Here is a 56,143-nt window from a genome sequence, read left to right as displayed (position 1 = left end):
ACATGTTCACTCGGCTGCTGATCGGGCTGGCCGCCACAGGTCTCGCGCCCGCCTCGTTCTATCGCGGCGGCCCCCGTGTCCGCGCCCACTACGACGGGTTACCCGCGGATTTCACCGCCGAGGCGATCACCGTGCTCGGCGCGGCCGTCGACACCGGCCATCACAGCTTCCACGTGGTCAACCCGCACGATGACGGGATCTCGCTGGATGTGGTGGTGGACTGGCTGATCGAGGCCGGTATCACCATCGAACGCATCGACGACTACACCGAATGGCTCACCCGTTTCGAGGCGGCGCTGCGCGCGCTGCCCGAGCCGCAGCGCAACGCCTCGGTGCTGCCGCTGTTGCACGCCTTCGCCCGGCCCGCGCCGGCGATCGCGGGTTCGGCCATCCCCGCCACCGAGTTCCGGGCCGCGGTGCGCGCCGCGGAACTCGGTCCCGATGCCGACATCCCGCACCTGAGTGCGGATCTGATCACCAAGTACGTGGGTGACCTTCGATTGCATGGGCTGATCCCCTGAGCAATCGGCGCGACCTAGGAGCCGTCCGGGGCGCGGTCGAATCGGTCGCCCGCATGCCCGGCACTGGTCCGTGCGGACGCTGTTGCCTCGTTGTCTCGCATGCTTTCCCGTGCGACGGTGGTCGACCGTGCGGTCGACCACCGAGGCGGACCGGGGTCGGTCAGGGCTGGAGCACGTAGCGTCCACTCATCCCGGCCTCGGCCGTGGCCCGGTGAGCATCGGCGGCCTGAGCCAACGGCAGGACCGCATGAACGCGGGCCGGCAGCCGCCCCGACTCTGCGAGGGTGAGCAGCTGCTCCAGTCGAGTGCGATCGGACTGAGTCAGCAGCACGTTCACCGTGATCCCGCGTTCGGGCGCAGGCGCGAGATTGGGCCGCACACCCACGAAGACACCGCCGTCGCGGACCGGGGTCAGGCCCCACACCTGCTGTGAGGTGGTGTCGACGACCGCGTCCCAGCCCGGTTCGGCCTCGGTGACGAAGTCGGCGCCGAGACCGCGCACGAACCGTTCGTCGGCGGCGCGGGCCAGACCGGTCACCGTCCAGCCGCGCTCGGGCGCGAGCGCGACCACCATGCCCAGTTCGTGGAAGAAGCCGCCGGCGACGCCGAGATCGGTGGGGTTGACGGGTGCGGCCGCGACAGCGACCTGAACCTCACCGGGGCCCGGCTCGATGACGGGAACATCGACGATCTCGATCGAGTCGGGCCCGCTCGGCGCGCGGACGACAGCTGCCCGGAATGTGTTGCTCATTTCTCGCTCCTCCATCAGTTCGGTGCTGATGGGCTCGAGACTGCTACCCGGGTTTTGGAAGGCGCTTGGAGCCGGCTTGGAGCGGCTGGTCTCCTCGAAAATCGCCGCGCTGGTGCAGCTGAGCCGCGGTCTCGTCGTGCCCGGAATTGACATTCGGGTCATTGGAGTTCCGGTAGTAATCGCACGGAAGACAACGAAGTTGCCTTGACCAGCAGCGATGTCGGGTTGCCCGGTGTCCTGTTTGCCGCCGGGTGGTGGCAGCAGGGTTGGTCGCAAGCCGGCGTCGGGTCCGGGCAGGCAGGATCCGACCCGGAACGGCTGACCGATGCCCGAAATTGTTCCGGATAGGGGGAGCGGGACGGTTCGCGGAACACCCGCGACCAGGGGCGGAGTGTTCTCGTCGTGGTGTTCCGGTGGTGGATCGACATACGGAACAGGAGGGTGGGGAGGTGCCGGCAGTCGGCTTTGACGCCTGAAGCTGCTCAGAACGGCCCTCTCACCTGGGCTAGCGCGTCTTATGCGGTGTTCTGCATGCTGCGGTCCTGATGGAGTGATTAGAATTCTGATTATGGAATCAGTCCGTGAGGGGCCGAGCTTCATCGAGTTGGCGCGGCGTCGGCAACTCGTGGATGCCGCGATCGAGACGATCGCGGAGGTGGGGCTGGCGAAGGCGTCGAACGCCGCGATAGCGGCTCGCGCGCACGTGAGCCCGGGACTGATCAACTACCACTTCGGTTCCCGGCAGGGCCTGATCGAGCAGATGCGCGCGACGATCCAGCAGCGAGTCGACGAAGCCATGGAGCCCATAGAGGCCGACGACAGCTATGTCTCGGCGCTGGAAGGAATGTTGCGGCGCTTCGCCACGTACTGCCTCGACAACCTACCGGCCATGCTCGTGTTGACGCAGTTCACACGCCACGACCAAGCAGGTGGGGCGACCGAGGACACCGAGCGGGTCAAGGGCTTGGAGGAATTGCGCTCGTTCATCACCGAAGGACAACGCTGCGGCCAATTCCGGCCAACAGACGCCCGGCTCGTCGCCTCGGTACTGATGAACGCGATGACGGATCTGCCACGGGAGATCCGCGATCGCGGCGACACCGACCGGGTGGTGTTCGAACGCGACTGGCCGTTGCTGTTCGTCAACAGCATCGCGGTGACAGAAGGGGCGAACCATCATGGTGACGGGTAGTGGCCGGTTCGGAGAGACGGCGTTGCCGGTCTCGGTGCTGTTCGTGCTGTCACCGCTGATCGGCGAAATCCTCGGGGCGGCATTTCGATTCAGCTATCTCGCCCAACCGCTGCGGGCCGCTGCGATCTTCTGCTTCTACGGCGCGGGTGTGCTGTTGGTCCGGGAAGTAGTCCAACGCCGGGGCCTCAACGGATGGGGGTTGTTGTTGCTCGCCCTCGCATTCGCCGTCCTCGAGGAAGGGCTCGGGCTACAGACGATCTTCAATCCGCAAGGCATGGACGGCGAAACCGTCTACGGGCGGGCATTCGAGGTGAACTGGCTGTGGGCGGTCGTGGTCGCCGGGTACCACGCGGTGTGGAGCATCGTCATTCCGATCGTGCTGACGCACCTGGTCTTTCCCGCCGAGCGGCACACCGCCTGGCTGTCGCGTTCGATGCTGAGCGTCTTCGCGGGTGTGTTCGCCGTCGGGTTCGCCTTGTTCGTGTTCATCTCGCTCGTTCGGTCCGACTTCCGCCTGTCCGCCGCGCAGACCATCGGCGGTGGCGCAGCGGTGATCATCCTGGTGTGGTCGGCCGGCAGGTGCCGGCGACCGTGGGCCACCACCTCGACGAAGCGGTGCCCCAAACCTGCGACCGTCGGCTGGGTCGGATTCGGTGCGGGACTGGCGTGGCTGATGCTGTATCTGGTCGCCTTCATCGGCAGCCCGGCACCGTTCGTGGTGTGGACGCTCGCCGCACTGGTATTCGCCGCCGCCCTCGCCGGGATCATGCGCCGATGGGTGGCGAGACCGGGCTGGAGTCGACGGCATCAACTGAACGGCTGTCTCGGCGCCGTGCTGGCGTTGTGGCTGTTCGGCCTCTTCCTCGTCGCCAACGGTGGAAGGACCGACGACATCGCGTTCCACTTCGTCGTTCTCGCCGCCGTGACCGTCGGCTACCTGTGGCTTCGCAGACGAACCCACCCTGCGGCAGTAGCTGATCCTCAGCCCAGCCACCTGGCCTGACCCATACCGCGAACAACATACAGGTGGCCCAACACCCTTCAGCGAGGTCAAGACAGGGTGTCGCGGACAGCGGCCGGTTAACTCTGGCGCCGCCGTACCGCCGGCGAACCGAACCGAGCGAACGCGGTCACCGCCACGATGGCGACGACGCCGACGACAACGATCAAGGTCGGTTCCATTCGTCCCGCCTACAGCGAGAACTGAAGTGGCCTGCCCCGACACGCCGTACCCGGTCGAATGCGAAAACCCCCGGCTCACCCTGCGAACAGGGCGAGCCGGGGACCACCCCTTCGATCAGACCTGCGCCAGAACCGCCTTACGCGGCTCGCCTTCGCCGGCCTCCGACTTCGGGATCATCGCGGTGGCGATCAGACCCAGCAGGACGAAACCTGCCGCGAGGTAGCCGCCCAGTTCGATGCCGTCGGTCATTGCGACCTGGCCGATCTCGGCGATCGGCTGGGTCTGCGGCTGCGCCGCATACCCTTCGATCGCCGCACCCGCGCTGTTGGTGATCGTATCGGCGTGTTCTTCGGCCTGGACCGAGGACATGCCATCCGCGGTCAGGTGTTCGGTGATCTGCGATCCCAGCGTGGTGAAGAACACCGTGGTCAGGACCGCGATCCCGAGGGCGGAACCGAGCTGACGGAACGCACTCTGGATGCCGGATGCCTGGCCGTTGTCGTTCTCGGGAACATCCGCGAGCACCACGTTGGTGACCTGAGCCGTCGCGAATCCGACACCGACGCCGTACAGCATCAGGACCAGGGCCGGCGCCCACCACGAGCTGTCCGGCGAGGCGATCAACGCGAGCAACCCGAGACCGACGACCTCGAAGGCCAAGCCGAGGCGAACCAGGTTCACCGGCGAGACGTTCTTGTCGGCCAGGCCGAAGCTGGCGCCACTGGCGATGAAGCTACCGATGGCGATCGGCACCAAGGCCAGGCCCGACTGCACCGCGCTGTAGCCGAGGGTGAACTGCAGCCACAGCGGCAGTACCGCGACGATGCCGAACTCGCCGAGTCCGATGATCAAGGTGGCGATGTTGCCGTTGCGGAACGACGCGAGCTTGAACAAGCCCAGGTCCATCAGCGCCTTGTCGGCGTCACCGGCACGACGCAGCAGCACCTGCCGCCCGACGAACGCCGCGAGCGCGACAACGCTCACCACGAGCGCGACCAGGACCGGCGACGGCCCGCTGTCCCAGCTGAAACCGCCGATTTCCAGCGGCTTCTTGGTCGTGATCCAGCCGTAGGTGCGGCCCTCGATCAGCCCGAAAGCGAGCAAGCCGAGGCCCAGGATCGACAGCGCCGAACCGATGACGTCCAGACGCCCCGGCACCTTCGGCGAACGCTCCATGCACAGCATCACACCGACGACGATCACCACCGCCAGCGGCACATTGATGCCGAACGCCCAACGCCACGACACGTGCTCGGCGAGCCAGCCACCCAGCAGCGGGCCCAGCGCGGCAGCCGCGCCGATCGTGGAACCCCAGACGGCGAACGCCTGACCGCGAGCCTTACCGGTGAACGTGGCGTTGAGCAGCGCCAGCGAGGTCGGCAGGATCATCGCCGCACCCGCACCCTGCAGGAACCGTGCTCGGCGACGCGCCCGACCACCAACAGCAGCGCCGCGAACACGATCGCGTAGGACTCCTGAATCCACTGCGCCTCAGTCGAACCCGTGTTCAGATCCTCGATGATCGACGGGATGATCACGTTCACGATCGTGGTGTCCACCACGATCAGTGCGACGCCGAGAGCGATTGCGAGCAAACCGAGCCATTGCAACAGAGAGGGCTTCGCCTCCGGCTGCGTCTGGTCCGTTGTCGTCTCGTTCACAGCAGCTCCTTCCATGGTGGAATAATTCCACGGCGAAAGTACGTGTGGGGGCCGTAAGTTGTCAAACGTTGGCGCCGGCACCACTCCGGCGGGCAGAAATGGGAGGTCCACGACGATGAACGGCTCAGCAGCTCGGCAACAGGACCAGGTGACCGAACGGCTGCGCGCCTACGGGGCGACGTATCGCGAGTTCAGCCGGCGATTCGCCGCGTTCCTGGGATTGCACTCCACCGACGCCGAAGCGCTGATCGAGATCCTGTCCGCCGAGGAGCACGGCGAGCTGCTGTCACCGGCGCGACTGAGTGAACGCATCGGGTTGTCCAACCCCGCCACCACCGCGCTGCTGAACCGCTTGGAGGTGGCCGGGCACGTCGTGCGCACCCGCGAAAACCGCGATCGGCGCATCGTCACCCTGCGCAGCAGCCCCGAAGTCCACACACTCGCCGATGACTTCTTCGGCCCCCTCGGCGAACAAGTCGGCGCCGTCATGGCCCGGTATTCGAGCGATCAACTCGAACAGTTCGACACCTTCCTCGCCGAACTCCTCACCGCGATGCACACCCAACTCGACCAGCCCACGCCACCTGGCACCGGGTCGTGACCACCCGACATCGCGATCCGACGCCCGCCATCACGGGAGTCGAGTTCATCGTGGACCCCAGATGCCGATCACTGATCCGCCGCACCTGCTCAGCCGATCGGTGACATCGACGCCGGGCCGCCCGCGAGTGCCTCGAGCCGCGGCTCTGGGCGCACCAACGGCCGCGCAGCCGCGAATCAGCGCCAGATAGCGGCGATTTCGGCCGCGCGGGCGAAGTGTGCGGCGGCTTCATCGGTGCGGCCGAGGAAGTGGGCGAGTTCGCCGAGAGTGTGGGCGACCGGGCGCACGGCCAGTGACAGGCTTTCGGCGCCGGCGGGGGGACCGTCCCGGTGGGGGAGCAGGTCGGTGTAGATCTGCTCGGCGGCGTCGCGGTCGCCGATAGCGACGGTTGCCATGGCGCGCAGGCTGGTCAGGAAGGTGAAGAAGAAGTCGGGCCGGATCGGGATGGGTGCGGTGCGGGTGCGGCGTGCCTCGTCGGTGTGGCCGGCGGCGTGCAGGGAGAGGGTGAGTAGGTCGGCGGCGATCGGGCCGAGCGCCTTGTGCAGATCACGGATGTCGTCGAGGTGGTCGCCGAGGGTGCCTGCGTTGAGCCAGGTCGCGGCGAGCGCGAGCCGCAAAAACCCTGTGGCGTGCACGGATCCGGCGCGTTCGAGGCGTTCGGTGGCTTCGAGGTAGAGGCGTTCGGCGTCGGCGAAGCGGCCTGCGATGAGCACCAGCGACGCCTGTGCGATCTCGCAGGCACCGATCGCCTCCGGCATCCGGTAGGCGCGGGCGAGGTCGAGCGCTTGGCTGATCAGCTCACGCATGGTTGCCGGGTCGTTGGCCGCCGCGGCATTGGCGGCGAGGTTGAGCAGACCGGTCACCCGGTAGACGGGCAGGTCGTGCTCGATGCCGATCTGCACCAGCTCACGGGAGTACTCCTGCCGTCCTGAGTCGCGGGCGAGGACCAGCAGCGCCCCGGCCCGCAGACGTGGTGAGGCGGCGAGGGCGAGCGCTTCCTGCCCGGCGGCCATGACCGTCGGGTCTGCCTCGCCGACCAGTTCGTGGGTGTAGGCGATGAGCAGATGGGCTCGCACCTCGGGGTCGAGGTCGGTGCGCTCGAGCAGACGGCCGAGGCGTTCGACGATGGGACGGTCGACCGTGCCGTAGGTGCGGGCCAGCCAGGGGGTGGGTTCGGTCCAGGCGGTGAACGCCGCGATCATCAGATCGTCTCGGCCCAGCGACTCGGCGTAGGTCACCGCGCGTTCGCGGGTCTGGCGGGCCGCGGCGACGTCACCGGCTCTGACCTGCGCGCGCAGCAGCCTGCCGAGCAGGTCGATGCGTTCGCCCGGGCCGACGGCGAGGGCGGCGGCGTCGGTGAGCAGTGTGGCCGCCACGTCATGGGCGTAGCGGGCCTCGGCCAGTTCGGCGGCGCGCACGCAATAGGCGACCGCCTCGGGTGCACCGGCGCGCGTGTAGTGGTGGGCGAGCGCGGCGACGTCACCGGTGCCTTCCAGGGCGGCGGCGATGCGGGCGTGCATCCTGGTGACCCGCACCCGGCTGACGTCGGTGATCAGGGTGTCTCTGACCAGTGCGTGCACGAACCGGACGCGGCCGGGGCCCGGTTCTTCGAGCAACCCGGCGATGACGCCGGCGTCGAGGGCGTCCAGGACGCCGTCCTCGTCGGTGTCGGCGGCCTTGACCAGCACGTCCACCGCGCATTCCCGACCGGCCACCGCGGCCAGCCGCAGCACGGACACGCCGCTTTCGGGTAGCCGTGCCAGCCTGCGCCGCAGGACATCCCGCACCCCTTCGGGGACCTCGGACAGTGCGATGAGGGCGCCCTCGCCGTTGAGCAGGCGCGCGCTTTCGCGCACATAGAACGGGTTGCCGCCGGTGCGTTCGGCGATCCCGGTGACGGTCGCCTCGTCGGCGGCGCATTCGGCGCGCACCAGTTCGGCGACGGCGGCGCGGTCGAGTCCGGGCAGCTCCAGCCGCAGTGGCGCGGCGCGGGCCAGGGCGGCCAGAGTTGCGGTGAGGCGTTGGTTTTCGTCGGCGCGGTAGGCGGCCACGACCAGGATCGGGGCCCGCACGTCGACGCAGCCGCCGAGTAGTTCCAGCGTGGCGGCGTCGGCCCAGTGCAGGTCGTCGACGATGACGGCGACCGGACGCTCGGCGGCGGCCGCGGCCAGCCACGCCCACACCGCCTGCCGCAGCCGGAACCGCCCGGCCGCCGCGTCACCGCTGACCGCAGCCGCGTCCGACAGCAGTGGCTCGAGATCATCGGCGAACTCGCCTGCGGGGATGCTCGCCGCCACGGTGCGCACGATCTCGACCCACGCCCATGCGGGCGGGGCGCTGTCGAGGTCGGGGCAGCGTCCGGCGGCCACGAGCCACCCGTCGTGTTCGAGCCGGGCGCCCACCTGGTCGAGCAGTGTCGATTTGCCGAGCCCTGCTTCGCCGGTGAGGAGTGCGACGTGCGCACCGGCGGCCTCGGCTTGTGCGGCGGCGGCCCGGAGCGCCGATAGTTCGGTGTCCCGGCCGACGAACGCCGGCGCGTCACGCTCATCGGCTACCGGTGGCAGTGCGGTCGGCGGGGACGCTTCGTCGCGGGACGAGGGCCCGGTTTCGCCCCGGGGCGGGCGTGTCTTTGCGGGGGACGGGTCTACGTCGGGATGGGACGGGCTCGTGTCTGCGGGGAGCGGGCCGGGTTCGGCGGGCAATGGGCTGGTGTCTGCCCGGGGCGCGGCGACGGCCGCACGCAGGACGTCGGTGCGCTGGGTGAGGATCGCTTCTTCCAGCGCCACCAGGTCGGGGCCGGGGTCGAGGCCGAGTTCGTCGGCGAAGATCGCGCGGGCGCGGCGCAGACCGGCCAGCGCCTCGGCCTGACGGCCGCTGCTCCACAGCGCGAGGGCGTACAGACGCCAGCCCTCTTCGCGCAACGGGTGTTCGCGGGTGAGGCTCTCCGCGTCCGGGGCGACCGCCGCGGGATCGCCGAGCCGCAGCCGGGCCGCGATTCGCAGTTCGCGGGCGACCAGGCGCAGCTCGTCGAGCCGGGCGATCTCGGTGACGGCCCACGGTTCGTCGGCGAACTCGGCGAACGCCGGGCCCTGCCACAACGCCAGCGCCTGGTCCAGGTCGGCTCGGACCGCGCGGGGATCGGTGAGTGTGCGGGCCCGGTCGAGTAGCTCCTCGAACCGCCAGGCGTCCACCGCTGTCTGCGGCAGTCGCAGCGCGTAGCCGGGGGCGGCGCTCACCAGCAGGCGGGCCGGAGTCCGTGGCGGGCGGCCGGGTTCGAGCAGGCGACGCAGGTTGGAGATGTAGGCCTGCAACGAGGCCAGCGCACGCGCGGGCGCTTCACCGCGCCACAGGTCCTCGACCAGTCGGTCCACCGGCACGACCTGCCCGCGCGCGGCCACCAGTAAGGCGAGCACGCCGCGCTGGCGCGGGCCGCCGAGGGGAATGGGTGCACCGTCGGCCTCGGCCGCGAACGAACCCAACACCCGGATGAAGACCATGACCCGCCACATCGTACGCAACGGTCGTGGCCGGCGTTCCAAGTCGGCTCCTGGTGGCTTCCAAACCCGCACAAGCAGTCTCGAACAGACCGATCAACCGGTCGCCACCCGGCGGAATCGTCCCGCCACCGCATCGAGGAGAACAATCATGACCAGGTATCGCCTGACCACCGTGCTTGCCGTGCTCTGCGCCGCCGCACCCCTGTACTTCGGGCTGAACTTCCTGTTCGCGCCCGGCATCGCCCCCACCGGCTTCGGCATCGAACCGTGGCCGACCGGCAACGCCGACGGCTACTTCATCGTCAAGGGTGTGCGCGACCTCGCCGTCGCCGCCGTCACCTTCCTGCTGCTCGGCCTGGGGCAGCGGCGGGTGCTGGGCTGGGCCGTGCTGATCAACGCCCTCATTCCGGCCGGCGACGCCCTGGCCGTCGTGACCCACGGCGGCAGTGTGGCAACGGCACTGATCGTGCATGTCTCCGCGATGACGATCGTGCTGCTCACGGCGGCACTGCTGTTGACCGAGCGCCCGCGGAGCACCGAACCCGTCTCCGCGAGCCTGCCTGCGCGCGGCCGCGCCACGCATGCCCTGGTCGGCTCCTGATTCCGTCCGACAACCACGCGCAACGATCGAACGGCAGGAACACATGAGCGTCGACACCCAGGACATGAAAATCGTGCACCGCGTCTTCCGGCGCGAGTCGCGGTTGCTGATGGAGCTCGTCGCGGCCGTCACCCCGGGCGACACCCGGCGCGCCGCGGTACTCGCCGGCCATTTCCGCGACTACCGGCTGGGACTGAAGAACCACCACGGAGGCGAGGACGAGCTGCTGTGGCCGCCGCTGCTGTCGCGAGTCGATCTTGGCACCGAGGTCATCCTGCGCATGCAGCGCCAGCACGAGCGCATCGAAGCCACCTTGGCGAGCTTGGATGCCGCGGTCCCGGCGTGGGAGGCAGGCGCCGGAGCCGATGAACGCGACACCGTGGTCGCGGTGCTCGCCGATCACCGGGCGGTGCTGCTCGAACACCTCGACGACGAAGAGAACACACTGCTGCCGCTCGCGGCCGACCACATCAGCGAAACCGAATGGGCTTCCCTCGGTGAGCATCTGGTGGCCAACACACCGAAACTCACCTTGCTGACGCTGTTCGGGCTCGTCCTCGAAGACGCCGACCCGGCCGAACGTGCCCTGCTGCTCGGGGTGCTGCCCGCACCGGTGCGCGTCCTCTGGCATGTGATCGGTCGTCCCCGCTACGTGCGCCATATCCGTCGCGTGCGTGCGGGCGCGCGGCCCGCGCAGCGATGACCTCGGCGGCCACCGGATGAGATGCGCCGCCGGTGGTCGCGCGGGAAAGACTGTCCGCCACGCGATTCCGAGTTCAGCGGTCGTCGCGACCCATCGCAGGGTTGCGGCGACCGCGCGCGGCGCGTCGGCCGAAGGGAGTGCTGGCGTCGAACTGGGTTGCGGGGCAGTGGGCTCGGGCGAGCACGCCAGTGCGGGTGCGTTTGCGGCGGGTACCTCCGCTACGAGGCCGGCGGCGTGGTGCTCGCCGTCCCGCTGTCAGCGGGAGCTACGGCAGCTCGCCGCAAACGTCCTCACCCGCGCGGCTCGACCAGGTCGATCACAGAACCTCCTCAGGTGTGGACGCGGCACCCTCGGCCTGGGCGCGCGAAAGCTGCACGGCCGCAACACACATCACCACCACCGACACCAGCACCACCACCAGCCCCGCCGTTCCCGTGTTCAGTTCCTCCTCGAGGACGGTCAGGCCGAGGAACATCGCCGCGAGCGGTTCGGCCACGGTGAACGCAGGCAGCGACGCCGACAGCGCACCGATCTGATACGCGCGCTGTTGCAGATACAACCCCAGCAGGCCGGACCCGACCATCGTGTAGGGCTCCCAGCTGGTCACCGCGGCCCCGATGCCGTCGCCGAACAGTTCGACCACATGCTGGGTCACCGCCGCCGACACACCGAACAACAGGCCCGCCGCCGCACCCAGCAGCATCGCCCGCACCCCGCGGCTGCCTACGACGACCGCGGCCCCCACCGCCGCGACGACCAGCCCGAGCACCAGTGTCAGCGGCCCGAGCCAGTGCGACCACGGCGCGTCCCGCACTCCTGGCTCCGGATCGCCCACCACCAGGAAACACGCCAGCGCCACGGACAAGGCGATGGCCTGCGCCCACGCCGCGCGGGTCACGGGGACGTGGTTGTAGCGGGCGGCCAGCGGCAACGCGAAGATCAACGACGTCACCAGGATGGGCTGCACGACCAGCACCGACCCCAAGGCCAGCGCCACGATCTGGAAGACGAACGCGCCGCCGTCCCCGACGATCCCCGCCCACCAGCGCGGACTGCGTGCCAACCCGGCCAGGAAAGCCTCGCCCTCCGGCACGTCGGCTGCCGCCCGCTGCTGCGCCACCGCCGCCACCGCGAACCCGAGCGCGGCAACGAACGCGCACACCACCGCGGCGACCGGGACATTGCTCACCCGCATCAGTGTGCCGCCTACGGCAGCAGGCGCGGTGGACCGACGCGATACCGTTGACGACACCGCCGGGTTGCCCGGGGCCGCCAACGTACGCGATCAGGGCAATCGCCCGCACCGGCTGTACCTGCCCTTCTTCGAGCCTCCGGCCGAGGTGATCGGCGTCGCCGGGGAGGTACCAGGTGCCCGGCCCCGACGTGCACGGCGCCGCGCCTGCGGCCGCGTTCGCGAAGCCCCAGGCTCGGTGACACCTACGCCTGTGGCGGCGGCTGAGCCCGGACGGGGTTACCCAGCCGGCCGATGACGACCGAGTGCGGATGAGGGTGCCTGAGCTGTCAGGTCCGCGGACGGCAGACATCGGGCGGCTAGCTTCGCCGCCGTGGCAGCTCAGGGCAATATCGCCGGGCGGACTCACCAACGCTGGGCTGCCATCGAATTCGGGCCCGTTCTGTGACGACGATCAGGAGTCACGCTCGATCACCGGCTGTCCGCCGGAAATCTCGACGATCGGCAAACGCAAGGCGGCAGGGGCGGTGGCGGGCACTACGGGCGCGGCAGGCGGGATCGGGGCCAGCCGCCGATACGGTGCGCCGAGTTCGGGCCGCGGATCCTGTTCACCTTTGTTGGGCCACAGCGCGATCGCGCGTTCGGCCTGGGCGGTGATGGTCAGCGACGGGTTGACCCCGAGGTTGGCCGAAATGGTGGAGCCGTCGATGACGTGCAGGCCCGGATGGCCGTAGAGGCGGTGATAGGCGTCGACGACACCGGTGGCGGGGGAGTCGCCGATGGCGCAGCCGCCGATGAAATGGCCGGTCGCCGGGATGTTGACGATGCTGCTGGTGGCGCCGGTGGGGAAGCCGTCGATCTTGCCGGCGACGCGTTCGGCGACCTCGTGGCCGATCGGGATCCAGGTCGGATTGGGTTGGCCCTCGCCCTGTTTGGTGGTCATCTTGCGGCCGAACACGCCGCGGGTGGTGTAGGTGGTGATGGAGTTGTCCACCGACTGCATCACCAGCAGCCCGATCATCTGCTCCGACCAGCGGTGCGGATTGTGCATGTGCAGCAGGTCGCGGCGGTCGCGGCGCAGTTGGCGCAGCCATTGCCGCCAGCGCGGGTTGACGCCGTCGTCGCCGACCATCGCGGTGGTGATCAAAGCCAGCGCGTTGCTGCCTTTGCCGTAGCGCACGGGTTCGATATGGGTGTGCTCGTCGGGGTGAATCGAGGAGGTGATGGCGACGCCCTTGGTGAAATCGGCGTCGCGGCGGCGGCTGCGCACCGACAGCAGTTCCTCGGAGTTCGTGCGCGACAGATAGCCCAGCCGCGGCGAGATGTTGGGCAGCGAGCCGCGATCACGCAGCCGGTGCAGCAGTTTCTGGGTGCCGAGCGCGGCCGCGGAGAACACCACCTGTTCGGCGGTGAAGACGCGCTCGTTCTTGCGGACCCAGCGGCCGGTGCGGTGGGTGCGCACCGTGTAGCCGCCGCCTGGTCGGGGCCGTACATCCACCACGGTGGTCAGCGGATGCACGCGCGCGCCCGCCCGCTCGGCCAGATACAGGTAGTTCTTGACGAGGGTGTTCTTGGCGTTGTGGCGGCAGCCGGTCATGCATTCGCCGCAGTGGGTGCAGGTGCGTCGCGTCGGGCCGACACCACCGAAGAACGGGTCGGGCACCTCCTGGCCCGGCCGTGCTCCCGCACCGCCGAACAGCACACCCACCGGGGTCTGGCGGTAGGTGTCGCCGACGCCGAGTTCGTCGGCGACCTCACGCAGGATCCGGTCGCTGGGGGTGGTGGCCGGGTTGGTGGTGACACCGAGCATGCGTTTGGCCTGGTCGTAATGCGGGGCCAGCTCGGCGCGCCAGTCGGTGATCGACGCCCACTGCTTGTCGGCATAGAACGCCGCCGGCGGTTCATAGAGGGTGTTGGCGTAGACCAGCGATCCGCCGCCCACACCCGCACCGCTCATGATGAAGGTGTTCTTCAGCAACGTCAGCCGCTGGATGCCGAAGCATCCCAGCCGCGGCGCCCACAGGAATTGCCGTGCCCGCCAGGATGTTTCGGCGAACTCGTCGTCGGCGAAGCGGCGCCCGGCTTCGAGCACCCCGACCCGGTAGCCCTTCTCGGTCAGCCGGAGCGCGGACACACTGCCGCCGAAGCCCGAACCGATCACCAGCACGTCGTAGTCGAACGCCATCTGCCTGTGTCCTCCATCACCGTTGACCTGTTGGTCGAGCGTAGAGCGGTGCGCGACGCTGACAGCAACGACTGGCGGCCACAAAATCGAGATATTCGGCCAGCAGGCGGATTACCGGGCCCGGGACAGCGCTTCGGTCAGTGCGACCGGGAGGACGTCGAGTGCGTCGAATCGCCAGCCTGCCGGGGTGCGGCGGGCCCGGTAGCGGTGGATGCCCGCGGCGACGGCTTCGGTGCTGTCGTCGATGACGAAGACCGCGAGGTCGTGGGCGCGCACGGTCGCGGTGTCACCGTCGATGTCGATGACGAGGTTGGACTTGTTGTGCAGGGTGCGGGCATAAGTGTCGTGGCCGCTGCGCACGAGGGCTTCGAGGGCGGCGATGCCGTGGGCTTGTCCGCGCGGGGAGTTCACCACGACATCGTCGGTGAAGAGGCGGTCGGTGTCGGTGGCGCCCTCGTCGACCCACAGGCTGTGGCGGGCAACGAGATCGGCCAGTTCCGCGCGGTCGGCGAGCTCGCGGATCAGGACATCGGTGGTGGTCATGGAGAACTCCTACAATCTGTTCGTGACACTAACGTTAGTGCCATAAACGAATGTAGATCGTTAGTGGCACTAACGCAAGCGGTAGGCTCTTCTCATGAACACCGATGAGGAGATGCGCTTCGACCACGGCGAAGCCACTCCGGCGCGGCTGAAGAAACAGCTCTCACGCCTGACCTCGATGACAGCGGCCCAGATGACGCGCCTGTCACGCGAGGCGTTGCGCGCCGCCGGAGCCCGCAAAGACCACTTCGTGGTCCTGGCCGCGCTCGCCGAATTCGGGCCGGCCAGCCAGGCGGCGCTGTCGCAGCGATCCAGCGTCTACAAAAGCGATCTCGTCGCGGTACTCAACGACCTCGAAGACGGCGGATGGTTGCGCCGCGCCCCCGACCCGGCCGACAAACGCCGCAATGTCATCACCATCACCGAACCCGGCCGCCGCCGCCTCGCCGAACTCGACCGCGTCCTCGACGAGGTCAACGAACACATCATGACCCCGCTCGACCGCGACGAACGCGCCCAGCTGTTCGCACTGCTCGGACGCATCAACGCCCACCTCGCCACCGCGGCCGGCGCCGCCGGTATAACGCCGGCAAGGTGAAGCGCATCCGCAACGACGGCCGGGTGATGCTCGCTTCCTGCGACTGGCGCGGCACACCGCTCGGCGCCTCGGTGCCCGGATTCGCCGAGGTGCTGGCGCCGCACGCCAGTGCGCACTTCATCGATTTGATGAAGCGCAAGTACGGTCTGGTCGCTCGGGCCGGGCTGCTGGGCAGCAGGCTGCGCGGGGGCACCGAACGCATGGCGGGCATTCGGATCCGGCTGGACGAGTGAGCGATCCGAGCTCGGCCTCGAACCAGCAGACCGGGACAGACCCGGCTACCGGAACGCAGATCACTCGCTCGGCGGCCCCTGCGGGCTCACCCGCGCGAGGTGGGCGCGGTAGTTCGGGCAGGTCGTGATGTCCTCGTGTGAGCAGTTCAGGCCGGCTTCGAGCAGATCCAGCGCCGCGCGCAGCGCCGCCATCCTGGCCTGCAGGGTGCGATGGTTGCGGTGCAGCACCTCCTTGCGGGCGGCCGGGTCGCCAGCGGCGAGAAACGTCCCGATGTCCTTCAGCGGCAGGCCCGCCTGCTTCGCGATCACGATCGACGCCACCCGGACGAGGTCGTCAGGGGTGTAGCGGCGGCGGTCGCCTGCGACGCGGGTGGGGTGCAGCAGGCCGACCGACTCCCAGTGCCGCAGGACGTGTGCCGGCAAGCCGAAGTGGTCGGCCACCTGGCCGATCGTCAGCGCACTTGACTTCATGTCGACATTAAGTCGAACGATGGCAGACATGTCCACTCTGCTTGCTGTCCTAGACGCCATCGACGCACAGCCGCTGTCCGTCGAGCTACGCACGCGTTCCTACGAGATGCTCGGCGACCTCACCGGCCGGACCGTGGTCGACGTCGGTTGCGGCGGCGGCCGCGCGGTCGCCGAACTGGCCGAGCGCGCAGCCCGCGCCGTCGGCGTCGACCACGACCCCGAGATGATCGCGGTGGCCCGGCAGCGCTGGCCCGCCGGTGAGTTCCACGTCGGCGATGCCTGCGAGCTGCCGTTGCAGACCGGGTCGGTGGCCGGCTACCGCGCGGACAAGGTGTTGCACACCCTCGCCGATCCGGTGCGAGCCGTGACCGAGGCCCGCCGGGTGCTCGCGCCGGGCGGCCGGGCCGTGCTGCTCGGCCAGGACTGGGACACCATCGTCATCGACTCCGACGATCCGGAGACCACCCGACGGCTGGTCCATGCCAAGGCGGACGCACTCCCGTCGCCGCGTATCGCCCGCCGTTACCGCAACCTGCTACTCGACGCCGGATTCAGCAACCCGGTCGTCGAAGTGCGTACCAGCGTGTTCACCGACGACACCGCGCTCGCCCTGCTGCGCCGCATCACCGACGAGCAGAGCTGGCTCGCAGAGCAAGCCCAGCGTGCCCGCACGAATCGGATCTTCGTCGCGGTGCCGATGTTCGTCGTCGCCGCGCGGCGATAGCCGACCACCGCCTGCGCCGGCCAGTGCGGCAGGATCGACTGCTGCACAGTCCATCTCGGGCGCCTGGACGGTGCTCCTCGACCGACCGGGGGTCGCGCGAACGTGGCTCCCGGTCAGCGGTGGTCGTCGACCGCCGACAGCAGGGCGTCGAGGTCGGCGGCCGGCATGCCGAATCCGGTGAGCCGATCCAGCGGAATGGAAGCCAGCATGCGCATCATGTCGACGCCGAGGGCTTGGCCGTCGCCGTCACTGCCGCCGGTCATCGTCGCGAACATCTGTGACAGCACGGCCGCCGCGGCCGGGTTCGCCAGTACCTCCCCGAGAGTGGACTGGCGGGTGATCGGCAGGCGCAGCTCGTCGCCTGCCACCTCGACGTCGACGGTGGCGCGGATGTCGCGGCTGGACGCGCCGGCCATCACCCGGTAGGTGCCGCCTTCGGCGACCCACGCTCCGGTGCGGGTCTCCCAGTAGGCCAGCGCCTCACGCTCGATCGGTATCGAAACCCTGTGGCTCGCACCGGGTTCCAGCTCATCGGTGACCGCATGCCCCTTCAGCTCGCGCGGTGGACGCGTGATCGCGGACTCGGGCAGCGCGGTGTAGATCTGCACGACCTCGCGGCCGCGGCGGTCACCGGTATTGGTGACGGTGACGCCCACGGTGAGCCCGTCCGCGTTCGCCGCCACCGACAGATCCGAGTAGCCGAAGCTGGTGTAGGACAGGCCGTGCCCGAACGGGAAACTCACCGCCATCTCGCGGGCGTCATACCAGCGGTAGCCGACGAAAATGCCTTCGCCGTAACGGATATGGGAGTTCTCGCCGGGGAAGTTGAGGTAGGCGGGCACGTCCTGAAGCCGCAGCGGCACCGTTTCGGTGAGCCGGCCCGAGGGATTGACCCGCCCGAACAGCACATCCGCCAGCGCGCCGCCACCGGCCTGACCGAGCAGGGCGCCGTCGACGATGGCCGGTGCGGGATCGACCACCGGCGCCAACCGCAGCACACCACCGTGGGAGAGCACCACCACTGTCTTCGGCTGTACGGCCACGATCTCGGCCAGCAGTGCGAGCTGGTCGGCGGGAATCTCGATATCGTCGCGGTCGAAACCCTCCGATTCCTGGCCCGCGCCCAGCCCGAGGAACACCACCGCCACCTCGGCCGCACGCGCCGCGGCGACCGCTTCCTCCACCAGCACCGGATCGGATGTCGTGGAGTCGGTGCGGAAACCGCGCGCATAGCGCACCTGCCCGGGTTCGGCCGCGGCCCGGATCTCCTCGACCGGCACATCCAGGCGGGTCGGATTCACATGCGAACTGCCGCCGCCCTGATAGCGCGGGGTCTGCGCGAACTCGCCGATCACCGCCAGCGACTGCCCGGCCCGCAACGGCAGCAGGTCGCCGTCATTGCGCAACAACACCACACAGCGCGCGGCGACCTCACGCGCCAGCCGATGATGGGCGTCCGGATCCGGTGCCTGCGGGGCAGCCGCCCGCCCGGTGACGACCTTCGCCGCCAGCTCGGCCATTTTCTGCGCGGCCCGGTCGACCGCCGCGGCGTCGAGCGCACCGGATTCGACCGCCGCCACGACCTGTGCGTCGGCGTCACCAGCACCGCCGGGCATCTGGAGATCCAGGCCGGCGGCGACCGAGGCGACCCGGTCCGATACCGCGCCCCAATCGCTGACCACCAGCCCGTCGAAACCCCATTCCCCGCGCAGCAGTTCGGTGAGCAGCCACCGGTTCTGCGCGGCGTAGACGCCGTTGATCCGGTTGTAGGAACACATCACCGTCCACGGCCGCGCGGTGCGCACGATATGGGCGAAGGCCCGCAGATAGATCTCCCGCAACGGCCGCGCATCCACATCCGAACTCGACCGCATCCGATCGTGTTCGGCATTGTTGACCGCGAAATGCTTGAGCGAGGCGCCCACGCCTTGGCTCTGCACGCCCTGCACCCATGCCGCACCCAGCACGCCGGTGAGCAGCGGATCCTCGGAGTAGTACTCGAACACGCGGCCGCAGCGCGGATCTCGTTTGATGTTGATGCCCGGGCCGAGCAGCACATCCACCCCTAGGGCGCGCGCCTCGCGGCCCAGCGCTTCGCCGACCCGGCGCACCAGATCCACATCCCAGCTCTGCCCGAGCCCGACTGCGGGCGGGAAGCAGGTCGCGGGCCTGCTGGCGGCCAGGCCCAGGTGGTCGGTCGCGCCGGTCTGCCTGCGCACCCCGTGCGGGCCGTCGGTCAGCAGGATCGACGGCACCGGACCGACCGCCTTGGTGGTCCAGAAATCCGCGCCGCTGCCGAGCGCGGCCTTCTCGGCCAGGGACAGGTCGCTGATACCGGTAGTTGCCGTCATCGTCAGCTCCGATCGGTCGCCGCGGGCAGGGAAACGCTGTACCGACATCGAATCACGGCCGCCGCCTCCGTCGTACGGTGCTACCGGGACACGCCGTCAGCGCTGAGGAGGGTTCGTGGAAATCACCCTGGTCGTGGTCGTCGGCATCATCGCCATCGTGGTGGTCGCGGCGTTCTCCGACACCCTCGGCGTGGCCGCTCCGCTGAGCCTGGCCGTGGTCGGCATCGCGCTCAGTTTCGTGCCGGGAATCCCGCATCCGCAGGTCGACCCCGAACTCATCCTCACCGTCGTACTGCCGCCGCTGCTGTATTCGGCGGCGGTGAACATGCCCGCGGTCGATTTCCGGCGCAACCTCAAACCGATCACCGGGCTCGCGGTACTGCTGGTTGTGGTCACCACCCTCGGCATGGGCTGGCTGTTTCATCAGCTGCTGCCCGAGATCGGCTGGCCCGCCGCCTTCGCCCTGGGCGCGGTGATCAGCCCGACCGACCCGATCGCGGCGACCGCGGTCGGTAAACGGCTCGGGCTGCCGTCGCGGTTGCTGACCATGCTGGAGGGGGAGGGGCTGGTCAACGACGCGACCGCGCTGGTGCTGCTGCGTTCGGCGGTGGCCGCGTTGGCGGCGACGGTGTCGCTGTGGCAGGTGCTCGGCGATTTCGCGGTGGCGGTCGTGGTCGCGGTGCTCGCCGGGCTGGTGGTCGGGTGGCTCGGGGTGCGGGCGCGGGCCATGCTCGACGACCCCGTCGCCACCACCGCGGTGTCGTTCGTGATCCCGTTCCTGGCCTACCTGCCCGCCGAGGAATTCCATGGTTCGGGTGTGCTGGCGGTCGTGGTCGCCGGTCTGGTGAGCGGGCATCTGAGCCCCCGCCATCTCGGCGCCCGGGACCGCCTGGTCGATGCCACCAACTGGCGCACCGTCGCCTTCCTGCTGGAAAGCGCGATCTTTCTGCTCATGGGCCTGAGCCTGTCCGGGTTGATCGACGATGTGCGCGGCGAAGAGCTCAGCGCCGCCCAAGCATTCGGCATCGGCCTGCTCGCCGCGCTGGTGGTGATGGTGATCCGCGCGGTGTTCATCGTCCCGCTGGTGGCGTTCCTGCGCCTGGACCAGCGCCGCGCCGCCGAAGCCAAACCCCGCCTCGAACAGATCAGCGCACGCATCGCCGACACCGACCTGCCGCCCGACAGCAAACGCCTCCGGTTGATGCTGCGCCGCCTCGGCAAGGTCTCGGCCACCGTCGAATTCCGGCTCACCGAAACCGTCGGCGCTCGCGGCGGCGTGGTCCTGGCCTGGTCCGGGATGCGTGGCGCGGTCACCGTCGCGGCCGCGCAAACCCTGCCCGCCGAGACACCGATGCGCTCGGAACTGGTCCTGATCGCCTTCGTCGTCGCGATCACCACACTGCTGGTGCAGGGACTGAGCCTGCCGACGGTGATCCGCGTCGTGCGGGTGCCCGGCGATGATCCCGTCCGGCTGCACGAGGACGTCGCCGAGCTGCGGACGCTACTGTCACAGGCCGCCGAAGGAGTTCTCGACACCCCCGGTCTGGCCGACGCCGACGGCAACCCGTTCCCACCGACCCTGGTCGGAATGGTCCGTGACGACACCGTCCGCAAGGGGTCGGCCGCGCAGCGGGATCTGCCGGCGGAGGGCCCCGACCCGCGCGAACAGTACCGGCAGCTGCGATTACAGGTCCTGGCCGCGCAGCGGGCGGCGCTGCTGCGCGCTCGCGACCGCGAACGCTTCGGCGCCAAGGCGCTGGCCCGCTGCCAGCACATGCTCGACCTCGACGAAGCCCGCCTCCAACAGCTCGGCCGCCCAGGGCTCTGAGGCCTCCGGCGCAGCTGGGATACCAAATAGTGCGGTGTGGGTGCGAGAATGCGGTGATGAGTGCGTCGCCTGGATTCGCCTCCGAATCCGAACGGGTCACCCGGATCCTGCGTGATGAGATCCTCGACGGCGTGCGCGCACCGGGATCCAAACTGGTCGAACGCGAGCTGGCCGCCGACCTCGGCGTCTCCCGGCTGCCCGTGCGGGAAGCATTGAAAATGCTGGTGGCGGAAGGTTTGGTGACCCCGCGCCCGCGCAGCTGGGCGGTGGTGCGCCAGTTCAGCGCCACCGATATCGCCGACCTGATCGAAGTGCGGTCGGCGTTCGAAGTGCTGGCCTTCCGCCTCGCCGCGCAACGCGCCACCCGCGCCGGACTCGACGAGCTGCGCCGCGACCTGGACGCCGAATGGGATGCCGCCCGCTCCGGTGATGCCGTCACCGCCCGCCGGGCGGCCGCCGACTTCCACGAAACCGTCATCCGGCTTACCGGCAACGAACTACTCGGCGAACTCCAGGCCACCCTGCGCAGCCGGCTGCGCTGGCTGCTGGGCCGCCACGACGACCTCATCACCGTGGCCCGCGAACACCAGCAGCTCTACGATGCCATCGCCAACCGCGACCTCACCCGCGCCGAAGCCCTGGCCGCCGCCCATATCCAAACCAGCCGCACCCTCGCCGACCAACGCGCCGCCACCGAAGCACACGCCGCGGACTGAGCACACCACGGATTTCAACCGGGCCGCGCCACCGCTGAAGGAAGCCTTCACCGCGGTGAGCGTGCGGATCGTCCACACGTCGGTCAGCAAGGCATTCCCGCAGGGTGGACTGCTACTCCGCGCCGCAGAACGGACCGACTCCGCCGACGACAGCGGGATACCGATGCCTGAGACGATGAGCTGATCAGTCGGCTCATACCGCGGGGGCGATACATGGGTGGAGGGCGCCGGTGCGCAGGTGGCCGACGCTACCCGCGCAGGACCGCGTTCACCCCAGCAGCCTCGCGGCCAGCTGCGCGTGCAACGCCTTGATGTCGGCTTCGAGGGCGGGCTCGGGTCCGGCCACCGGCACCGACGGCGCCACAGCGGTGATGGGCAGCGCGGCGACCGGACTCGGCGGCAGGCCCCATTCACGTTTCCATCGGTCGAGCTGCTCGGAGCCGACCGCATACACGATGCGGCCCAGGCCCGCCCAGGCGTGCGCGGCGCTGCACATCGGGCAGTGTTCGCCGGAGGTGTAGACCACGGCGGCCGCGCGCTGGCCGGGCGTCAGATGGGTCCCGGCCCAGCGGGCGATCTCGAACTCCGGATGCTGGGTCGGTTCACCGGTGACGATGCGGTTGCGGGCTTCGAACCGGATCGCGCCTTCGCCGTCGACCAGGATCGATCCGAACGGCTCGTCGCCGTCGTTCAGCGCGGCGCGGGCCAGGTCGACACATCGGCGCAGATAGTGCCGGTCCTGATCGGTGATGCGGTAGCCATCGCCTGATTCGCTCATGCCCTCACGGTACCAATGCTGGTATACCAACCGGTCCCATCTCGAGTGTCGGTAACCACAGTTGTGGTGCTGTGTTGGACAAATACCTTCTCACTCCCAAACCATGGTTGGTATACCAAAGTGTGGAGCTTTGACGATGTCGACCCGCAAGCATTCGAGCCGACGGCGCTCGCTGCTGATGAGCGCGACCGTCGCCGCGGCGTCGGCGGCGATGCTGACCGCTACCGTGGCGTGCACCGCCGACTCGGCGCCCCCGCAGGCCCCGGTCACGACTCCTGCCCCGGCACCCGCCGGCGCGCCGACATCGGCCGAGCCGAACCCGGCCGCCGCGCCGGCGACCCCACCGCACGACCCCGACCTCGACGACGACTTGTTCGCCGCGGCCGCAGCCGACGACGCGGCCCGGGTGCGCGATCTGCTCGCCCGCGGCGCCGATATCGAAGCCCGCGGACAGCACGGGCGCACCCCGCTGATCGAAGCCACCAAGAACCGCGCCACCGACGCCGCCCGCGCACTGATCGAGGCCGGGGCCGACGTCAACGCCAAGGACGCCCTGCAGGATTCGGCGTACCTGTATGCCGGTGCGGAAGGGCTCGACACCATCCTGGACCTCACCCTCACCCACGGCGCCGACCTGACCAGCGTCAACCGCTACGGCGGCACCGCGCTCATTCCCGCCGCCGAACACGGCTCGGTCACCACGGTGCGCCGGCTGATCGCCGCCGGTGTGGCGGTGAACCACGTCAACACCCCGGGCTGGACCGCGCTACAGGAAGCGGTGGTCTACGGCGACGGCAGCAGCCGCTATCAACAGGTCGTCACCGACCTGCTCGCCGCGGGCGCCGACCCGGGCGTCCGCGACAGCGACGGCAACACCGCCCTCGACAACGCCCTCGCGCGCGGACAATCCGAGATCGCGGCCATCCTGCGCGCCCACCGCTGACGGAGCTGGGCGGGCGAAACCTGCACTGCGCCTGTAGTTTCGGCGCCATGCATCCACTGCTCGCGCGACTGGACCGATGGCTGTCGACCCACCGCCCCGCCTACCATGCCGGCCTGCGGCCCGGCGCATCCGCGGACGCCATCGATGCCATCGCCGCCCGCGTCGAGGGCCGGTTCCCGCCGCTGCTGCGGGAGCTGCTCGGCTGGCGCGACGGTGAGAGCGGGGACCACTGGGGAGCCCTGGTCGGCGTGTGGTCGCTGATGTCCACCGACGATATCGAGGCCGCACTGTCCGATATGGACTGGCTGATCGACAACGACGACACGGGCGAGTGGTGGGGCCCGGACTGGATCCCGTTTCTGCAGAACGCGTTCGGCGATTACGTGTGCGTCGACTTGGCGGGCGGCTTCGACGGCGTCGCGGGCCAGATCATCGAGTTCAGCCACGACAGCGAATACCGCTACATCACCCATCCAGGGCTGCACGACTGGCTGCACACCGTCGTGCGGGGGTTCGAGGACTCGATGTTCGCACCCGACGCCGAGGTGGAATTCGACCGCTGGGACCCGGTGGACGACCAGGCGTATCAGGCGTTCATCGCCGAACACCATCCCGGCTATCCCGTCACCGTGCGAGTCGACGACCTCGAACCCGCCGAGGACTCCGGCCCGTTCCCGCACGGCCACCAGCCACACGCCGTCGACCTGGACCGGCTGCGCGGAAACCTGCGCGCGGCCGGACTCGGCGACATCGTGGTGGACACCGCATTCGATCGACTGCCACCCACCGACACCGGCGACACGCCCCAGCCGAGCTGAACACACACACGGACTCGCGTGCGGGGCGCCGTCACCGCGCCTTCCCCGCCCGTGCTGTTTGCCCCGCCCGTGCGCGGGCATCCGGCGAACATGGCTACTGACACCGGACCAGGCGACACGTTGGGCCCCACCGAAAGCCTCGACTCCGACGAGGTACGCAACGACGACGGCGACATCGTGGTCGACCCGCCCGAGGACTGGACCGGCGCCGACAAGTTCGGCATGACACCCGCCGAACAGCGCGCCGGCGAATCACTCGATCAGCGGCTGGCCGAAGAAGAACCCGACCTCGGCGCCACCGAGCCGGGCGACCCGGCCGCCGGACAACCCGGCGTCATCGACGAAGGCGACGACATCGACCAGCTACCCGCCGACGACACCGACGACACTTTCGGCGAACACCACGGCCACATCGACGGCGCCCCCGAGGACGGGGAATCGTTCTTCCCGATCGAAGACTGACGGTGGCATGCTCTTGACCCTGACACAGTGTCAGGCTGTCAACTGGGGGCCATCATGTTCACCATCGGAGACTTCGCTCGGCACGGCCGCGTGTCGGTCCGGATGCTGCGTCATTACGACGCCACCGGCCTACTGCGCCCGGCTCACGTCGACACGGCCACCGGTTACCGCTATTACGAGGCCGCGCAGCTTGCCCGGCTGAACCGGGTCATCGCGCTCAAAGACCTCGGTTTCACCCTCGGACAGGTCCAGGCGATCCTGGACGAGAAGGTGACCACCGAGCAGCTACGTGCGATGCTTCGGTTGCGGCGCGCGGACCTTGAGGCAGCGATGACGGCCGCGGCGGCCCGGTTGGCCCAGGTCGAGGCGAGGCTCCGTTCGATCGAGAGCGAGGGGCAGATGCCGAGCAACGATGTCGTAGTGAAGAGCCTGCCGAGCGTGCGGGTGGCGGAAATGACCGCAGTGGCACCCGACTTCGACACCATCGGCCCGGTGATCCAACCGCTCTACGACGGGCTGTTCCAACGTCTGGCGGCGGCGGGAATCGATCCCTCCGGGCCCGGTGTCGCCTATTACGAGGACGCGCCCGACGGTGGGATCCTCATCCACGCGGGTGTGGAGGTCAGCGCGCCCGTCGGCGTGCACGACGGGCTGCGGATCGTCGACCTGCCGCCCGTCGAACAGGCCGCGACCGTCGTGCACCGCGGCTCGATGGATACCGTCCTGCCCACCGTCCAGCTCCTCGGCCGCTGGATCGACGCCAACGGCTACCACTCGATCGGCTACCCCCGGGAAGTCAACCTGGAATGCCCCGCCGACCGTGACGAGTGGGTCACCGAACTCCAAGAACCGGTGACCAAGATCTGACAACCGGGCGACCCGGCAGTTGGCCTGCGGACCACGCAAGGCTGGGTATCGGGCCGAACCGCTACGGCCGCACCTGCGCCGGCCCTTCCGGCGAACCGCCGACGGCCGGCGCAGTCGAGGGGGCGATGTCCGGTGTGCGGGTGACCTCCGCGCCCAGCGCCGCCGCCGCACGCGCGAAAACGGCCGCGTCGTAGATCGCCGCACCGCCCGGGTCGTTGTTGAAATACACCTCCACCTCACACGATGGCGGCCAGGCGGTGGTGAGGCGGCGCGCCCACTCGGTCAATGTCTCGGGGTGGTACCGCGGCCACGGGTCGGCGGTCCCGTGGTGCAGGCGCAGGTAGCCCCAGTCGGTGGTGCGCCACAACGGTGTCACCGGCTGCTCGCCCGCATCGGCCCAGCACAGCGCCGCGCCATGACGTTCGAGGACCTGCCTGGTGTCCTCGGTCCACCAGGAGTCGTGGCGCGGTTCGACCGCCACCCGCGTGCCGGGCGGAAAACAGCGCAGGCACTGCTCGAGCAGTGCGGGATCGGCACGCAGGGTCGGCGGCAGTTGCAGCAGGATCGGCCCGAGGCGCTCACCCAGGCTTGCGGCCCGGCCCATCAGCCGGGCCACCGGTTCCTCGGGATCACGCAGCCGTTTGATGTGGGTGAGGAACCGGCTGGCCTTGACCGCCATCCGGAACCCCGCCGGCGTGCGGGCGCGCCAGGAGGCGAAGGTCTCGGCGCTGGGCAGCCGGTAGAAGGCATTGTTGAGCTCGACCGTGGCGAAAACCTGTGCGTACTGTTCGAGCCACAGCCGCTGCGGCACACCCTGCGGATACAGCACCCCGCGCCAATCGCGGTACTGCCAGCCGGAGGTACCCACCAACACCGTCATACCGGAGACGTACCCGCCCACGGGCCGGTGACGCAGCCGCTCAGGACACCGCGACCCGAGCCGCGAGCTGGTCGGCGAGCGCGCTCAGCGTCGGCGAACATCCGGCGTCGACGGTGCAGGTGGCCAGCTCGTCGCCGCGGGTGCGGCCACGGTTGACGATGATCACCGGCTTGCCCGACTTGGCGGCGTGACGCAAGAACCGCAGACCCGACATCACCGTCAGCGACGAACCGGCCACCAGCAGCGCCTCGGCGTCATCGACGACGTCGAAGGCCGCGCGCACCCGCTGCTTCGGCACGTTCTCCCCGAAATAGACGATGTCGGGTTTGAGGATGCCGCCGCACCGCACACACCCCACCATGCGGAACGCGGCAGTATCGGCGATCACCGCGTCGGCGTCGGGCGCGACCTCCACACCGGTGACCTCGACGGCGTCGGCGAATCCCGGATTGGCGGCCTCGAGCCGTTCGGCCAGCGACATCCGCGACACCAGATGATCGCAGCTCAGGCAGCGCACCCGCGCATAGGTGCCGTGCAGGTCGATCACCCGGCGATGACCGGCCTTGGTGTGCAGCAGATCGACGTTCTGGGTGATCAGCCCGCTCACCACGCCGAGGCGTTCGAGCCGGGCCAGCGCGCGGTGACCGGCGTTGGGGCGCGCGGCGTCCATGCGCCGCCAGCCCACATGGTTGCGCGCCCAATACCGTTGCCGGAACGCGGCGTCACCGATGAACTGCTGGAACGTCATCGGGGTGCGGGGCGGGGAGCCGGGGCCGCGGTAGTCCGGGATGCCGCTGTCGGTGGACATCCCGGCCCCGGTCAGCACCGCGACCCGGCGCCCGGCGAGTACCTGCGCGAGCCGCTCGATCTCGGCGCGGGCGGTGTGATCGGGCATGCACCCAGGGTACGGACGAGTCCGACCGCCCTGCCGCGGATGTGGCGCTCAGATGACGCCGAGAGCCAGCATCGCGTCGGCGACCTGGATGAAGCCGCCGATGTTGGCGCCGGCGACATAGTTGCCCGGCATCCCGTATTCGTCGGCGGTCGCCAGGCAGCGGTCGTGGATGCCGCGCATGATCTCGGCCAGCCGCTGCTCGGTGTGCTCGAAGCTCCAGGAATCGCGGGAGGCGTTCTGCTGCATCTCCAGCGCACTGGTGGCCACGCCACCGGCATTGGCGGCCTTACCGGGCGCGAAGGTCACCCCGGCCGCGCCGAACAGTTTCACCGCCTCCGGTGTGCACGGCATATTGGCGCCCTCGGCCACGATGTGGCAGCCATTGGCGATGAGCTTGCCCGCGGCCACGCCGTCGAGTTCGTTCTGCGTGGCGCACGGCAGCGCGATATCGCAGGGCACCTCCCACAGCGACCCCGCGGCCACGAACCGCGCCGAACCCGCCCGGCCCTCGGCGTAATCGGCGATCCTGGCCCGGCGCACCTCTTTGATCTCCTTGAGCAACTCCACGTCGATGCCCTGCTCGTCGACGACATACCCACTCGAATCCGAGCACGCCACCACGATGCCGCCCAGTTCGTGGATCTTCTCGATGGCATAGATCGCGACATTGCCCGACCCCGACACCACCACCCGCTGCCCCTCCAGGGAACGGCCCGCCGCGGCGAGGATTTCGTTGACGAAATACACCGCGCCGTATCCGGTGGCTTCCCGGCGGACCTGGGATCCACCCCAGGTCAAGCCTTTTCCGGTGAGCACACCGGACTCGTAGCGGTTGGTGATGCGCTTGTATTGGCCGAACAGGTAACCGATTTCGCGTCCACCCACACCGGTGTCGCCCGCGGGGACGTCGGTGTGCTCACCGAGATGGCGGTACAGCTCGGTCATGAACGCCTGACAGAACCGCATCACCTCACCCTCGGAGCGGCCCTTCGGGTCGAAATCCGAACCGCCCTTACCGCCGCCGATGGGCAGCCCGGTCAGCGAGTTCTTGAAGATCTGCTCGAAGCCGAGGAACTTCACGATCCCCAGATACACCGACGGATGAAACCGCAACCCGCCCTTGTAGGGGCCGAGGGCGGAGTTGAACTCGACCCGGAACCCGCGGTTGATCTGCACCGCGCCGGAGTCGTCGACCCACGGCACCCGGAAGATGATCCGGCGTTCGGGCTCACACAACCGGCGGATCACCGCGGCGTCGGCGTAGTGCGGATGCTTGGCGACCACGGGGCCGAGGCTGTCGAGCACCTCGTGCACGGCCTGGTGGAACTCGGTTTCGCCGGGGTTGCGGCGCAACACCTCGTCGTAGATGTCGCTCAGCTTCGCGTCCAGGACAGCCACCCGCGGACTCCTTGTCGTCGTCGTTGCCTGCGCGGCCGGACCGCACCGGTCACTGCCGCACATGCCCCGGCCGCACCTCACACGCTAACCGCAGCCGTTGTGAGGCCCGGACCACACATCCCGCTCAGCCGCCGCCAGACCGTGCATCCGGCCGGTTCAGACGATTTCTTCGACAGTGCGCTCGAAGGCCAGCGCGCCGTTGCCTCCGGCGATCTGACGGTCGATCAGGTGCTGCATCGGCGCCAGGAAATCCGGGGCCGCGCCGGTGTCGCGGGTGGCGCGCACGATGGCGTCGACGGCGGGCTTGTGGAAGGCGATGTCCTGGACGCCATTGCGGTAATCGCCGGCGTCGATGAGTTTTCCGTAGTCGGGCAGCAGCTGCGCCATCGCCGACACCCATGCGGCGGCGCGTTCGGCATAGGCCTGCGCGGACACACCCACCGAGCGGGTCATCGCGACACCGTTGAAGAAGCCGCCGAACATGCCGTACATCGCCGACAGCAGCGAGAAGTCCAGCGTTGACGCCATACCGGCGTCGGCACCGAAGAATTCGGCCGAGGCCAGCAGTTCCAACGTGGTGCGGTGCTCGTCGAAGACCGCCTGTGCGCCGCTGTAGAGGATCGACGCACCGGGCTGCCCGATCATCGGCGGGACCGCCATGATGCCGCCGTCGAGATAGTCGATGCCGTATCCGGCGGCCCAGGACGCCAGCTCCCGCGACTCTTCGGGCGTGGTGCTGGTCAGGTTGATCACCGCACGTCCCGCCAGCTGATCGGCCACCGGATCGAGGGTGGCGTGCACGGAGGCGTGGTCGAGCAGCAGCACGATGATCACCGGGCTCGCGGCGACGGCGTCGGTGAGCGCGGCGGAGCCGGTGGCGCCCGCGGCGACGAGGTCGGCGTCCTTGCCGGGCGTGCGGTTCCAGACCGTCACGGATCGGCCGCCCTTCAACAGCGTGGCGGCGAAGGCCTGGCCCATGGCGCCGAGGCCGAGGACGGTGACCGGTGCGGGGGTGGTGTCGGGCATGGAAGACATCTCCTGTGTTCGGCAGCGCGCTCGTTCGCGCCGCATGCCCAACCCTGCGGTGTACCGGAAACCCCGACAAGTACCTACTATTTTGTCGGGTACTTACCGAACTGTGTGTGAACAGGTAGCGAGGTCGGCCGATGGGCACGAAGAGATCCGGACCATACTTCTGCGGCATCGACGCGGCCATGGACGTCGTCGGCGGGAAATGGAAAGCGCTGATCCTGTGGGAGCTGCACAACCACGGCATGCGCCGCTTCGGTGAACTGCGCCGCGGACTGCCCGGCGTCTCGGAGAAGATGCTCATCCAGCAGCTACGCGAACTCGAAGAAGACGAGATCATCGAGCGCACCGTCTACGCCGAGGTGCCGCCGCGCGTGGAATACCGGCTCACCGACCTCGGCACCGCACTCAACGCCGCGCTCGAACCGCTGGGGGAGTGGGGACGCGAGCGGATCGCCCGGATCGGCGCGGACAGGATTCATCTCGCCTCCTAGCCCGGCAACACGGCGGGGAGCAAGGGAATAATGCCGAGCGGTCCATCACGGCGGTGGGTAGCATCGCCTCTCGTGGAGTGATGACACCGCGGCACCGCACGATCGCCTCCGGCGACCCCGGAGCGACGGATGGTGCTGTCCGCAGGTTCCTTTCATCACTTCTCACCCGAGGGCAGCCATGACCGATGAGCAGTTTCTCGCCCACCTCACCGACCGCCTGGCCGCGCTACCCGGCGTCGAAGCCGTCACCCTCGGCGGTTCCCGCGCCGAAGGCACCCACACCCCCGGCAGCGACTGGGATCTCGCCGTCTACTACCGCGACGGCTTCGACCCTGCCGACTTGCGCGCCATCGGCTGGCCCGGCGAAGTGTTCGACCTCGGCGCCTGGGGTGGCGGGGTGTTCAACGGCGGCGCCTGGCTCACCATCGACGGCCGCCGCGTCGACATCCACTACCGCGACCTCACCGCCGTCGACCACGAACTCGCCGAGGCACGCGCGGGCCGATTCCATTGGGAACCCTTGATGTTCCACCTGGCCGGCATCCCCAGCTACCTGTTGCTCGCCGAACTGGCCATCAACACCGTCCTGCACGGAGAACTGCCGCGCCCGGACTACCCGCAGGCCCTGCGCGAGGCCGCGCCGCCGGTATGGCGGGAACGCGCGGCACTCACCCTCACCTACGCCGAGAACGCCTATGCCGCACGCGGACACGTCACCGAAGTCGCCGGTGCGCTGGCCACGGCCGCAGTGCAGACCGCGCACGCGGTGCTCGCCGCCCGCGGCACCTGGGTGGTCAACGAGAAGCGGATGCTGAACCGGGCGGGGCTGCGAGGTGTCGACGACATCGTCGCGGACTTGGCTCCCGACCCGCAGCGCTTGCGCGAGGCCGTCGTGCGGGCGCGCGAGCTGTTCGACGGGGCCGAATAGCCAAGGGGTGACCGCCACCCGCGCGCGGCAAGCTTCGCGCCGTCCCGCGTCGGCGGGGCGGCGCGAAAGAGCCCCGGCAGCTGCGGGTTTGCCGCTGGCGTGGCCGCGTGGGCGTTAGGTCGTGTGGCTGCATCGGGCGTCAGGTCGTCTGGTCGGATGGGCGTCAGGTCTTGGAATGGTTGGCGTTGAAGCGTGCCTTCTTCTCACGATTGCCGCACGTGTTCATCTCGCACCACCGGCGGGTGCGGCTTCGGCTGGTGTCGAAGAAGGCGGCCCGGCAGGTCGGCGACGCGCACAACGCCAGCCGTCCGTCGCGTTCACCCGCGATGATGGCGATCGCGTCGGCGGCGATGACACCGAGGGCGTCCTCGACACCGGACGCCGAGCCCAGCAGCCATCGGCGTGTGCCCTCGGGTGTCAGGACGGCCGCGGCCCGGCCCTGCCTGCTGCATTCGTTGATCTCGTCGACGGCAGCGGCGGGCAGCGCCTCACCGGTCGCGGCTGCCGTTGCGGCGGCGTGAATCGCTTCCCGCAACTGCCGAGCGCGTGCGAACTGAGCGGCGGTGCACGACTCCACGGCCAACCCGCTGACGGTCAGCCAGTCGACGAGTCGCTGCGGGGTGGGAATGCGCTCGACCGGATCGCCGCAACGCTCGGTCAGCGTCGCGGTGAAGCTGGTCGCGAGCACGCTACCGAGGCGGAATTCAGGGAACCGATCGGGCATGGAACCACCATAGCCGGTTGCGCATGGTCCGAACCGCATGTTAGAACCAGCTATGCCGGTTCACGGACGGTGATGGCCGGTTCCCCGATGGCCAGGAGGTCTCATGCCCGGTCCCGCCAGCGACATCCACCCCTTCGACGCCCACACCCCTGACGTCGAACTCGACGAGCTGCGCGCCCGCCTGACCGCGGCGCGGCTACCGGAGCCCGAGACGATCCCCGGCACCGCGCTCGGTCGGCGCCGGTGGGACCAGGGTGTCCCGCTCGCCGACCTCGTGGAGGTGGTGAACTACTGGCGCACCGACTACAACTGGCGCGCCTTCGAAGAGCGTCTCGGCCGAATCGGCCAGTTCCGCACCACGATCGACGGGCTGGGAATCCACTTCCTGCATCATCGGTCCGCGCGTGCGGACGCGGTTCCGCTGCTCATGACGCACGGCTGGCCGGGCAGCATCGCCGAGTTCACCGATGTCATCGAGGATCTCGCGGATCCGAACGACCCGGACGCGCCGGCCTTCCACGTGGTGGCGCCGTCGCTTCCCGGCTTCGGCTACAGCGACAAGCCGGCCACCACCGGGTGGGGCACCGAAAAGATCGCGGCCGCATGGGTGCAATTGATGGGAAGGCTGGGCTACCGCAAGTTCCTGGCCCACGGCGGCGACTGGGGCGGCAACATCACCACCGTCCTCGCCGGCCGGTTCCCCGAGCACGTCCTCGGGGTTCACACCTTGTTCGCCGAAGCCCCGCCCGGACTGTCGACGGACGGGCTGACGCCGCTGGAACGCGCGTGGACCGAGGAAACCCGCGATTTCTGGACCCGCCGCGCGGCCTACGCCAAACAGCAGGCCACCCGGCCGCAGACCATCGGCTACTCGCTCGTCGACTCACCGGTCGGGCTGCTGGCCTGGATCCTCGACAAGTTCGCCGAATGGTCCGACACCGACGACAGCCCGTTCGAGACGATATCGAGAGACCGCATCCTCGACGACGTCACCCTGTATTGGCTGACCCGCACCGGAGCCTCCGCGGCCCGCATCTACTACGAAAGCCACAACTCCCTCGACCCCGAACTCCGAGTCGACGTCCCGGCGGCCATCACCATGTATCCCCGCGACATCGAGAAGACTCCGCGCCCGTGGGCGCAACAGCGCTACCGCAACATCGTTCGATGGCGTACGCCCGAGAAGGGCGGGCATTTCCCGTCACTGGAGGTTCCCGAGTTCTTCGTCGCCGACCTGCGCGAAGGCCTCGCCGCGGTACTCGCCGCTGCTCGGTGAATCGTGGTGTGCCTGCGGCGGATCAAGCCATCAACGCTCGATCGATGCGGCGGCTCATCGGTATGCGGGCGTTCACCCGACGCGGACCAAGGCGGTGGCGCCGAGTTCGGAGCGGGCCGCGGCCACCAGGTCGACCTCGATGGCCGCGATCGCGCGGTAGCTGGCGATGTAATGCTCGATCAGCTTCTTGTGTTCATCGAAGCCGATCGGTTCGCGGGCCACGGTCGCGGCGGCGGCCTTGGTCACCGAGTGCAGGGCCTGGCCGAGCCGGTCGCATTCCTCGAGCAGCGCGTCGTCGGCGAGCAGGCGAATCACATTGAACAGCAGCGGAAGCCGGTCCAAGGTCTGCAAGATCTGGGCCTCGGCGTCGTCGACGGTGTCGGCGCTCCATTCCGCGCGCCGATCGAGCGCATCGGTGACCTCCTCGGAGAGGGCGAGGATGTCGGAGACCGCGTCGAGCACCTTCTCCCGCCGCCACCGGTCGTGATCGCGGCTCGCCGCGGCGCCGTGGGTGGCTTCGGTGGTGCGTTGCGCCGCTTCCACGGCCGCGGCCGCGCGCTCGTCGGCGGCGGCGATCGCGCGGCGATGGGAGCGGTTCGTCGCGACGATCGTCAACGACAGCGCAACGACGACAACAACCGAACTGATGAGGGGCAGCCACGCAGTCACGCCGCCATCATCGCACCACCGCCCGCGACGGCGTCCCGCGCATCGGTGATGCTCCCACTGGATGAGACGAGCGCGGCCTACACACCGAACGCGGCGTCGAGCAGCTCATCGATCGCCGCACACTGGTGCGGGGAGGGGACCGCGCCGGCGGCGAGGACGTCGGCGACCAGGCCGGCGATCTCACGGGCCGGACCGCACTCGGGGGCAGGCAGCGGCAATTGGGCCACGTACTGCGTCATCCAGCGGCGGCGCCCGGAGTAGAGCCGGTTACCGCACACTTCGTCGTAGAAGCGCAGGCCCAGCCGCGAATTGGCGACGGCCAGCATCAGATACGCCAGCTCGTCGCACCCGATATCGGGCAGCGACATCCAATAGCAGTTGCCGTTGACGATCGCCCCGGACCGATCCAGCGCGAAGCGCGCGGTGGCACTGATATCGGGGAACACGATCTTGGGTGCCGCCCACCGCGCGGGCTGCTGCGGCACCCAGATCTCGTACCATTCGCGCCCGCCCTCGGCGACGTAGCGGCGGCCGCGCAACCGGTCGGCGTGCGCTTCCAGGTAGGCGCGGGTATCCGGATAGTCGGCCAGGTCCACCACGGTTCGTCTGGCGTGGTCGAGCAGATACGGATACAGCACCCGGCTCGCCGGTGCCGGCGACACCTGCCACGCCAGCACGTCGTGCTGGGTGAGCAGCGGACGCAGCAGCGCCTGCTCCGGGCGCGGACTGCGTTCGTGCCAGCGGTCGGAGATGAACACCGGGTCCGCGGTGGTCTTGATGCCCACCCGGATGCGCGCCACCTCACCGAAACGGCGCCAGGTGCCGTCCTGCACCCGCTGCAACCACGCATCGCCCGCGGCATGCGACCGTCGCCACGGGCTGCGCGCGTCCGCGGCCGGCGCGAGATGCCCGGACCGGATGGCGATGGTGCGCCCGTCGTGGGCGATGACGGTGTCGGCGCCGGTGGTCAGCGCCTCGTACAGCCCGATCGCACTGCTCGGCGCCGCGTGCGTGTCCTGGTAGGCGGAGGCGTACACGCATGTCGACGCCGGATCGGGCGCCCGGTTGCGGGCGATGACGATGGCGGGCAGCACCGCGGCGGTGAACAGTTTGGTGTCACCGAGGTCGTAGAGCTCGAGCGGTTGCAACGACTGCTGCAACACCGCCCGCACATTGGCGCCCGCGCGGGTGGTGAGGAACCGGTTCGAGCACAGCAGCCCGGCCACTCCGTCGGGGCGCAGCAGCGCGGGCAGCAGCGCTACGAACGGATGGGTGAGATCGATGCGTCCACGCAACTCGAACCGGGTGGCCAGCAGTTGCGCGGTCACCTGCCCGAGCTGCTGGACCCGCACATACGGTGGATTGGTGATCACGGCGTCGAAGGAGCCGGTGTCGAGTTCGGTTCGCGCGTCGAGGAAATCGCCTGCGTGCAGGTCGACCGTGATACCCAGGCGTGCGGCCCGCACCCGCGCCGCCTCCAGCGCATCCTGGTCCAGGTCGTAGCCGGTGAGCCTGACCGCGACGCCGGGCCGATGTTCGGTCACCGCACGGTAGGCCGCGAACAGCAACTCCCCGTCACCACAGGCGGGGTCCAGGATCCGCAGCTCGCCGCGTTCGCTGTCGAGATGTTCGACGACCCGCTCGGCCAGGAACCGCGCGAGATCGGTGGGCGTGTAGTGCTTGCCGTGCCGTTTGATCTCGGCCGGACTCTCGCTCACCCGCTCTCCGCTCCGTCGGTGCCGGCTGTCGTGTGGACAGCGTACGAGGCGAGCGAGCTGCGGCTACCGGAATCGGCTCAGGTGTCGTGCGCCGTCTCCGACAGCGGCGCCGACCACACCGGACGGGTCCACCGATACCGGCCTCGCGCGCTCGGTCCCACAGCGGCGAAGGCAGGCCGGATTCGGCTCACCGCGACTCGAATCCGCCGGGCCGTGCCGACGGCCCCGACCAGCGGATCGGCGGCTGTCCGCACGCCGCGCGAGCGACCGAACCGCTGGCAACCACGGCCGCGGATGGTAGGAAAGGGTACGTGTCGGCAACAGGCGGAGTACCGGGTTCACAGCAACGTTCGCGCGCGGTGTCGGAGGTGGTGGAGCTGGTCAGTGCGCTGATCCGGTTCGACACCTCCAATACCGGCGAGCTCGCCACCACCAAGGGCGAACAGGAATGTGCCGAATGGGTGGCCGAGAAGCTGCGCGAGGTCGGCTACACCACCGAATACGTCGAATCCGGTGCACCCGGTCGCGGCAACGTCTTCGCCCGCCTGCCCGGTGCCGACTCCTCCCGGGGCGCGCTGCTCATGCACGGCCACCTGGATGTGGTGCCCGCTCGCGCCGAGGACTGGAGCGTGCACCCGTTCTCCGGGGCGGTCCGCGACGGGTATGTGTGGGGTCGCGGCGCGGTGGATATGAAGGACATGGTCGGGATGATGCTGGCGGTGGCCCGCCAGTTCAAGATCGAGGGCACCGTGCCGCCGCGCGATCTGGTGTTCGCCTTCCTCGCCGATGAGGAAAACGGCGGCAAATGGGGTTCGCACTGGCTGGTCGACAACCGGCCCGACCTGTTCGACGGCATTTCCGAAGCGGTGGGGGAGGTGGGCGGTTTCTCGCTGACGGTGCCGCGCCCCGACGGCGGGGAGCGGCGGCTGTATCTGGTGGAGACCGCCGAGAAGGGCCTGGGGTGGATGCGGTTGCGGGCCAAGGCCCGCGCCGGGCACGGCTCGTTCCTGCACGAGGACAACGCCGTCACCATCCTCGCCGGCGCCGTCGCCCGCCTGGGCACCCACACCTTCCCGCTGGTGGTCTCCGATTCCGTGGCGGAGTTCCTGGCCGCCGTCTCGCAGGAATCGGGTCTCGAGTTCGACCCGCACGGCCCCGACATCGAGGGCACCCTCGCCAAGCTGGGGTCGATCGCGCGGATCATCGGCGCCACCCTGCGCGATACCGCCAATCCGACGATGCTCGAAGCCGGCTACAAGGCCAACGTCATCCCGCAGACCGCCGAAGCGGTGGTCGACTGCCGGGTGGTGCCCGGGCGGCAGGCCGCCTTCGAACGCGAGGTCGACGAACTCATTGGCCCGGATGTGGAGCGGGAGTGGATCACCAAACTCGACTCCTACGAAACCACCTTCGACGGCCACCTCGTCGACGCCATGAACGCCGCGATCCTCGCCCACGACCCGCACGGCCGCACCGTGCCCTACATGCTGTCCGGCGGCACCGACGCGAAAGCGTTCGCCCGCTTGGGAATCCGCTGCTTCGGCTTCGCCCCGCTGCGGCTGCCGCCCGAACTGGACTTCGCGGCCCTGTTCCACGGCGTCGACGAACGCGTCCCGGTCGACGCCCTCGAATTCGGCACCCAGGTGCTGGAACACTTCCTGCTGCACAGCTGAACCGATCCGAGATGAGGAGCCAATGAGCTACAACCCCTATGACGCTCTCCCGCAGGTCCCGTCCTTCACCGTGACCTCCGACGATGTGGCCGACGGCCAGAGGTTCGGCAACGACCAGGTCAGCGGCGTGTTCGGCGCCGGAGGCAAGGATGTGTCGCCGCAGCTGTCGTGGTCGGGATTCCCCGCCGCGACCAAGAGTTTCGCGGTCACGATCTTCGACCCCGACGCACCGACGGCCTCCGGTTTCTGGCATTGGGCCGTGGCGAATATTCCGGCGTCGGTGACCTCGCTGCCCGCCGGTGCCGGCAGCCAGGGCGGTGAACTGCCCGACGGGGCGGTGCAATTGCGCAACGACGGCGGGTTCGCCGGCTACGTCGGCGCCGCCCCGCCGCCGGGACACGGCCCGCACCGCTACTTCATCGTCGTGCACGCCGTCGACGTCGACTCCCTCGACATCCCCGCCGACGCCACCCCGGCCTTCCTCGGATTCAACCTGTTCTCCCACACCCTCGCCCGCGCCACCCTGGTCGCCACCTACGAACAGAACTGACCCGGACACGGCCGTGGCCCTGAGCGTGCTCGCTCAGGGCCACAGCGCCTTCGGCAGGTCTGGAACTACTTGACGTTGATGGGGGTCGCCGTAGTATCGGCCGAATTTCGGGCGGATATGGCGTAGCTGCTGGTCAGTGGGTGCGGGAAGTGCCGGGGCCGATGAGGCTGGTCAGTTCGCGCATCGCCTGCGGGGATGGTTTGAAGTAGCGGCGTAGGTTCTCGGCCTTGCGGTGCCGCGACTTGGCCATCAGTTCCAGCAGGCTCGCGCCGGATTCGCCGAGGTGTGTCAGGCCGGAGTGCCGCAGTTCGTGCAGGTCCCATCCGGTTCCGGGCCCATCGACGGCGGTGGCGGCGTCGAGCAGGTCGCGGGCCTGGTCGTAGGACAGCCGCGCGAGTCCGGTGTCGGGGCACAGGTCGCGGTCGGCGAGGTATTTTCCGGGCCCGGGGCGGCGGTGGGTGACGAACACCGGTCCGTGGGTGCGGCCGCGGATCAGCCGGGGCAGGAGCCGGGCGGTGCCGGCGTCCCAGTACACGGATTCGAGGACGTGTTCGTGGTGGGTGGCGCCGCGTCGGCGGGTGCGGGGTTTGGCGCCTTTGGTCTTCACGCGGGCGCATCGGCCGGCCAAGTCGAGGTCTTCGATGTTGAGCTGGAGCAGTTCCTCTGTGCGAGCGCAGGTTTCATACAGCATCCGCCACAGTGTCTTCTCCCGCAGGTGGACCTCGCGGCGGGAGATGAGCCGGTCGATCGCGGTCCGCGAGCGCACCGGTGTCTCGGAGTCCGGCGGGGTGGACCGCGCGGCCGACGTCGGGACTGCGGGGGCGTTCCAGCCTTGCTCGCGGCACCAGGACAGCCATTTCGCGACCGCGGCGCGGCGCGCGTTCCAGGTGTTGACTGCCGCTTGGCCCCAGAGAGTTTCGAGGGCTGCGCCGATCTCGTCGTCGGAGACCGAGTCCAGGGCCCGGCTGTGGCCGGGCACTGCGTCGGGGTCGCGGCCGTCGAGCTGGTCGACGGTCTTGACGATCGCGATGCCGTAGGCGCGGCGGGTGTTGGCCGGGCCGATGGTGTCCAGGAACGCCTCGGCCGCCGAGCGCAGGGTGCACGTTGGTGGGATACGCAGTCGGGTCACCTTCGCGGCCATCAGCATCCTTTCCGGCTTGCCCCGGATAATGGGGCCGCTTCGTGTACGCGCGACGGCACCGCCGCTGCAGGTCGAGTCTCACGCTACCCCGGATAACGGGCTGTTATCCGGGGCTCGGGGAGGTCGGTCCGGCGCTGGTGTCGAAGAGCCGGTCGAGGTGGTCGGTCAGCACCGCCAGGGCTGTGGCGGGGTCGTGCTGGCCGATCAGCACGCTGGTGCCCAGGCCGTGGGTGAGCATGACCAGCCGGATCGCCTCGGCGGTGACGTCGAGGTCGCCGGGGATCTCACCGCGGGTCTGCGCGCGTGAGAGGGCTTGGGCGAGTTGGTGTTCGAGTCGGTCGATGCCAGCGACGAAGGGGTGCTGGGCCAGGTCGGGATCGGTCATGGCCAGCACGGCGTAGGAGGTGCCGACGAGGTGGAAGGCGCGGCTGGCGTCATCGGTGGGCAGTGCTTCGGCGCAGAAGGCCTCGATCAGCGCGCGGGCCGGTGGCGGATCGGGCAGACCGGCCAGGCGGTGGTTCCAGCGGCGGTGGCTGAGGGTTTCCAGATGGTTCAGGGTGCCGACGAGCAGTTCGGTCTTGGTCGGGAAGTAGTACTGCACGAACCGCAGCGAAACCCCGGCCTCGGCGGCGACGGCGCGGATGGTGACCGCGTGCAGGCCCTCGCGGGCGGCGACGGCCACCACGGCGTCGGCGAGCTGGGCGCGTCGTTGGGCGTGGTCCACGGTCCGGGGCACGGTCACCTCTCTCGACATCACCGGCAAGTCGGTGATACAGATGTATCGGATACAACTGTATCAATCTGGAGGTGGGGTGTGCGGCGACCCGGTACGGACGAGAAGACGGCGGTAGCCCCGGCGCGCGCGGGCGTGCTGTTGACGGTGGTGTGCGCGGCGCAGTTCATGGTGGTGCTCGACATCTCGGTGGTGAACGTGGCGTTGCCGTCGATGCGATCCTCGTTGGGGTTCACCGACGCCGGGCTGGCGTGGGTGGTCAACGCCTATGCGCTGGTGTTCGCGGGCCTGCTGCTGGTCGGTGGCCGCCTGGCCGATGTGTTCGGCCGCAAGCGGGTTTTCCTCGCCGGGCTGCTGGTGTTCACCGTGGCGAGCCTGGTCGGCGGGCTGGCTTCCTCGCCGGGGTGGTTGATCGGGGCCCGTGCCGTCCAGGGGGTGGGTGCGGCGGTGCTGGCGCCGGCGACGTTGACGATCCTGACCACGAGCTTCGCGGAGGGGCCGCGGCGGACCAAGGCGCTGGCGGTCTGGACCGCACTGGGCTTGGCCGGTGGGACGGCGGGCAATCTGCTGGGCGGTGTCCTCACCGAATTCGCGTCGTGGCGGGCCACGCTGCTGATCAACCTGCCCATCGGCGTGCTCGTGCTGGTAGCCGCGATCGGTGTCATCGCCCCGGACTCGGCGCCGCGGGCCCGGGTCCGGCTCGATGTGGCGGGGGCGGTGCTGGTGACGTGCGGGCTCGCCGCGATCGCCTATGGGTTCGGCCAGGCCGCGGCGCGGGGGTGGTCGGCACCGGTGACGGTGTCGGCGCTGGCGGCCGGCGTGGGGTTGGTGGCGGTGTTCGTGTTCGTGGAGACGCGGTGGGTGCGGATGCCGTTGCTGCCGTTGGCGTTGTTGCGGATCCGGTCGGTGGCGGTCGGCAATGTCGCGATGCTGCTGGCCGGGGCGTGTCTGAATCCGATGTGGTTCTTCCTGACGTTGTCGATGCAGGACGTCTTGGGCTACACCCCGATGCAGACCGGGCTCGCGTTCCTGCCGCACACGCTGGTCACCATCGCCGTCGGTACCCAGGTGACCCCGTGGTTGATGCGCCGGGTCGAGGCCCGGGTTCTCATCGCCGGCGGGGCGCTGCTGGCCGCGGCCGGTTTCGCCTGGCAAGCCCAGCTCGGCCCCGACAGCACCTATCTGACCGGGATCCTCGGCCCCGCCCTCGTGTTCAGCATCGGCGCGGGACTGCTGAACACCCCGCTCACCGCCGCCGTCACCGCGGGAGTCCCCGCCGCGGACGCGGGCGCGGCGTCGGGGCTGATGAACACCACCAAGCAGGTCGGCGCCGCCCTGGGGCTGGCGGCACTGATCACGGCAACGGCGGGGCCGGTGCCCGGCTACGACCGGGCCTTCTGGCTGATCGCGGTGGCCGCGATCGCCGTCGCCGCGGTCGCGGCGGGGCTGCCCGCGCACCGCGACCGGCGCTGACCGACCGGTTCAGCTCCCACCGAGAAACACCCGCATCATGGCGGGGAGTCCGAAGCCCGGGTCGAGAGCAACCCGGTGAACTCCTCGGCATAGGCCAGATGTTTCCGGAGCCGGTCGGCGCTGTCGGCGGCCTTGTCGCGGAACGCGAGCAGATCCGCCTGCGCCGCCACCCGCGCGGCCGGCTCGGCCGAGGCGTCGTCGAGGATCTCGATCGCGTCGAGCAACTGTTTCATCTCCGCGAGGGTGAACCCGAGGGGCTTCATGCGGCGGATGACCAGCATCCGGGCGACATCGGCTTCGGTGTAGAGGCGGAACCCGCCCGCCGAGCGGGCCGAGGGCTGCACCAGCCCGACCTCATCCCAGTGCCGGATCGACTTGAGCGAGAGCTCGGTGCGCTCGGCGACCTGCCCGATCTGCAGGTAGCCGTCGCCATGGCTGGTGGCGCCCATGTCAGTGCCCACCGGCCAGGTGCCCGGACAACCGGTCATGGCGGGCTTCCGAGGCCGGGTTGAGGCCGATGATCTGCACCGTCTTGCCCTTGGCGGCGTATTTGGTGGTGATCGCGTCCAGGGTCGCCACGGTCGAGGCGTCCCAGATGTGTGCATCCGACATGTCGATGACGATATTGGCCGGATCACCCACATAGTCGAACTGGTAGACCAGGTCATTGCTCGAAGCGAAGAACAACTCGCCGCGCACCTTGTAGACGCGGGTGTCGATCGCGCCGTCGTGATCGGTGTCGGCCTCGGAAACCTTGTCCACCTGCGTGAAATGCGCGACGCGGTGCGCGAAGGCGACCATCGCGGTCAGCACACCGGCGATCACCCCATAAGCGAGATTGTGTGTGGCCACGGTGACCGCGACGGTGACCGCCATGACGGTGGTTTCGGCGATCGGCATGCGCCGCAAGGTCTTCGGGGCGATCGAGTGCCAGTCCATGGTGCCGACCGAGACCATGATCATGACTGCGACCAGCGCGGCCATCGGGATCAACGCGACGACGTCGCCGAGGCCGACGACCAGGATGAGCAGGAACACACCGGCCAGGAACGTCGAGATGCGGGTGCGGGCGCCGGAGGACTTCACGTTGATCATGGTCTGGCCGATCATGGCGCAACCACCCATGCCGCCGAAGAACCCGGTGACCACGTTGGCCACGCCCTGGCCCCAGCCCTCGCGGGTCTTGTCGGAGTGGGTGTCGGTGATGTCGTCGACGAGCTTGGCGGTCATCAGCGACTCGAGCAGGCCGACCAGCGCCATCGCCAGGGCGTACGGGGCGATGATGCCCAGGGTCTCCAGGTTCAACGGGACGTCCGGGATGAGCCATGTCGGCAGGTTCGACGGCAACTCGCCCTCATCGCCGACGTTCGGGATGTTGAGCGAGAACACGATGGTCGCCGCAGTGAGCAGCACGATCGCCACCAGTGGAGCCGGGACCACAGTCGACAGTTTGGGCAGCGACACCATGATCACGATGCCGATCGCGACCATCGGATACACCAGCCACGGCACCCCGAGCAGGTGCGGGATCTGCGCGGTGAAGATGAGGATGGCCAGGGCGTTGACGAATCCGACCATGACACTGCGCGGGATGAACCGCATCAGCCGGGCGACGCCGACCACGCTGAGCACGATCTGCAACAGCCCGGCCAGGATGACCGTGGCGATCAGGTAGTCCAAGCCGTGCTCTTTGACCACCGGCGCGATCACCAGCGCGATCGCCCCCGTCGCGGCGGAGATCATCGCCCGGCGACCACCGACGATCGCGATAGTCACCGCCATGGTGAACGAGGCGAACAACCCCACGCTCGGATCGACCCCGGCGATGATGGAGAACGAGATCGCCTCCGGGATCAGCGCCAGCGCGACCACCAAACCGGCCAACACCTCGGTCCGTAACCGTGCCGGGCTACGCAATGCGGCCAGCACCGACCCCTCGTCGGTCGGCCGCTGTGTCGTCGACACCATCAGGGCACACTCCATTCCATGGGCTCACGCGCACGCGGGCGCACCCCGGGCACCGCGAAACCGGTTGCCGGGGAGAAAGATCGTCGGGAACGCGAGTGGATGACCCGTCACAGGTCGAGGAGGTGAAAGCGTCGGCCACGCTGCCGGACACCCCACCATCGGCTACCACTCAGCGATCAGAACTCTACCCTTACGGGAGGGTAGAGTTTCAAGCGGGAGCCGCCGAACGTGTCCTACCTCTCACCGCCGCCACACCGGCCATCACCCACTTTCGTCCCAGGCGGTGGCCGTGTCAGAACAGGGTGTCGCGCACCCGCAGCGGCCGATACCCGGTCGGTCCGAGCTGGGCCAGTTCGGCGTCGATATCGACCTCGATGGCGCCGAAGAAGTTGATGTTCTCACTGTGGGCGGGGCTGATATGTGCCAGCACCTCGTCATCTATCCGGCGCCCGGCACGCCGCATCTGCTCGACCGCGAGACCGTAATACTCGGTGGTCCAGGCGATCACGGCGTTGGTGGCCAGCGTCAGGCACCAGGCTTGCTCGGTCTGGTCCTCGAGCTGGCGGGCGCGGATCATGCCCTCGTGGGCGTAGAGCAGGTCCCGGCGCAGCGCGTGCAGCGACTCGCCCTTGTTGAGCTGGCGGGAGATCTTGCGCCGATAGTCCGGATCCGCCAGGTATTTCGCCGCGTAGATGGTGCGGCGCAGGGCCCCGTACTCCTTGAGCGCGGTAGCGAGGGTGTTCTGCCGTCCGGAGGCGGACAGCTTGCCGACCAGCAGTGAGGCGGTGGCGTGCCCGAACTTCAGCGACCCGGCCAACCGGAGCAGGTCGTCCCAGTGCTCGGCGATCAGCTCCAAGTTCGCCTTGCGGGTCATCAGCGGTCCGGCGTGCGGGAACCGGGCCTCGGTCTCCCGGCGCGGGCCGGGCCGGTACAGGGTGATCTTCCCCAGGTCCCGGATCCGGGGTGAGAGCTGCATCCCGAGCAGGTCGAACAGCCCGAAATTCACCAGCGTCACCCCGTGGGTGTCGGTCGCGTGTTCGGTGATCGGCAGATCCGTTGCGTTGCCGAGGATCTCATCCAGAACGTAGTGCGCCTCGCGTTTGGTGGCGACGATGATCTTCGTGCCGTAGGTGGCGTGTTGATCGGTGACATGGGTGTAGGTCGACAGCACCCGGCCGCCGTGGATGACCATCTCCCGCGCCGTTGTCGACTTGCCACGCACCGGGAACCGCTGCCCATCACTCGACGACAGCGTGCCCGCACCGAACACCGTGGTCAGCGGCAGCCGCTGGTGGTAGTCGATGATCGCCAGATTCGCCGCGCGCAGGGTCTCTTCCCGCACATACCATTCCGCGGTCCAGGCCAGGATGTCGTAGGAAATGCCGCACGCCTCCGCCATCCTGGTCAGCCCCAGGTTCGTCGAATACGCCAGCAGCACCGCGATGAGGTTGCGTTTGAGCTCCGGGGTGCGGGTTTGTTTGCCCGAGGCATGAGTGAAACAGTCCAGGTAGCCGGTGCGTTTGTCCAGATCGATCAGCAGCGACACGATCGGCGCGAACGGCAGCATCTCGGTCAGCTCCGCCTTGAGCGAAACCGCCTCCGCGGGCACGTCTTCGGCGGTCAACGGCGAGATCACCAGATCCCCGGTCTCGTCCACCCGGACCGGGCCGTCCCCACAGGCCAGCACCGCCTCCAGCTCGCCGACCGCCTCACACAGCTCGTCGGTCACCGCGGCCAGGGCTTCGCCGGGGTCGGCGGGCTTGCCGACAAGACGGCAGAACTCGCCGCACTGCGGCGCCCACTGCTCGGGGGTGAGCAGGTAGGCGGCCGGGTCGGCGTAGCGGCGCGAGCCCGGCACATACACATCCCCACTGCGCAACCCGTCGCGCAGCCCGAGCAGCACACACAGCTCCCAGTAGTGCCGGTAGGCGGTGACGCTTCCCGATTTTCGTGCCTCGTCGAGGTAGCCGCGCCACTTGGTCGGCACGAACCCGGCCGGTGCCTCGTCGAACACCTTCCGACGTCCGGTGGCGTTCAGCTCCCGCAGCATGTCCACCGCGACCAGCAGCTCGGTCGCCGCGGTACCGCCGGCGAACCGCACCGCCTCGAGCACCGCCGGAGTGAACTGCCGCAGATAGTTGTAGGAGAGATCCAGCGCGGCCAGATGCCCGTGATCACGCGGCAGACGCGGTTTTGCCTGCGCGATCGCCGCCCGCAACCGCTCCCACCCGATCGCATCACCCCGGATCAGGCCACCGATCTCCTCATCGGCGATCGCCGGATCGGTGACAATGTCCAGCAGCTCGTCCAACAACGCTTGGCGATCCTCCCCGGATTTTCCGCGTTCGGCCAACTGCTGCTGCATGCGCCGCTCCGCCTGGCCGAACTTCGCCGAGATCGCCTGATCGAACAGCGCCACCACCTCATCGAGCACATCGGTGCCCGACTGCGCCAGCACCGTCAACAGAATCGGGTAGCGGCGCTGCGGCTCCCGGCGTTCGAGGCCCTGCGGGGTCAGGCGGCGGCCCATCGTGGCCAGGAACCGGCGCCGCTCGGCGGGCAGCACCGACATATCGAGGCGGTCCGCGCCCATCCCGCGCAGGAAACCCAGCTTGTCGACCTCGGCCTTCACCGCCTGCGCCGACGCCTCGACCGGGCCCGTCGACAGCCACCGCAACCGCGAAACCCCGAGCGAGTCATCGACGACCAACAACGAGTCCAGCTCCGCACACCGCACGGGAGTGAACTCATGCGCGAGCCGATCGTAGGTCTCGGTCTGCGCCTGGTGGCGGGCGTGGGCAACTCGTTCCACCACCGTGACCGGGCCCGGCCGGATCACCCGCGCCGAGATCAGATACTCGCACGCCAGCCGGAACAGCAACATCGGGGAATCGTGCTCCATCGCCCGCGCCAACAGGAACTCGTCCAGTTCCTTCGACTCCAGCGGCCCGGCCGGCCGCCAACCCAGATACTGAGCGACCAACCGCACATGCTCGGTACGGGTCTTGGCACGCCTGCCATACGCACCGATCTCCACCGGATCCACCCGAAGCTGCTCAGCGAGCCGGGCCACCGCCACCGGCGGCGCCATCGCCACCCGGTCCGGCACGAACCCCAGCCACGGCAACGTGCACAACGCGACCGCCAAACCCAACCGATCCGCCGGACCCCGGCCACGACCCGGATCCACGAACGCCAGATCAGCCGGGGTCAGCGTGAAGAACCGGAACAACTCTTCGCGGCTGATCTCCGGGAACCCCCGCAGACGCTCCAACTCCTCGTCCGCGAACACCCTCGTCGCCACGAACCCCAACCTCCAGCACGCCGATCAACCTCATCGACAGCCAAGCCAAGCACCAACCGCCCCGCCCCGCACCCCGAGCACGAAAACCCTGCCCTACCAGGCTGCTACGCCATATCCGCCCGAAATTCGGCCGATACTACGGCGACCCCTGATGACGCCCTCGGGGGCGGGATCGGCGTAGAGGGAAGCGATCTGCTCGGCGTACTTCGCCGCGATCGGCTGACGTTTCAGCGACATCTTCGGGGTCAACTCGTCGCCGCCGGGCTCCCACACCGTGCCCAGCACGGTGAACCGCTTGATCTGCTCCACCCGGGAGAGCTTCTTGTTGCCCGCCTGCACCGCGGCCAGCACCTCGTCGAGGATTTCGCGGCGCGTGGCCAGGCCGGCGATATCGGTGTCGGTGGCGTCGAGTTCCTTGGCCCGCACCGCCGCGATATCCGGGTCGAGCACGATGAGCGCCGCAATGTAGGGCTTGGCGTCACCGATGGCGACCACCTGCCCGACCAGCGACGACGCCGCCTTCACCGAGTTCTCGATATTGCTGGGGGCGATGTTCTTGCCCGCCTCGTTGATGATCAGTTCCTTCTTGCGGTCCACGATGCGCAGGTAGCCGTCGGCGTCGAGGGTGCCGACATCGCCGGTGCGCAGCCAGCCGTCGTCATCGAAGGCCTCGGCGGTCTTGTCGGGCATGTTGCGGTAGCCGCGGGTGACGATCGGCCCGCGCACCAGCACCTCGCCGTCGGCGTCCAACCGCAACTCCAGCCCGTCGACCGGACGCCCGACCGTGCCGGGGCGCGGCTTGTCGAGTTCGGTGTAGGTGCCGACACCGGTGGTTTCGGACATGCCCCACACCTCCGACACGGTGAACCCGAGCCCGAGGAAATATTCGAGGGTCTCCGCCGGAATCGGCGCCGCACCCGAGGACGCCACCTTCAACTGATCCAATCCCAGCGCCGCCCGCAGCTTCGACAGCACCAGCGCATCGGCGATCGGATGCTGGATCCGCAAGGTCAGCGGACGTCCGGTGCCGGCCAGATCGGCGCGCGCGGCGGCGATCCCGGTGGCGATGGCCCATTCGGCCAGGGACTTCTTCACCCCGGTCTCGGTGGCGAGCTTGGCTTCGATACCGGCCTTGATCTTCTGCCACACCCGCGGCACCCCGAAGAACACCGTGGGCCGGGCATCGGGCAGCGCGGCGGCGACCTCCCGCGGATCGGGCACGGTGGTGAGCTGGATGCCGGTGAGCAGATTCATCGCATGCGCGGAAATGCGGTCGGCGACATGCGCGGCAGGCAGATACGACACGATCCGGTCATCGATGCCCACCGACAGCGGGCCGCTGACCAGCGCGAGCACCTGCGCGAGCACATTGCGGTGGGTGATCTCCACACCCTTGGACGGGCCGGTGGTGCCGGAGGTGTAGATGAGGGTGGCCAGATCGTCGGGTTGCACCGCCTGCCAGGCGGCGTCGAAATCGAAATCCCCGGCCGCGGCGGCCTCGACGTCGTCGAAGGTGAGCGCGCCGGTGACGGGGCCGTCCACCACGATCAGATGCTCGACCGGCACACCGGAGGCCTTGATGACGTCGAGGAACTTCTGCTCGGTGACGACCACCTTGTTGGCGGCATTGGTGAACAGGTGGGTGATCTGCTCGGCGGAGCTGGTGTTGTAGATCGAGAAGGGTGTGGCGCCCAGGTGCAGGGCCGCGGTGTCGATCAGGTTGAACTCGGGCCGGTTGGTGAGCATGATGCCGACGGTGTCGCCGTGCCCCACGCCCAGCCCGGCCAGGCCCGCGGCCAGGGCGCGCACCCGTTCGCCGTATTCGCGCCAGGTGATCTCCTGGGTGCCGCCGACGGTGCGCAAGGCGATCTGATCGGGGCGCAGGGTGAGGGTCTGCTGGAAGGCTTGCGGCACGGTGTAGACGGTGGTGCCGCTGGGATGGGCGTAGCCGATATCTGTAGTGGTCATGTTCCGTTCCCGATGTCGCTGCATGAGCCGAGCGTCTCGGCCGGCTGCTTCGCCGGTCGGCGCGCCGGTCTGGGGCCGGCACACCGGCTCCCCGAGGCAGCACCGAGTGACGCGGCTCACTCATGGTAGCCGGAAATCGGACATTGTGACCGGGGTAACGACAGACCGGTCCGGGGTGCGCGGCGGCACCCCGGACCGGTGCGTCGGCGCTAGTTGCGGCCCTGAGCCTGCGGTTCGGGACGGTCCAGCAGCGCGGCCTGCGACTCCCACGCGGTGGTGTCGGTGGGGATCCAGTGCCCGCGCCGCTGCCGCTTGGCTTCCAGGTATTGCGCCGCGCGGTCACTGAGCGGGGTGGTCACCAGGGGTACCGCGGTGACCGCGATACCGGCGTCGGTGAGGGCGGCGACCTTGTCGGGGTTGTTGGTGAGCAGGCGAACCTCCGTCAATCCCAGTTCGAGCAGGCTGGTCGCGGCATGGGTGTAGGTGCGGGCGTCGGCGGGCAGGCCGAGCCGTTCGTAGCTGGTGAAGGTGTCGGCACCGGAGCGTTCGCTTTCCCGGTAGCCGTGTGCCTTGGCGACCAGCCCGCAGCCGCGGCCTTCCTGCTCCAGATAGATCAGCACACCGGCGCCTTCGTCCTGGATGTGGTCGAGCGACTTGGCGAGTTCGGGGCCGCAATCGCAATCCTGGGAACCGAGAGCCTCGCCGTAGAGGCAGCGCGAATGCACCCGGACCAGGCAGTTGTTGCGTGGGTCGCCGAAGACGAGCACATGCCCGTCCTCGGCGCCACCTGCCACCTCGGTTACTCGGACCATGATGTCGCGTCCACCCCGGGTGAACCGGTGACTCGAGTCGCCGGTCGGTACCGCAACTATGTTGACGTCCTCCCGGCTGTGTACAACCGAGATTCCTGCCGTGTCGCTCACGCGCCACCTCGGTGGGTTCCTGCTTCATCGGCCGATGCCACAGCATGTGGTCTTACCCAGCCTCTACAGGCGTTTAGCGTCTCCGCCCGCCCGGCGGCGACAATCGGACCGTACCCGAAAGTGTTCGAAGGGGCCAACTTCCGCATGAATGCGGATCCTTGCGCGCTACAGATCGTGGTCAACGCGCCTCCTGTTTCGCGCGGGTGCTCCGTGGCGCCCCGCTGGTTCGGTGCGCCCCGCGCAATGGTGCGCCGGGCCGCCTGTCGTGGTTACCGCTCTTCCGGGCCGAGCCGGACGAGTCGGTCGATCTCGCCTGCCAGCGGCATGGCGCCCGGGATGTCGCCGAAGGACTGGGTCGCCACCATCGCAGCGGTCGCCCACACGTAATCGGGTTCCTGTGCCGGGCGGCGCGCCGACAGGAGCCTATACGCCAGCGCGCCCGCGAACGCGGCCCGGGCACCGGGGGAATCACTGAGCGCGGCGGGGAAGCGGCCGACGTCGAGATCGAGCTCCTCCGAACGCACCGTGCACGCGAAATCGTCGATGACACAGACGGTTCGGACACCCAAGGCGCGCAGGTGGCGGGCGATGTGATCACCGGAGGTGGCCTTGACCTCCGGCACCATTTCGTCCAGCTCCCAGGTCGCGCCCATCAGATAATCGACCGCCCCCAGATGCTGATACAGGTGCTGGGGTGCGTCCACCGGCGGGGCCGGATGCACCATCAGCAGCGGCCGCGGCCGCATCTGCCGCACCCGCGCCATCACCTGCTCGATCACCGGCAGCGGCTGTTCGAAGGTCAGCAGGATCGCATCGGAGGCGGCGAGCGCGGCGTGCAGGGCGGGGCCGGTGAGTTCGCGTTCACCGAGCCGGATGCGGTCATCCTTGCAGCCGATGCTGGCCGCCACCCCAGTGGCGGTGATCATCACCGAGGTCACCGGAGTGGCGGCATCGCGCACCACGGTCACCAGCTCGGTGTCGACGTTCTCCGCACGCAGGTAGTCCAGGATCCGGCGCCCCGCCTCGTCGTCGCCGACGGCGGCCACCAACCGCACATCCAGGCCCAGCCGGGCCGCGGCCACCGCACGGTTGAGGCCCTTGCCGCCGGGATGGGCTTCGAAACTGCCGCGGGTGGAGGTGCCCGCGGCGGGGACGTGGTCGACGCGGTAGATATGGTCGATGACGGCGTCGCCGATCACCGTCAGCACTCCCGGCGCCGGCTCGTGCGCGACGGTCGTATCCACGCTGATGCCCGTGTCGACCGGCGTGCCGAACACCGGGCCCGTGGTCAGCAGCCCCGCCAGCGCGCTGAACGCCCGGCGTTCCGGCGTGGCGCGCAGCGAGCGCACGGTCGGGGCGGGCGGAATCTGTTCGGCGCCGGCGACCTCGTGCAGCCGCTGCCACTGCTGGGTCAGGTATTCGCGGCGTTCGCCGAGATCCTGGGCGTAGAGGCGGTCCGGATCGATCCCCTCGGGCGTGTCGTCGCGTAACAGGCCCAGTGACAATTCGGCATCGGTGATCAGGCGATGGGTGGCCGGCAGATGACGGGCGAGATCGCGGATCACCGGCAGCACCGCCTCCTCGGGGGCCAGCCCGTGGCGGTGGGCGTGGCGGCGCACCGCGGGCAGATCCAGCAGCGGGCCGACGTCGATTTCGGTGGTGTGCAAGCGTTCCGGGCTCAGGCCGGACCGTTTGCACAGCCGCGTGAGGATATTGCGCACGGCGACCATGCCCGAGTCCTGCTGGACCATGGCGTCCCACCCTTTCGGCATTTCCCGGTCGTGAACGAGGTTTAACAACCAGACATTCCGGCAATTACCATATCGCAACGGCAATTGACCGCCACCTCCGGCAAATGACACACTGGTGGCGAGTAAGCGCCGCACCAGACGGACGGGAGGCCCTGGTGATGACAACGACGCTGAGGATCCGCAGCCACCGGCGCAGGCACACACAGCCCGCCGGAAACCACGGGACGGACCCGGACGCATCCACGCCCTCGCGGTAGCGCCCGACCACCCCGCTCCGCACGACGGTAGCGACGCCGCGCCGGCCAGGTCCGGCCCGGTCTCGGTGCCGGAGTTCGTCAGGAGGCAGCTGTGACCATCTACGCCACCGACTGGTCGATGACCAGCGATATCACCCCCGAAACAGCCCATCGGGTGCCCGGAGACTTCGCCATGCCCTGGCGGCTGAGCTGGCTACCGGATCGGCGGCTGAGCGCCGAGCAGGCCCGCGCGGGCATGGAACTCGACGAAATCGTCAGCGACCCGGCCCTGGTGTACGACCAGGCGGCCCTGGCCCGCGGCGCGCACTGCGCCGGCATGCTCGGGCTGCTGTGGGAACACGCGGTCGTGCTGCTCTACAAGCGGCTCAGCGCCCGGTCACGCGAGGGTGCGACGGTGCCCGCGGACCTGGACGAGGACTTCCGGTTCGCGGGCGACCCGCCGTGCGTACTGAGCTGATCGCGCCTCGACACTCAGGCGCGTGCGGTGTGTTCGGAGCCCACGGCCTCGGCGAGACTCGCGTACCCGTTCTCGCGCAGCTTCTGCGCCAGCCCGCGATGAATGCGCCGCGTCCACAGCAGACCGCCGTAGATGAACCCGGTGTAGCCCTGCAACAGACTCGCTCCGGCGCGGATGCGTTCCCACGCCTGATCGACGGTTTCGATACCGCCCACCGACACCAGCACCAGCCGGTCACCGACCCGCGCGTACAGCCTGCGCAGCACGTCGAGCGAACGATCGGCCACCGGGGGACCCGACAGCCCGCCCGCCCCGATCTGCTCGACCGCCGCCGGATCGCTGGCCAGCCCGGTGCGCGAGATGGTGGTGTTGGTGGCCACGATCCCGGCCAACCCCAGCTCCACCGCGAGATCGGCGACCGCGTCGATATCGTCGTCGGACAGATCCGGCGCGATCTTCACCAGCACCGGCACCTGCACGGTGTCGAGCACCGCGCGCAGCAGCGGACGCAGCGACTCCACCGCCTGCAGATCGCGCAGGCCCGGTGTGTTGGGGGAGCTGACATTGACGACGACGAAATCGGCGAGCGGACCCAGCAGCCGGGCACTGGTGGCGTAATCCTCGGCGGCATGCTCGGGTTCGACGATCTTGGTCTTGCCGATGTTGGCCCCGATCGGCACCGTCGGGCGGCGCCGGGCATGCAGGCGCGCGGCCGCGGCGGCGGCGCCCTCGTTGTTGAAGCCCATCCGGTTGATCAGCGCGCGGTCGGCCGGCAGCCGGAACAGCCGCGGCGCGGGATTGCCGGGCTGGGCGTGGGCGGTGACGGTGCCGATCTCGGCGAACCCGAACCCCATCGGACCCCAGGCGTCGGCGCCAGTGGCGTTCTTGTCGAAACCGGCCGCCAGCCCCAGCGGCGCCGGGAACTCGACCCCGAACACGGTGCTGCGCAGGATCGGATCGTGGGTGACCAGGAGCCGGTTCAGCAGCGCCCGCGAGGGCGGGAAAGCGGTGGCCGCGCGCATCGCGGCGAAGACGAGATGATGGATGCGTTCCGGGGGAACCAGGAACATCACCCGCAGCAGTAATCGGTACAGCATCGAACTCACATCCCCGGCTCGGCGGTGACCGGGCTGCTCAGCGGAGTGCGGCGGCGGCGCAGCAACACCCGGCGGCTGCCATCGGTGTAGGCGCGCACCCGCGACAGCTCCCAGCCGCCGTACTCGGCCTGGATCGCCAGCCGCATCGACGCGGTCACCCTGGTCACATCCGGTGGCAGCCGCAGCGGCACGTATTCGTAATCGTCGGTGCTGGTTTCCCAGCCGGCCGGTAGCGCCGCGCGCCGGCTCGCTGCCATCACTGCCCTCTCTTCCGCTCGTCCGCGCGAATCCGCTGCAGACCGTCACCGGTCGCGGACCCGACGAACAGATCGCCGCTGCGCTCATCGACGGTCACCGAGTTCGGTTGCCCGACGGTGGGGTAGCGGCCCACTTCCTCCGGTATACCCGTCGACAGATCGAAACCGACGACTTCGTTGCTCTGCGTGCACGTCACCCAGACGGTGTCCGACTCCTGGTCATAGGCGAGTGCGTAAGGCGATGATCTTACCGGGAAACGCTGATGCAGTACGAGCGGTCCGGTCGTGTACACCAGTAGTTCCCCGCCCGCGGTGTCGGTGACGACGATGCGCCCGAACCGGTCGCCGATCATGTTGGTGGCCCCGTCACCGGCACGCAATGCCAGCCCGAGGTGGTCTTCGGCGGGGTCGATCTCGGTGATCGAGGTCTGGCGGCGATCCAGCACCGCCACCCGGTCGCCGGTCACGGCCAGCGCGTCCGCCGAGATCAGCCCGTCCACGCTGTCGGTGATCTCGCCGCGCGCGTCGAGCCACAGCACCCTGCCGTCGGCGGTGCCGATCACGAGCCCACCGTCGGCGCCCGGATACACCGAACGCACATCGGCGTCGACGGCGACTTCGGTGACCGCGCCGGTGGTGACGTCCACGCGCAGCACCCGACCCGTCGTGGGGATCAGTACTTCACCGGGCGCGCCCTGCACCACCGTGGCGCCGGGGGCCGCCAGCGCGACCGTCCGCGTGGCCTCGGGTGCGGGATTCGCCGGGTCGATGAGATAGACCGCTGCGGTGTCGGCGCGGGCGTCGAGGGCGGCGATCCGGCCGGTCCGGGCCTCGGCGACCAGCGCGCCGATCGGGGCGGGCGCGTTCAGCACGGTGCCCGCGGGGGTGGCGCCCTGGTCGGGGGAGGCGGCGGCGGTGGCGGGATCGCGGGTGGGCACCTTGTCCGGGTCGGTGTCGGACGAACAGCCCGCGAGCAACGCCAGCACCGTCACACCTGCCAGTATTGCGGGGACCGAGCCGCGTGGGCGCATCCACGAACTCCTCTACCTTGTGACACAACCGCGAACCACACCATCTGACCACGTGGGCCGCGGTGAGCACGCGGGAGGGGTTTGAGACCGCCTCCGACGGATAATTGTGGCGGAGAGTTACGGTTGAGCCAGCACAGCGTCCAATGTCAGGAGTTCCGGTTGAAATCAGAACATCCTTCGGGATTTTCGATCGATGACTTAACGATTGGTCCGTTTGCTCACGGATTCGGGACGACCGACGACGGACGGCCGTTCGCCTTCCGCACTGTCCGTTCCACGCTGCGCCTCGAGATCTACCGCCCCGACCTCGACACCGAGGTACCCGCACCCGAAGACGTCGTCGCCGTCGCCGAGGTCAAGGTCACCGATATCGACCTCGACGACGAACGCAGTGTGATCGCCCTGGTGCGTGACCTGGTGCCCGAGGCCGTTCCCACCGTCGCCGACCGCGACGTCACCACCGTCCGGGCGCTGCTCGGCCGAATCAGCTCCGTGATCGATGGTATGTAGGTAGTGATGCGTTACACACTCAGCTCCCGTGCCCCCCGACCTGTCCGCGCCGCACTGGCGGCCGCGGCGCTGGTCGCGCTGGCCGCCACCTCGGCCTGTGGTTCGGGAGTCGACGACGATGCCGTCGCCGCCGCCCGCTCCGCGGCGAACGCGGCCCTGTCGTCGTCGGCGGCCGCCACGTCCTCCTCGGTCGCCGCGCGGGTGCTGCCGACGGCCGCCGAACTCGACGCCCAGATCAAGCGGGCGCTCGACCCGGCGCTGCCCGATGACGAACGGACCGCGCTCATCGAAGACGGTGAAGCGTTCCGTGACGCCATCCCGGACATGTACAAGGCGTTGCAGGACAATCCGCATGCCGTCTACGGCGTCACCGATCCGGTCTTCGACAACCACGACGGCACCCTGACCGCCACCATGCGCCTCGACAAGGACGGCACCGGCACCCAGATCCGCACCACCGTGGTGCATTTCGTGTATATCGACGGCAAGTGGAAGATCTCGCGCACCGATCTGTGCGGCATCTTGCGTTCGGCCGACTACCGCACCCCGGCCTGCGGCTGACCCGGCGACCTCACCGATACCGATGATCTCCACTGGCTCGCAACGGTGGGGGCGGTTCGTCCACCGCCACCGCTATCTCGTCTTCGCCGTCTTCCTGCTCGCAGTCGCCCTGTCCGGTTTCTACGGCCGCGACCTGTCGGGCCGGCTCACCCAGGAGGGCTGGTTCGACGAATCCAGCGAATCGGTCGCCGCGTCGAAACTGGCCGATTCCACCTTCGGCCGCGACACCGACAGCGACCTGATCCTGCTCTACACCGCACCCGAGGGCCGCACCGTCGACGACCCGGAGGTTCGCGCCGCGGTCACCGCGCAGCTGGCCGGATTGCAGGCCGAGCACCCCGACCGCGTCCTCAAGATCGACAGCTACTGGGACAGCGCGTTCACCAGCGGCTTCGCCGACGACACCCGCACCCACGCCTTCGCCAGTGTCGGTTTGCGCGGCGAGGGCACCGCCACCGTCGACAACTACACCGCCATCAAATCCGACCTGCGCGCCGGTGTTCCCGGCGCCGGGCCCGCCGGAACCACCGTGCAGCTGGCCGGGCTGCAACCGGTGGTGGAGGGCATCAACCACGGCATGCAGGACGACATCCACCGCGCAGAGCTGATCGCGCTGCCGATCGTGGCGATCCTGCTGTATTTCGTGTTCGGCGGCGTCATCGCGGCGCTGCTGCCGGTGCTGATCGGCGGGATGACGATCCTCGGCACCCAGGGCATCATGCGGCTGCTCACCGACCACATCGAGGTCAACGTGTTCGCCAGCGCGGTGGTCACCTTGGTGAGTCTGGGCCTGGCCATCGACTACGGGCTGTTCACCGTCACCCGGTTCCGGGAGGAGCTGGCGGCCGGGCGCAGCGTCGAGGACGCGGTGGCACGCACCGTCGCCACGGCCGGGCGCACGGTGCTGTTCTCGGCGGCGATCATCGCCGTCAGCCTCGGCGCGCTACTCATTTACCCGAACGGCGTGCTGCGGTCGGTGCCCTACGGCGGCATCAGTTCGGTGCTGCTGGCGGCGGTGCTGTCGGTGACGGCGCTGCCCGCGGTGCTGGGCATCGTCGG

The 56,143-nt window shown here is 69.2% G+C and carries 52 protein-coding genes and 1 pseudogene (2 of these 53 cut by a window edge); 25 read left to right on the top strand and 28 right to left on the bottom strand.

What is annotated here, in order from left to right; translation table 11 throughout:
• Positions 1-521, top strand: partial view of a carboxylic acid reductase gene (car, locus tag FEK34_RS15285; protein WP_138448524.1) — the 3' portion only. 2,965 nt of this gene lie to the left of the window's left edge; the window shows 521 of its 3,486 coding nt (coding positions 2,966-3,486); its start codon lies off the left edge, out of view; it ends in the stop codon at positions 519-521.
• Between the two features lie 160 nt (positions 522-681).
• Here the strand turns inward: car and FEK34_RS15280 are convergent, their stop codons facing one another.
• Positions 682-1,272, bottom strand: a complete 591-nt coding sequence (locus FEK34_RS15280) for a zinc-binding dehydrogenase (protein WP_138448523.1) — start codon at positions 1,270-1,272, stop codon at positions 682-684.
• A 568-nt stretch (positions 1,273-1,840) separates the two neighbouring features.
• Between FEK34_RS15280 and FEK34_RS15275 the strand changes: the two genes are divergently transcribed.
• Positions 1,841-2,464, top strand: coding sequence for a TetR/AcrR family transcriptional regulator (locus FEK34_RS15275; RefSeq protein ID WP_171048227.1), 624 nt, complete (start codon positions 1,841-1,843; stop codon positions 2,462-2,464).
• Positions 2,451-3,467 carry a hypothetical protein gene (locus tag FEK34_RS15270; protein WP_138448521.1) on the top strand — a complete coding sequence of 339 codons (1,017 nt, stop codon included), beginning with the start codon at positions 2,451-2,453 and terminating at the stop codon, positions 3,465-3,467. Before FEK34_RS15275 ends, FEK34_RS15270 begins: the two co-directional genes overlap by 14 nt.
• A gap of 294 nt (positions 3,468-3,761) precedes the next feature.
• Here the strand turns inward: FEK34_RS15270 and FEK34_RS15265 are convergent, their stop codons facing one another.
• Together FEK34_RS15265 and FEK34_RS30800 are read right to left on the bottom strand one after the other, a co-directional pair.
• Positions 3,762-5,036: an MFS transporter gene (locus FEK34_RS15265; protein WP_249359213.1), complete on the bottom strand. Its 1,275-nt coding sequence runs from the start codon at positions 5,034-5,036 to the stop codon at positions 3,762-3,764.
• Entirely contained in the window at positions 5,033-5,308 is a 276-nt protein-coding gene (locus FEK34_RS30800; protein WP_249359210.1) for an MFS transporter, read from the bottom strand. Before FEK34_RS30800 ends, FEK34_RS15265 begins: the two co-directional genes overlap by 4 nt.
• Positions 5,309-5,423: 115 nt before the next feature.
• On the opposite strand from FEK34_RS30800, the gene FEK34_RS15260 reads away from it, so the two are divergent.
• Positions 5,424-5,909: a MarR family winged helix-turn-helix transcriptional regulator gene (locus FEK34_RS15260; protein WP_138448520.1), complete on the top strand. Its 486-nt coding sequence runs from the start codon at positions 5,424-5,426 to the stop codon at positions 5,907-5,909.
• A 176-nt stretch (positions 5,910-6,085) separates the two neighbouring features.
• Here FEK34_RS15260 and FEK34_RS15255 read toward each other — a convergent pair whose 3' ends face one another.
• A complete protein-coding gene (locus tag FEK34_RS15255; RefSeq protein WP_138448519.1) occupies positions 6,086-9,406 on the bottom strand; it encodes a BTAD domain-containing putative transcriptional regulator in 3,321 nt (1,106 codons plus the stop codon).
• Positions 9,407-9,554: 148 nt separating this feature from the next.
• Between FEK34_RS15255 and FEK34_RS15250 the strand changes: the two genes are divergently transcribed.
• Together FEK34_RS15250 and FEK34_RS15245 are read left to right on the top strand one after the other, a co-directional pair.
• Positions 9,555-10,007 carry a DUF4267 domain-containing protein gene (locus FEK34_RS15250; protein WP_138448518.1) on the top strand — a complete coding sequence of 151 codons (453 nt, stop codon included), beginning with the start codon at positions 9,555-9,557 and terminating at the stop codon, positions 10,005-10,007.
• Positions 10,008-10,050: 43 nt separating this feature from the next.
• Positions 10,051-10,710 carry a hemerythrin domain-containing protein gene (locus FEK34_RS15245; RefSeq protein ID WP_138448517.1) on the top strand — a complete coding sequence of 220 codons (660 nt, stop codon included), beginning with the start codon at positions 10,051-10,053 and terminating at the stop codon, positions 10,708-10,710.
• Positions 10,711-11,026: 316 nt separating this feature from the next.
• Here the strand turns inward: FEK34_RS15245 and FEK34_RS15240 are convergent, their stop codons facing one another.
• From FEK34_RS15240 to FEK34_RS15230, 3 genes are all read right to left on the bottom strand, one after another.
• A complete protein-coding gene (locus tag FEK34_RS15240; RefSeq protein ID WP_138448516.1) occupies positions 11,027-11,905 on the bottom strand; it encodes a DMT family transporter in 879 nt (292 codons plus the stop codon).
• A gap of 451 nt (positions 11,906-12,356) precedes the next feature.
• Positions 12,357-14,087, bottom strand: a complete 1,731-nt coding sequence (locus FEK34_RS15235) for an FAD-dependent oxidoreductase (RefSeq protein WP_138448515.1) — start codon at positions 14,085-14,087, stop codon at positions 12,357-12,359.
• A gap of 111 nt (positions 14,088-14,198) precedes the next feature.
• Positions 14,199-14,630 (bottom strand): nuclear transport factor 2 family protein, encoded by a 432-nt coding sequence (locus FEK34_RS15230; RefSeq protein ID WP_138448514.1) that lies wholly within the window; start codon positions 14,628-14,630, stop codon positions 14,199-14,201.
• Positions 14,631-14,724: 94 nt separating this feature from the next.
• Between FEK34_RS15230 and FEK34_RS15225 the strand changes: the two genes are divergently transcribed.
• Together FEK34_RS15225 and FEK34_RS15220 are read left to right on the top strand one after the other, a co-directional pair.
• Positions 14,725-15,228 carry a MarR family winged helix-turn-helix transcriptional regulator gene (locus tag FEK34_RS15225; RefSeq protein WP_138448513.1) on the top strand — a complete coding sequence of 168 codons (504 nt, stop codon included), beginning with the start codon at positions 14,725-14,727 and terminating at the stop codon, positions 15,226-15,228.
• On the top strand, positions 15,225-15,461 hold the full coding sequence (locus tag FEK34_RS15220; RefSeq protein ID WP_138448512.1) for a hypothetical protein: 237 nt from the start codon (positions 15,225-15,227) through the stop codon (positions 15,459-15,461). The genes FEK34_RS15225 and FEK34_RS15220 overlap by 4 nt, the downstream gene beginning before the upstream one ends.
• Before the next feature lie 60 nt (positions 15,462-15,521).
• Here FEK34_RS15220 and FEK34_RS15215 read toward each other — a convergent pair whose 3' ends face one another.
• Complete coding sequence (locus FEK34_RS15215) at positions 15,522-15,962, bottom strand: MerR family transcriptional regulator (protein ID WP_249359266.1); 441 nt, start codon at positions 15,960-15,962, stop codon at positions 15,522-15,524.
• On the opposite strand from FEK34_RS15215, the gene FEK34_RS15210 reads away from it, so the two are divergent.
• On the top strand, positions 15,961-16,656 hold the full coding sequence (locus tag FEK34_RS15210; RefSeq protein ID WP_138448511.1) for a methyltransferase domain-containing protein: 696 nt from the start codon (positions 15,961-15,963) through the stop codon (positions 16,654-16,656). The two genes, FEK34_RS15215 and FEK34_RS15210, sit on opposite strands and share 2 nt — an antisense overlap.
• A gap of 113 nt (positions 16,657-16,769) precedes the next feature.
• Here FEK34_RS15210 and FEK34_RS15205 read toward each other — a convergent pair whose 3' ends face one another.
• Positions 16,770-19,007: a glycoside hydrolase family 3 C-terminal domain-containing protein gene (locus tag FEK34_RS15205; protein WP_138448510.1), complete on the bottom strand. Its 2,238-nt coding sequence runs from the start codon at positions 19,005-19,007 to the stop codon at positions 16,770-16,772.
• Between the two features lie 115 nt (positions 19,008-19,122).
• On the opposite strand from FEK34_RS15205, the gene FEK34_RS15200 reads away from it, so the two are divergent.
• Together FEK34_RS15200 and FEK34_RS15195 are read left to right on the top strand one after the other, a co-directional pair.
• Positions 19,123-20,835, top strand: a complete 1,713-nt coding sequence (locus tag FEK34_RS15200) for a cation:proton antiporter (RefSeq protein ID WP_138448509.1) — start codon at positions 19,123-19,125, stop codon at positions 20,833-20,835.
• Positions 20,836-20,891: 56 nt separating this feature from the next.
• A complete protein-coding gene (locus FEK34_RS15195) occupies positions 20,892-21,551 on the top strand; it encodes a GntR family transcriptional regulator (protein ID WP_138448508.1) in 660 nt (219 codons plus the stop codon).
• Positions 21,552-21,819: 268 nt separating this feature from the next.
• Here FEK34_RS15195 and FEK34_RS15190 read toward each other — a convergent pair whose 3' ends face one another.
• Positions 21,820-22,329, bottom strand: coding sequence for a nucleoside deaminase (locus FEK34_RS15190; RefSeq protein WP_138448507.1), 510 nt, complete (start codon positions 22,327-22,329; stop codon positions 21,820-21,822).
• A 136-nt stretch (positions 22,330-22,465) separates the two neighbouring features.
• Here FEK34_RS15190 and FEK34_RS15185 point away from each other — a divergent pair, with 136 nt between their 5' ends.
• From FEK34_RS15185 to FEK34_RS15170, 4 genes are all read left to right on the top strand, one after another.
• Positions 22,466-23,272 (top strand): ankyrin repeat domain-containing protein, encoded by an 807-nt coding sequence (locus FEK34_RS15185; RefSeq protein WP_249359204.1) that lies wholly within the window; start codon positions 22,466-22,468, stop codon positions 23,270-23,272.
• 47 nt (positions 23,273-23,319) lie between these two features.
• Positions 23,320-24,090, top strand: coding sequence for an SMI1/KNR4 family protein (locus FEK34_RS15180; RefSeq protein WP_138448506.1), 771 nt, complete (start codon positions 23,320-23,322; stop codon positions 24,088-24,090).
• Positions 24,091-24,180: 90 nt separating this feature from the next.
• Positions 24,181-24,552: a hypothetical protein gene (locus tag FEK34_RS15175; RefSeq protein ID WP_138448505.1), complete on the top strand. Its 372-nt coding sequence runs from the start codon at positions 24,181-24,183 to the stop codon at positions 24,550-24,552.
• Positions 24,553-24,606: 54 nt separating this feature from the next.
• Entirely contained in the window at positions 24,607-25,419 is an 813-nt protein-coding gene (locus tag FEK34_RS15170) for a MerR family transcriptional regulator (RefSeq protein WP_138448504.1), read from the top strand.
• A 61-nt stretch (positions 25,420-25,480) separates the two neighbouring features.
• Here the strand turns inward: FEK34_RS15170 and FEK34_RS15165 are convergent, their stop codons facing one another.
• From FEK34_RS15165 to FEK34_RS15150, 4 genes are all read right to left on the bottom strand, one after another.
• Complete coding sequence (locus FEK34_RS15165; RefSeq protein WP_138448503.1) at positions 25,481-26,299, bottom strand: DUF72 domain-containing protein; 819 nt, start codon at positions 26,297-26,299, stop codon at positions 25,481-25,483.
• A gap of 40 nt (positions 26,300-26,339) precedes the next feature.
• Positions 26,340-27,194, bottom strand: a complete 855-nt coding sequence (locus tag FEK34_RS15160; RefSeq protein ID WP_138448502.1) for an NAD-dependent protein deacetylase — start codon at positions 27,192-27,194, stop codon at positions 26,340-26,342.
• Between the two features lie 48 nt (positions 27,195-27,242).
• Complete coding sequence (gdhA, locus tag FEK34_RS15155; protein ID WP_138448501.1) at positions 27,243-28,592, bottom strand: NADP-specific glutamate dehydrogenase; 1,350 nt, start codon at positions 28,590-28,592, stop codon at positions 27,243-27,245.
• Positions 28,593-28,748: 156 nt separating this feature from the next.
• Positions 28,749-29,618, bottom strand: a complete 870-nt coding sequence (locus FEK34_RS15150; protein WP_138448500.1) for an NAD(P)-dependent oxidoreductase — start codon at positions 29,616-29,618, stop codon at positions 28,749-28,751.
• Between the two features lie 140 nt (positions 29,619-29,758).
• Between FEK34_RS15150 and FEK34_RS15145 the strand changes: the two genes are divergently transcribed.
• Positions 29,759-30,115 (top strand): winged helix-turn-helix transcriptional regulator, encoded by a 357-nt coding sequence (locus FEK34_RS15145; RefSeq protein ID WP_138448499.1) that lies wholly within the window; start codon positions 29,759-29,761, stop codon positions 30,113-30,115.
• Positions 30,116-30,293: 178 nt separating this feature from the next.
• Positions 30,294-31,043, top strand: a complete 750-nt coding sequence (locus FEK34_RS15140) for a nucleotidyltransferase domain-containing protein (protein WP_138448498.1) — start codon at positions 30,294-30,296, stop codon at positions 31,041-31,043.
• Positions 31,044-31,206: 163 nt separating this feature from the next.
• Here FEK34_RS15140 and FEK34_RS15135 read toward each other — a convergent pair whose 3' ends face one another.
• On the bottom strand, positions 31,207-31,767 hold the full coding sequence (locus FEK34_RS15135) for a CGNR zinc finger domain-containing protein (RefSeq protein WP_138448497.1): 561 nt from the start codon (positions 31,765-31,767) through the stop codon (positions 31,207-31,209).
• Positions 31,768-31,870: 103 nt separating this feature from the next.
• On the opposite strand from FEK34_RS15135, the gene FEK34_RS15130 reads away from it, so the two are divergent.
• Positions 31,871-33,043, top strand: coding sequence for an epoxide hydrolase family protein (locus FEK34_RS15130; protein WP_138448496.1), 1,173 nt, complete (start codon positions 31,871-31,873; stop codon positions 33,041-33,043).
• 72 nt (positions 33,044-33,115) lie between these two features.
• On the opposite strand, the gene FEK34_RS15125 is transcribed toward FEK34_RS15130, so the two are convergent.
• On the bottom strand, positions 33,116-33,712 hold the full coding sequence (locus FEK34_RS15125; protein WP_138448495.1) for a hypothetical protein: 597 nt from the start codon (positions 33,710-33,712) through the stop codon (positions 33,116-33,118).
• 77 nt (positions 33,713-33,789) lie between these two features.
• Positions 33,790-35,430, bottom strand: a complete 1,641-nt coding sequence (locus FEK34_RS15120; protein ID WP_138448494.1) for an Eco57I restriction-modification methylase domain-containing protein — start codon at positions 35,428-35,430, stop codon at positions 33,790-33,792.
• A gap of 311 nt (positions 35,431-35,741) precedes the next feature.
• Between FEK34_RS15120 and FEK34_RS15115 the strand changes: the two genes are divergently transcribed.
• A complete protein-coding gene (locus FEK34_RS15115; RefSeq protein WP_138448493.1) occupies positions 35,742-37,103 on the top strand; it encodes a M20/M25/M40 family metallo-hydrolase in 1,362 nt (453 codons plus the stop codon).
• 22 nt (positions 37,104-37,125) lie between these two features.
• A complete protein-coding gene (locus tag FEK34_RS15110; RefSeq protein ID WP_138448492.1) occupies positions 37,126-37,653 on the top strand; it encodes a YbhB/YbcL family Raf kinase inhibitor-like protein in 528 nt (175 codons plus the stop codon).
• A 133-nt stretch (positions 37,654-37,786) separates the two neighbouring features.
• Here the strand turns inward: FEK34_RS15110 and FEK34_RS15105 are convergent, their stop codons facing one another.
• Positions 37,787-38,794, bottom strand: a complete 1,008-nt coding sequence (locus tag FEK34_RS15105; RefSeq protein ID WP_171048226.1) for a tyrosine-type recombinase/integrase — start codon at positions 38,792-38,794, stop codon at positions 37,787-37,789.
• A gap of 103 nt (positions 38,795-38,897) precedes the next feature.
• On the bottom strand, positions 38,898-39,530 hold the full coding sequence (locus FEK34_RS15100; RefSeq protein ID WP_138448491.1) for a TetR/AcrR family transcriptional regulator: 633 nt from the start codon (positions 39,528-39,530) through the stop codon (positions 38,898-38,900).
• 78 nt (positions 39,531-39,608) lie between these two features.
• Here FEK34_RS15100 and FEK34_RS15095 point away from each other — a divergent pair, with 78 nt between their 5' ends.
• Complete coding sequence (locus FEK34_RS15095) at positions 39,609-41,000, top strand: MFS transporter (RefSeq protein ID WP_249359201.1); 1,392 nt, start codon at positions 39,609-39,611, stop codon at positions 40,998-41,000.
• Between the two features lie 35 nt (positions 41,001-41,035).
• On the opposite strand, the gene FEK34_RS15090 is transcribed toward FEK34_RS15095, so the two are convergent.
• From FEK34_RS15090 to FEK34_RS15065, 6 genes are all read right to left on the bottom strand, one after another.
• Positions 41,036-41,449, bottom strand: coding sequence for a MerR family transcriptional regulator (locus FEK34_RS15090; protein ID WP_138448490.1), 414 nt, complete (start codon positions 41,447-41,449; stop codon positions 41,036-41,038).
• Between the two features lies 1 nt (position 41,450).
• A complete protein-coding gene (locus tag FEK34_RS15085) occupies positions 41,451-42,968 on the bottom strand; it encodes a SulP family inorganic anion transporter (RefSeq protein WP_138448489.1) in 1,518 nt (505 codons plus the stop codon).
• Positions 42,969-43,260: 292 nt separating this feature from the next.
• Positions 43,261-46,272: a Tn3 family transposase gene (locus FEK34_RS15080; RefSeq protein ID WP_138448488.1), complete on the bottom strand. Its 3,012-nt coding sequence runs from the start codon at positions 46,270-46,272 to the stop codon at positions 43,261-43,263.
• A 93-nt stretch (positions 46,273-46,365) separates the two neighbouring features.
• Positions 46,366-48,240 carry an AMP-dependent synthetase/ligase gene (locus FEK34_RS15075; RefSeq protein ID WP_138448487.1) on the bottom strand — a complete coding sequence of 625 codons (1,875 nt, stop codon included), beginning with the start codon at positions 48,238-48,240 and terminating at the stop codon, positions 46,366-46,368.
• 209 nt (positions 48,241-48,449) lie between these two features.
• On the bottom strand, positions 48,450-49,052 hold the full coding sequence (locus FEK34_RS15070; RefSeq protein WP_249359198.1) for a GTP cyclohydrolase II: 603 nt from the start codon (positions 49,050-49,052) through the stop codon (positions 48,450-48,452).
• A gap of 380 nt (positions 49,053-49,432) precedes the next feature.
• Positions 49,433-50,914, bottom strand: a complete 1,482-nt coding sequence (locus tag FEK34_RS15065; protein WP_138448486.1) for a PfkB family carbohydrate kinase — start codon at positions 50,912-50,914, stop codon at positions 49,433-49,435.
• Between the two features lie 348 nt (positions 50,915-51,262).
• Here FEK34_RS15065 and FEK34_RS15060 point away from each other — a divergent pair, with 348 nt between their 5' ends.
• Positions 51,263-51,628 (top strand): hypothetical protein, encoded by a 366-nt coding sequence (locus tag FEK34_RS15060; RefSeq protein WP_212748761.1) that lies wholly within the window; start codon positions 51,263-51,265, stop codon positions 51,626-51,628.
• Positions 51,629-51,642: 14 nt separating this feature from the next.
• On the opposite strand, the gene FEK34_RS15055 is transcribed toward FEK34_RS15060, so the two are convergent.
• Genes FEK34_RS15055 through FEK34_RS15045 form a run of 3 tightly spaced genes read right to left on the bottom strand, consistent with a single transcriptional unit; the run spans position 51,643 to position 54,013 of the window.
• Positions 51,643-52,722, bottom strand: a complete 1,080-nt coding sequence (locus FEK34_RS15055; protein WP_138448604.1) for a quinone-dependent dihydroorotate dehydrogenase — start codon at positions 52,720-52,722, stop codon at positions 51,643-51,645.
• A gap of 8 nt (positions 52,723-52,730) precedes the next feature.
• Positions 52,731-52,982 carry a DUF5703 family protein gene (locus FEK34_RS15050; RefSeq protein WP_130916523.1) on the bottom strand — a complete coding sequence of 84 codons (252 nt, stop codon included), beginning with the start codon at positions 52,980-52,982 and terminating at the stop codon, positions 52,731-52,733.
• Positions 52,982-54,013, bottom strand: a complete 1,032-nt coding sequence (locus tag FEK34_RS15045) for a hypothetical protein (RefSeq protein WP_138448485.1) — start codon at positions 54,011-54,013, stop codon at positions 52,982-52,984. Before FEK34_RS15045 ends, FEK34_RS15050 begins: the two co-directional genes overlap by 1 nt.
• Positions 54,014-54,172: 159 nt before the next feature.
• On the opposite strand from FEK34_RS15045, the gene FEK34_RS15040 reads away from it, so the two are divergent.
• From FEK34_RS15040 to FEK34_RS15030, 3 genes and pseudogenes are all read left to right on the top strand, one after another.
• The gene (locus FEK34_RS15040; RefSeq protein WP_138448484.1) at positions 54,173-54,523 is read left to right on the top strand and encodes a hypothetical protein; all 351 of its coding nucleotides are present in this window, start codon (positions 54,173-54,175) and stop codon (positions 54,521-54,523) included.
• 6 nt (positions 54,524-54,529) lie between these two features.
• Positions 54,530-55,084, top strand: coding sequence for a hypothetical protein (locus FEK34_RS15035; RefSeq protein ID WP_138448483.1), 555 nt, complete (start codon positions 54,530-54,532; stop codon positions 55,082-55,084).
• Positions 55,081-56,143 (top strand): annotated as a pseudogene (locus FEK34_RS15030) (MMPL family transporter) (it continues 1,123 nt past the right edge of the window). The gene FEK34_RS15035 and the pseudogene FEK34_RS15030 overlap by 4 nt, the downstream one beginning before the upstream one ends.

It is taken from the genome of Nocardia cyriacigeorgica, from assembly GCF_005863245.1.
In the GTDB taxonomy this organism is placed as follows: domain Bacteria; phylum Actinomycetota; class Actinomycetes; order Mycobacteriales; family Mycobacteriaceae; genus Nocardia; species Nocardia cyriacigeorgica_C.
Note: the sequence above shows the minus strand (reverse complement) of the source record. Positions and strands in the feature narration are given on the sequence as shown.

What these genes read in the sequence shown, in the direction of transcription:
- FEK34_RS15265 (WP_249359213.1), bottom strand. Translation starts at nt 5,036, where the DNA reads ATGATCCTGCCGACCTCGCTGGCGCTGCTCAACGCCACGTTCACCGGT.
- FEK34_RS15150 (WP_138448500.1), bottom strand. Translation starts at nt 29,618, where the DNA reads ATGCCCGACACCACCCCCGCACCGGTCACCGTCCTCGGCCTCGGCGCC.
- FEK34_RS15130 (WP_138448496.1), top strand. Translation starts at nt 31,871, where the DNA reads ATGCCCGGTCCCGCCAGCGACATCCACCCCTTCGACGCCCACACCCCT.
- FEK34_RS15230 (WP_138448514.1), bottom strand. Translation starts at nt 14,630, where the DNA reads ATGACCACCACCGATGTCCTGATCCGCGAGCTCGCCGACCGCGCGGAA.
- FEK34_RS15090 (WP_138448490.1), bottom strand. Translation starts at nt 41,449, where the DNA reads ATGGGCGCCACCAGCCATGGCGACGGCTACCTGCAGATCGGGCAGGTC.
- FEK34_RS15260 (WP_138448520.1), top strand. Translation starts at nt 5,424, where the DNA reads ATGAACGGCTCAGCAGCTCGGCAACAGGACCAGGTGACCGAACGGCTG.
- FEK34_RS15175 (WP_138448505.1), top strand. Translation starts at nt 24,181, where the DNA reads ATGGCTACTGACACCGGACCAGGCGACACGTTGGGCCCCACCGAAAGC.
- FEK34_RS15250 (WP_138448518.1), top strand. Translation starts at nt 9,555, where the DNA reads ATGACCAGGTATCGCCTGACCACCGTGCTTGCCGTGCTCTGCGCCGCC.
- FEK34_RS15245 (WP_138448517.1), top strand. Translation starts at nt 10,051, where the DNA reads ATGAGCGTCGACACCCAGGACATGAAAATCGTGCACCGCGTCTTCCGG.
- FEK34_RS15255 (WP_138448519.1), bottom strand. Translation starts at nt 9,406, where the DNA reads ATGGTCTTCATCCGGGTGTTGGGTTCGTTCGCGGCCGAGGCCGACGGT.
- FEK34_RS15165 (WP_138448503.1), bottom strand. Translation starts at nt 26,299, where the DNA reads ATGACGGTGTTGGTGGGTACCTCCGGCTGGCAGTACCGCGATTGGCGC.
- FEK34_RS15215 (WP_249359266.1), bottom strand. Translation starts at nt 15,962, where the DNA reads ATGTCTGCCATCGTTCGACTTAATGTCGACATGAAGTCAAGTGCGCTG.
- FEK34_RS15170 (WP_138448504.1), top strand. Translation starts at nt 24,607, where the DNA reads ATGTTCACCATCGGAGACTTCGCTCGGCACGGCCGCGTGTCGGTCCGG.
- FEK34_RS15135 (WP_138448497.1), bottom strand. Translation starts at nt 31,767, where the DNA reads ATGCCCGATCGGTTCCCTGAATTCCGCCTCGGTAGCGTGCTCGCGACC.
- FEK34_RS15145 (WP_138448499.1), top strand. Translation starts at nt 29,759, where the DNA reads ATGGGCACGAAGAGATCCGGACCATACTTCTGCGGCATCGACGCGGCC.
- FEK34_RS15050 (WP_130916523.1), bottom strand. Translation starts at nt 52,982, where the DNA reads ATGGCAGCGAGCCGGCGCGCGGCGCTACCGGCCGGCTGGGAAACCAGC.
- FEK34_RS15210 (WP_138448511.1), top strand. Translation starts at nt 15,961, where the DNA reads ATGTCCACTCTGCTTGCTGTCCTAGACGCCATCGACGCACAGCCGCTG.
- FEK34_RS15225 (WP_138448513.1), top strand. Translation starts at nt 14,725, where the DNA reads ATGAACACCGATGAGGAGATGCGCTTCGACCACGGCGAAGCCACTCCG.
- FEK34_RS15280 (WP_138448523.1), bottom strand. Translation starts at nt 1,272, where the DNA reads ATGAGCAACACATTCCGGGCAGCTGTCGTCCGCGCGCCGAGCGGGCCC.
- FEK34_RS15070 (WP_249359198.1), bottom strand. Translation starts at nt 49,052, where the DNA reads ATGGTCCGAGTAACCGAGGTGGCAGGTGGCGCCGAGGACGGGCATGTG.
- FEK34_RS15180 (WP_138448506.1), top strand. Translation starts at nt 23,320, where the DNA reads ATGCATCCACTGCTCGCGCGACTGGACCGATGGCTGTCGACCCACCGC.
- FEK34_RS15270 (WP_138448521.1), top strand. Translation starts at nt 2,451, where the DNA reads ATGGTGACGGGTAGTGGCCGGTTCGGAGAGACGGCGTTGCCGGTCTCG.
- FEK34_RS15185 (WP_249359204.1), top strand. Translation starts at nt 22,466, where the DNA reads ATGTCGACCCGCAAGCATTCGAGCCGACGGCGCTCGCTGCTGATGAGC.
- FEK34_RS15205 (WP_138448510.1), bottom strand. Translation starts at nt 19,007, where the DNA reads ATGACGGCAACTACCGGTATCAGCGACCTGTCCCTGGCCGAGAAGGCC.
- FEK34_RS15235 (WP_138448515.1), bottom strand. Translation starts at nt 14,087, where the DNA reads ATGGCGTTCGACTACGACGTGCTGGTGATCGGTTCGGGCTTCGGCGGC.
- FEK34_RS15045 (WP_138448485.1), bottom strand. Translation starts at nt 54,013, where the DNA reads ATGCGCCCACGCGGCTCGGTCCCCGCAATACTGGCAGGTGTGACGGTG.
- FEK34_RS15065 (WP_138448486.1), bottom strand. Translation starts at nt 50,914, where the DNA reads ATGGTCCAGCAGGACTCGGGCATGGTCGCCGTGCGCAATATCCTCACG.
- FEK34_RS15195 (WP_138448508.1), top strand. Translation starts at nt 20,892, where the DNA reads ATGAGTGCGTCGCCTGGATTCGCCTCCGAATCCGAACGGGTCACCCGG.
- FEK34_RS15160 (WP_138448502.1), bottom strand. Translation starts at nt 27,194, where the DNA reads ATGCCCGATCACACCGCCCGCGCCGAGATCGAGCGGCTCGCGCAGGTA.
- FEK34_RS15110 (WP_138448492.1), top strand. Translation starts at nt 37,126, where the DNA reads ATGAGCTACAACCCCTATGACGCTCTCCCGCAGGTCCCGTCCTTCACC.
- FEK34_RS15105 (WP_171048226.1), bottom strand. Translation starts at nt 38,794, where the DNA reads ATGGCCGCGAAGGTGACCCGACTGCGTATCCCACCAACGTGCACCCTG.
- FEK34_RS15085 (WP_138448489.1), bottom strand. Translation starts at nt 42,968, where the DNA reads ATGGTGTCGACGACACAGCGGCCGACCGACGAGGGGTCGGTGCTGGCC.
- FEK34_RS15240 (WP_138448516.1), bottom strand. Translation starts at nt 11,905, where the DNA reads ATGCGGGTGAGCAATGTCCCGGTCGCCGCGGTGGTGTGCGCGTTCGTT.
- FEK34_RS15140 (WP_138448498.1), top strand. Translation starts at nt 30,294, where the DNA reads ATGACCGATGAGCAGTTTCTCGCCCACCTCACCGACCGCCTGGCCGCG.
- FEK34_RS15275 (WP_171048227.1), top strand. Translation starts at nt 1,841, where the DNA reads ATGGAATCAGTCCGTGAGGGGCCGAGCTTCATCGAGTTGGCGCGGCGT.
- FEK34_RS15035 (WP_138448483.1), top strand. Translation starts at nt 54,530, where the DNA reads ATGCGTTACACACTCAGCTCCCGTGCCCCCCGACCTGTCCGCGCCGCA.
- FEK34_RS15075 (WP_138448487.1), bottom strand. Translation starts at nt 48,240, where the DNA reads ATGACCACTACAGATATCGGCTACGCCCATCCCAGCGGCACCACCGTC.
- FEK34_RS15190 (WP_138448507.1), bottom strand. Translation starts at nt 22,329, where the DNA reads ATGAGCGAATCAGGCGATGGCTACCGCATCACCGATCAGGACCGGCAC.